The organism is Crossiella sp. S99.2 (genome assembly GCF_023094165.1).
GTDB lineage: Bacteria > Actinomycetota > Actinomycetes > Mycobacteriales > Pseudonocardiaceae > Crossiella.
This window is the reverse complement of the sequence record NZ_JALMDK010000006.1, coordinates 1-57,671: the sequence shown is the minus strand read 5'-3', so window position 1 is coordinate 57,671 and position 57,671 is coordinate 1. Positions and strand designations below refer to the sequence as shown.

Genomic DNA, 57,671 nt, shown 5'->3' with positions numbered 1-57,671 from the left:
TGGCAGGTTGTGGTGCCACGCCCGCACCGGCCACCACAGCGCCGACCAGCAGTGCCGCCAGCTCGGCGAGTTCGGCGCCGAACGATGCTCCCACCATTCCGCAGCCCGAGCTGGACACCACTCGGATCGCCGGTAGTCCGTGCTCGATGCTGAGCACGGAGCAGGCGAGTGAGGTCGGGGGAGGTGCGCGGGGAGAGGTCCGGGAGAGTCCGCTCGGCCCCTCATGTCGTTGGCTGGCAAGCGATACTCCGGTGAAGAACCACTTCTCGATCACGGTGAACAACCAGCTCGGTGGGATCGCCCAGCTCTACGCGCGCAAGAACAACTTCAAGGTGTGGGAGCCGGGCCAGGTCGGTGGTTACCCCTCGGTCGTCGCGATGGACGCGGATGCCCGGAGCAAGGGACTGTGCCGGTTGGAGATGGGCACCGCGCAGAAGACCGTGGTCGCGGTTCAGGTCCAACTGACCGTGGGGGCGGCGGACTACGCGAACCCGTGCCCGCGGGCAATCGGGATTGGCGAGATGGTGATCGCCACGTTGAAGGGGGGAAGGTAATGCCTCTGCCATTGCTGATCGCGGTCGGCGCGGGTGGTGCGGCGATGCTCGGGATCAACCTGTGGCCGTCGGACACACCGCGGCCCGAGGGCATTCGTGGGGATCAGATCTACAAGTGGTTCCAGGAAGGCAAGGGACCAGGGTCCGGTATCTCGCCGATCCAGCTCGCCTGGGACAAGGTGGGCAAGGGGTACGACGAGGCACGGGATCTCGCGGAGAAGGTGCTCCGGGACTCGCACGGGGTCTGGGAAGGCAAGGCGGCCGATGCGGCGCGGCAGCAGATCAGTCCGCTGGCCGCTTTCGCCGATCACGCCAAGCAGATGGCGGGGAACACCGCCAAAGCCGTTGGGCAGCAAGGTACTGACTGGCATGGGTGTAAGAACCAGTTGAAGCCGGTGCCGGAGAATCCGCCGCAGAACAATCTCGGCAACAAGTTGAATCCGTTCACCACCGATCTCGATCGGGAAATCGACAAGTTCAAGGCCGACACCGGTGACAATCAGCGGGTTTATGCCGGTTATGGGGTGCGGACCGAGGACAACGTGAAATCCCTGCCGACCTGGTTGACGCCGCCGGAGGTCAGTGGCGACGTCTCCGTGGTCAAGCCTGGGCCCGGTGGTCCGGGTGGGCCCGGTGGTGGCGGCGGATTTGAGGGTGGCCGGGGCGGCGGTGGCGGTCTTGGCGGCGGGTACGGGCAGTTCGGCGGCGGTGGCGGCGGTGGGGGCTACGGCGGCGGGGCTGGCGGCGGTGGCGTCGGGAGTGGCGGTACCGGCGGTGGTGTCGGCAGTGGTGGTGGGGCTGGTGGTGGGTCGGCTGAGATTCCCGTGGTGGGGACTGGGCCTGCTTATCCGCCTCGGGATCAGACCGGGTCCGCTGGGTACGTCTCCAATGAGGTGCCGATTTCCGGTGGTGGCACCGGTGGTGGCGGCGGGGGTGGTTACTCCGGTGGGGCCGGTGGTGGCTTTGGTGGGGCCGTGGCTGGTGGGTTTGGGCCTGGTGGCGGTGCCGGTGGCGGGCTTGGCGCCGGGGGGAGTGCTGGGGTTGGGCGTACCGGTGGCGGTGGGTTTGGGCCTGCCGGCGGCAGGGTGGCTGGGCGGGCCGGCGCGCCGGGGATGGGTGGGATGCCCATGGGTGGCGCGGGGGCCGGGCGCAAGGAGGAGGACGAGGAGCATGAGCGGGCCTCGTTCCTGATGGAGACCGAGGACATCTTCGGGGACCACCGGTCCGTGGCGCCGCCGGTGATCGGCGAGTAGTGATGTTGCGTTCCGCTGTCACGTTGTCGGCGCTCGCCTACGACCTGGTCTGGGAGGCCGAGGAGATCGGGGACAAGCACAACGCGCTGCTCACGCACTCGCCGGGAGCGACCATGGCCGAGCGGTTGGCGGTGGCTCGGCCCGCGCTGGCGGAGTTGAACCAGGCCGGGTTGTTCGATGGGCGGCGGGTGCATCCGGATCTGAAGGCGGCCATGCAGCTCATCGCGCGGGCGCACCGGGAGTTGTACGGGTGGTTCATGCCTGAGCCGGGGGCGCCGACCCGGTCGGTGCTCGCGGTGGCCAGTGGGCGGGACGGGCTGCTGGCGGTGCTGGCCGAGGAGCAGTTGCACCTCCAGCCGATCGACGCCAGGGAACTGGCGCCCGCGGTGGCGGGGGTGTTGCCGGAGGCGAAGCCGTTGCGGATTCCGACCTACTCGGTGCCGGTGGCGGATCTGCACGGGGGTGGGCACCGGCGGCCGGAGGAGGACGGGGGCGGGTACCTGCAGCGGTCCGCGGCCGGAGCCGGGCGGGGGGCCGAGCTGGACCGGGTGCGGCGGTTGCTCGCCGAGCCTCGCCTGGGTGCTGGGCAGTTCCGGGCCGCCGGGCGGGACCGGCACGGGCGGCGGCAGGTCAGTGGCGCCCCGGTGGACTACTTCGACGTCGCGGGCGGGCGGTACGTCACCTACCTGCCCGCGGGCTCGGACGGGCCGGAGTGGGGCCTGGTCGCGCCCGGTGGGCGGGCGCAGCTGGTGGAGCGGTTCAGCGAGCTGGTGGCGAGCACCGCGAACTGAGCGGTGGGATGTTCCGCAGGTCACATCTGTCGCCGCGTCATGGGTTCCTGGTCTGGATGTCCCTTTATCGCCGCGGGGGGCACACAGACCAACTGGCGAATCCCTGCACGCGGCCCGGACAGGCGTCCCCTCACCTGTCCGGGCCGCGGCAGGTCTCCCGGGGGGCGTGGCGGATACCTACCCCCTGGTAACTCCAGTTCGAATTCGGCATGCTCTTGGGCATGACGTGGATGGTGTACGGGGCCAACGGCTACACGGGGACGCTGATCGCGGAGTTGGCGGTGCGCCGGGGCGAGCGGCCGGTGCTGGCGGGGCGGGCGGCGGAGAAGGTCGTGCCGCTGGCGCAGCGGCTGGGGTTGCCGTACCGGATCTTCGGGCTCGACGAGCGGATCACCGACCACCTCGCCGACATCGACGCCGTGGCGCACTGCGCCGGGCCGTTCTCGGCCACCGCGGCCCCCATGGTGCAGGCCTGCCTGGACGCCAAGGTGCACTACCTGGACATCACCGGCGAGATCGACGTGTTCGAGCAGATCGCGCGCCGCTCCGCCGAGGCCGAGGCGGCCGGGATCGTGCTGCTGCCCGGCGCCGGGTTCGACGTGGTGCCCACCGACTGCCTGGCCGCCATGCTGGCCGCCGACCTGCCGGGCGCCACCCACCTGGAACTCGCCTTCGCCGGGATGGCCAGTGCCAGCGCGGGCACGCTGCGGACCGCGGTGGAATCACTCGGCCAGGGCGGCCGGGCCCGGATCGACGGGAAGATCCGCGAGGTCTCGCCGGGCTGGCGGGTGCGTTCGGTGGACTTCCCCGGCAAGCGCCGGGAGGTCATCTCCATCCCGTGGGGCGATGTGAGCACCGCCTACCGCTCCACCGGCATCCCCAACATCGTCGTCTACGCCGCGCTCGGCGTGCCCGCGCCGCTGTTCCGGGCCCAGCGCTACGTGCTGCCGCTGCTGCGCACCGACCTGGTGCGCAAGGGGCTGACCGCGCTGGCCAACCGGGTCTCCGGCCCGGACGAGGCCGCGCGGGCCGGCGCCCGCTCGGAGGTGTGGGGGCAGGTGCGGGACGCGGACGGGCGCACGGTGAGCCGGACCCTGATCGCGCCGGAGGGCTATGAGCTGACCGCGGACGCGGTGGTGCGGGCGGTGCAGCGGGTCCGCTCCGGCGAGGTGCCCAGCGGGGCGCACACGCCGTCCTCGGCGCTGGGGGCCAGCTTCGTGCGCTCGCTGACCGGGGTCGAGGTGCAGGACGTGCAGGTGCGCTGAGACGTGCCGGGGCGCCCCGCGTGCAGCTTGCGGGGCGCCCCGGTCACCTGTGGAGCAGGTCAGCTCGCGTACGGAGCCGCCGCCTGCTTGGCGGCGTACATCAGCGCGGGCTTGATCTTCGGCCAGAAGGTGCTGGTCTGGCAGGAGTACGGCGGCAGGAAGCCACCGCAGGTGCCGCTGGCCGGGCCGATCTCGAAGGTGAAACCGGGCACGCCGAGCTTGTCGTAGAGCCAGTCCTCGGTGCCACCGGAGGCGGCATAGCCGACGACCTGCGGCGCGGTGCCGTAGGTGTAGCCGGTGATGCCGGCCATGTCCTTGGCCATCCGGCGCAGGCTGGCGTCGTTGCCGGTGTAGGTGTTGGCCCGGTGCGCCCAGGGGAAGATGATCCCGTTGGTGTAGCTGTGGAAAGTGATCATCAGGCCCTTGGTGTCCTTGGCCGCCGGCGTGGTGTCACCGTCGCCGCGCTTGTCCGGGTAGAGCTTGGTGAACAGCGCCTGGAGCGAGTTCAGCTCGGTCTCGGAGTCCGCGCGCGGGCCGCGGTAGGTCTCGGCGCACGGGTTGGTCGAGGTGCCGGCCTGGCCGTAGTGCGAGTTGGCGTTGCGGTTGAGGTCGATGCCGACCTGGCCGCCGGTGCCGCAGGTGCCGTTGGTGGTGTTGGCGTTCTTGCGCTGCAGGCGCGGGGAGCTGCCGCCGGCCTGGACGATGTCCACGCCGTCCGGGTTGGTGATCGGGACGACCCACATCTCGGTGGTGTCCATCAGCTTGGTGACCTCGGCGTCCTTGCCGTAGCCCTGGGTCAGGTGGTCGATCCACCGCCAGGCCATGTCACCGGTGGTGATCTCGCGGGCGTGGATCTGGGCCATCAGGAAGAAGCGCGGCTTGGCGGCGCTGGTGTTCAGCGCGCAGTCCCCGGTCTGCTTCTTGGTCAGGCAGATGGCACGCAGGTCGTAGCCGTTGGGCTTGCCGGTGCTCTTGCGCCAGGACTGGCCGTAGGTCACCCCGCTGGAGAGCGCGGGGTAGTCGGCGAGCACCTTGTCCAGGTGCGAGTGGTGCGCCCGCACGGTGCGGTAGCCGCCGTAGTAGGTCTCGTTGATGTCGTTGACGCCCAGCGGCTCGCTGTTGTTGTGCGTCTTGGGCGGGGCCCACGGCGCGGGCGCCATCACCGATTCGACCTTGGTGCTGAACCCGGCCTTGGCCAGCCGGTTGGCCTCCTCGGCGTTGCCGAGCACGAACAGGTCGTCGCCGTCGCGCTGTTCCAGCACGTCCGAGCCGACCTGGATGAGCCGCTCGGAGTCGTTGACCCCGCCGACCACGCGGTAGACGAACATCGCCTGGCGCTGCTCCGCCTGGGCGCTGTCGGCCTTGGCCGCCGGTTCCGGCGCGGGCGCGCCGGTCTGCTGGAACAACAACAGGGCACTGGTCGCCAACGCGGCGACCACGCCCGCGATGGGGATCCGCCGTGATACGGACATAGCCGTCCTCTCGCAGTTTCGCCGAGATGCACTGCGCGCAGCAGGGTGGATGCGGCAGGTGGGTCAGGACGCTAGGACGCGCGCAGTTATCGCCATAACCCTACGAATGGACGACGAGATTCAGTTTTAAGAGGTACCCGATCGTGAACGGGACATATCGCCGCTCCCTGGCTAGGCGTCCTCCCGGTCCAGCCCCGCTCCGTCCCAGGTGGTGTGGGTGCAGGCGACGCCGCCGCCGTTCTTGGGGCGGAGCACGTCGTAGATGTGCATGCGCGGGATCTTGCCGGAGACGCCCCAGCCGCTGGGCCAGGTGATGATCCAGTCCATGTCCAGGTCGACCAGCAGTCCCAGCATGCGGGCGATGGTGGGGTCGTCGAGGCGTTCGAAGGCCTCGTCGAGCAGGACCAGGCGCAGTGGGTGCCAGCCTTCCTCGCCCGCGCTGACCGCGTCGTAGAAGCTGGCCGCGGCGGCGAAGAGGGTCACGTAGGAGACCAGGCGGGTCTCGCCGGAGGAGAGCTGGCGCAGGCGGCGGACCCGGGGTTTGCTGTCCGGGCCGGTGTCGCGCACCCGCACGGTGAAGGAGTACCAGGAGCGGTAGTCCAGGGCGCGGCCGAGGATTTCGGCGTAGCCGGCCGAGTGGGCGTCGCGTTCGGCCTCGATGCGTTCGGTGAAGGCGCGGCGCAGGGTGGCGTCCTGGTCCTGGCTGCGCTGGGCGAAGGGGGTGCGGACCAGTTCCAGGGCGTCCCTGGTGGACTCGTCCAGCGCGGCCGAGGGGCGCCATTCCAGCTGGACGTGCACGCCCTGGCTGGAGCGGGCCCGGTCGAGGACCTCGTTCATCCGGCGGCACAGGTCCTCGGCCACCGCGATCTGGCTGCGCAGGCGTTCGGCCAGGTCACGCATCAGGTAGTCGGAGAAGATCTCCTGGTACCGCTCGCCGAGGTATCCGCGCTGGTCGCCGAGGCGGGTGGCGACCAGGGCGGCGGCGTCGGCGACCGGGCGGGGGCCGTCCTCGGAGGTGACCGTGACGGTAAGGATGCCCGCGGTGGTCTCCGCGGTGATGTTGTGCGAACCGGCCAGCGCGGACTGCAGCGCCTGCAGCCTGCCGATCACGGTGCCCTCGCTGGCCGGGCGGCGGTCCTCGGCCGCGCCCAGGCGTTCGGCGGTGGCCAGCAGGTTCTCCGTGTCCGGGGCCTCGGCCTCGGGCAGGGCGGCGGTCCACACGCCGGGGGCGGCCAGGGTGTCCCGGAAGGCGGCCTCGGCGGTGCTGACCTCCTGCTGACGGCCGGTGCGCTGCTGCTGTTTGGTCTCCAGCAGGGTGGCGATCTTGGTGGCTTCCTCGCGCACCTCGGCGACCCGCTCGCGCGCGCCGGGCAGGTCGGCCTTGGCCCGCTTGTGCTCGGCTTCCAGGGTGGCCAGTGATTCGGCGACCTGTTTGGCCTCGCCGCCGATGGCCGAGGTCAGTTCGGCCAGCGCGGCGGCCTGTTCGGCGTACTCGGCGCAGCGGGATTCGGCCTGGGCCTCGGCCTGTTCCCGGTCGCCGAGGGCGACCCGGTGGTTGTGCAGGGCGTCGGCGAGCTGGCGGATGGAGCCTGCGCAGCGTTCGGTGAGGGCTTCCTTGAGGCCGTCCACGGTGCCGCGGACCTGTTCGGCGGCCCGGTGCGCCTGTTCCAGCGCGGCGGTGTCGGCGGAGAGCCCGGCCTCGGTGGCGGCGTGGGTGAGTTCGGACTGCACGGCCCGCCAGTGGTCCTCGGCGTGCGAGTGCTCCTCGCGCAGGGTCAGCGCGCGGTGCTCGGACTCCTCGGCGCTCTCCTTGGCCCCGGCCAGCCGGGCGTGCGCGGCGATCAGCTCGTCGTCGTGCGGGAAGCCTGCCAGGTGTTTCTCCCAGCCGGTGGCCTGCCTGCGCAGGGCCTCCAGGTGCTGCTGGGCGGTGGCGAGTTCGCCGCGCCGCTGTTCCAGCTCGTCCTCCAGGCCGAGGATGCGGCGCTGCCGGGCGGCCTCGCGGGCGCCGGCGCCGATGTGCTCGGCGGCCTCCTTGGCGGCCGAGCCGGAGAGCACGCCCGCGCGCCAGCGGCCGTCGGTGGACAGGGCCAGCGCGGCGGCGGGCAGGTCCTCGTCGGGGGCGGCCAGGGCGATCGCCGAGAGCAGGCCGCTGACCAGGTCGGCGGGCACGGGGCTGTCGGGTTCGGCGGCGGCGGTGAGCGCCTCGGCGAGCGAACGGCCGGTGACCGGGGGCAGGTCAGCGAGGGCGGCGGCCAGGTCGGCGGGGGTGTGCAGCACACCCGCGACGACCTCGGCGGAGCCGACCTGGGCGAGGGTGCCGTCGGCGCGGACCCAGGCGGTGAGCAGACCGCTGGCCTGCATCGCGGCTTCCAGCCCGGCCCGTTCGGCCTCGGCCAGGCCCTCGGCGAAGTCGACCAGGCGGTAGCAGGACTCGCCCAGGTCGGCCGGGCGGTCCCCGGCCGGCAGTTCGGGGGCGCGTTCCTGGCCGCGGCGCAGGGCGGCGAGTTCGGTCTCGCGCTCGCGGATGGCCTCGCGCACGGTGGCGCAGGACTGGTCGGCGGCGAGGACCCGCTGGGTGGCGGAGTGCAGGTGCGGGGTGCCCCACTGGCGGAATTCCTCGCGCACCGCGCGGGCCCCGGCCCGGTCGATGACCAGGCTTTCCGGCTGCGGCGGCGCAGGCCGGTCTGCCTCGGCGCCGCCCTCGGGCGCGGCCTCGGCCCATTCGCGGACCTGGTTGGCCCAGTGTTCGGCGTGTTCGCGCAGCTCCTGCGCGGTCTGGTTGCGCCTGCCCGCGGCGTCGGTGGCCCCGATCTGGGCGTCCTTGGCGTTGCGGTGCAGTTCCTCGACCTTGCGCAGCGCCCGGTCGGATTCCAGGGCGCGCTGGTGCAGCATCAGGGTGAGCGCGCCGCGCTGGCGCACCTCGGTGGCGGCCTCGGCGGCCTGGGCGGCGGCCGTGGACAGGCCGTCCAGGAGTTCCTCGGGGTCGAGTTCGGGCACGGCGCGGCGGGTCACCGCCAGCGGCGCGGCCTCGGCCTCGGGTTTGGCCCTGACCTGTTCGGTGGTCTCGGTGACCGTGGCTGGCGGCACGGTCGGCACCACCGGGCACAGCCCGCGGTCCAGGCCCGCGGTGTGCAGCAGCTGGCCTGCCCGGTCGGCGAGGTCCTGGGCGGCGGCGGTGTCCCGGCCGAGCCGGTCCAGCACGGAGAGCACCGAGTCGACGCCGCGGTCCTCCTGGGCGCGCTGGCGGCTGGCCACCTCCAGCGCGGTCTCGGCGGACTTGCGGGTGTTGGCGACCAGCTTCTCCCGGTCGGCCAGGTCGCGCATGCCCTGGTAGGCGGGCAGCGCCTTGAGTGCCTCGATCCGCATGGCCAGTTCGCTCTCGGCCTCTTCGAGCGCGGCGACCCCGGCGTCGGCGGCGGTGCGTTCCTGCTGCGCGGTGGCCTTGCGCCGTTCCAGCCTGCTCAGTTCGGCGAGCAGGCGCTGCAGGGTGTCGTGTGCGGCGCGCACCCCGTCGGCGGCGGTGCGCAGCGCGGCGAGGGCGTAGCCGGAGTAGGCGGTGAGGAAGGTGCGCAGCGCGCCGTCGGCGGTGGAGAGCCGGACGATGTTCTCCCGGATCGACTCCAGGTCGTCGAAGGAGGTGGCCAGCCGTTCGATCAGCCCGGCTTCCAGCGGCGGCAGCGCGTCGCTGAGGATCTGCTCCAGCTGGCCTTCGAGGACCTTGAGGCCGACGTCGGGGTTGCGCAGGGTGCGTTGCAGGTGCAGCAGGTCGCCGTAGCGGTCGGCCGGCACGCCGTAGACGCTTTCCGCGATCCGGGCCCGGAAGCCGGCTTCCTCCAGGACCGCGTCCGCGCCGAGCAGTTCGCGCAGCTGACCGGGTCCGACCGGCACCCGGTCCGCGCCGACCAGGAGAACGTCCTTGCCGACCCGGCACGGGGTGATGAATCGCCAGGAGTCGCTGACCTGCTGCGAGGTCTTGGACGCCTTCACGCCGATGCCGCAGGTCAGGTACTCGTCCTGACCGGCGTCGTCAGTGCGGACCAGTTCGATCCAGGCGTAGCCGATCCGGTTCGGTCCGCCCTGGTAGTCATCGAGCATCAGCCGCCGGATGCTGACCGTGTCGAAGCCCTTGGAACCCATCTGCCGCAGTTCGCCGTCCAGGCACAGCGGCAGCAGCAGTTCCAGGGTGCGGGACTTGCCGGAGCCGTTGGTGCCCTGGAAGATCACCCGGCCGCCGGAGAAGTCGAACTCCTGCTCGGCGTACTGCCAGATGTTGACGATGCCGCCCCGGTTGAGCCGCCAGCGGTTCACGCGGGTTCCTCCTCATCAAAAAGCGACCAGCTCGCCGGCGGCGGTGGTGCTTCTTCCTTTTCCTGGGCGGCGGGACCGCCTGGGGTGTCATCGGGTTCGGGCACCCACCGGTGCGCGACCGGGGAGAGCAGCCAGTCCGGCTCCTCCCAGCGCGCCAGGCCGGTGTTGACCAGCAGTTCGAGGACCTCGTCGACCAGGCCGTCGATGTCCTCGGTGGCCTGTTTGGACCAGGCGGCCGGGTAGGACTCGACCAGGTCGGCGCAGATCTGTTGCAGCCGCTGCCTGCTCACCGGGTGGCGGCCGTCGGCGCGCGCCTCGTGCTCGGCGAGCAGTTCGGGCAGGGCCAGCAGCGCGACCCTGGCGACCGTGCCGGAGGAGGGGAAGGCCAGGTCGGTGAGGTATTCCTCGGGATCGGTGACCGCGATCCCCTCCAGCCGCGCTTCGGTGACCAGGCCGAAGCAGCGGTCCAGCAGCAGGGATTCGCGGCGCTGGTTCTTCTTCAGCCAGGATGCCTGCTCGGGCGGCAGGTCGGCGTGCAGCACCACCGGGTTCTCCACCAGTTTGCGGCGCACCGCGTGTTCGGTGGTCTGTTCCATCCCGGCGGGTCCGGCCTCGGCGGCCTTGCCGATCAGCTCCTCCGGGGTGTCCACCTCGCCGACCGGTCCGGCCAGCAGGTGGCCGAGCACGTCGGTGTCCACGGTGATCAGCGCCTCGGTGATGGCGTCGCCGGACCAGGTGGACACCGATCCCTCGGTCTCGGTGATCACGCCGAGGCCGAGCAGGTGGCGCAGCGCGGCGGTGAGCGCACGCCGGTCGCCCAGATCGTCCACGACCTCGATCCCGGCCTCGACCGCGGCCGCGCGCACCTCGCTGACCAGCCGGGACAACAGCACCTGGCGGCCGACGCCGGTGAGCGCGGCCATGGTCAGCGCGACGTAGGCGTAGCCGCGCGGGGACAGGCCGGTTTCGCCGCGGGTGGGGTCGGCGCCGGGCCCTGCCTTGTAGAGCCGGGCGTAGCGGCGCTGCACGACCAGGCGGTAGCCCAAAAGCGAGGCGAACAGGTCGTGCAGGGCGTTGCGGTGCCGGAAGACCAGTGGCAGCAGGTCGCCGTCGGGGCCGTCGGCGCGCAGCAGCGGGCGGCGCAGCAGGGTGCGGGCGCAGCGGGTGACGTTGGCCGCGTCGATGTCGGAGAGTTCGTCCAGGATGCCGATCCCGCTGGGTTTGCGGCTCATGCCCGCTCCCCCAGCTGGACGCTGGCGTGGTGCAGGGTGAGAACTCCACCCGATGTGGCGATCTGGGTCACCTGGTCGGGGACATGGTTGATGGTCAGTCGCAGTCCGTGCACGGGGTCGGCGGCGGAGCCGGTGTCGGTGTCGCGTTCCCGCTGGGCCATGGCCATGGTGAGCAGTTCGCACAGCACTTCGAGCGCCTCGGGGGAGAGGTTGCTCTGTGCCAGCGCGGGCGCGGCGGCGCTGAGTTCGGCGACCGCGGCGGCCCGCTGCCGATCCGCCTCCCTGGCTTGCGCGAGCAGGGTTTCCTGCAGCATCGGGTCGTCCAGGATGCGGGAGGCGCGGCCGCGGGCGCCGCGGTCGCCGCGGCTGCGCACGCTCACGTTGACCTCGACCACCGGGCCGTCCCGCCACGGCGTGTGCTCGTCGTCGCCGTCGTGTTCGGGCGCGGGCAGCAGATGCCGGGCGGAGTAGAGGCCGAAGGCGGCCGCGTACAGCTCGTGCGAGCGGTGCGGCCCGGCCGAGTCCAGCCAGCCGGCCAGTTGCAGCAGTTCGGCACGCCGGCTGGGCAGCAGGCCGCCGCCGGCGGTGGCGCGTTTGACGCTGGCCAGCAGGGAGCCGATGGCGCGGGCGGTGGCCTCGCGCAACGCGGTGACCTGGCTGGGGCGGCCGGGGCGGTCGGCGAACCAGTCGGTCAGCTCCCGCCAGTCGGTCTCCGAGCGGCCACGCCCGCGTTCGACCGCGATGCCCAGGCGTTCGGTGGGGCCGAGGATGCGCAGCAGCTCGCCGCGGGCGGGGGCGAGTCCGGCCAGGGACTCGGCGATGGCTGGGGTGTGCCGGAGCACGTCCTCGACGACCATCTGGATGTATTCGACCAGCAGGTTGCGGAAACCGGAGATCTCGTCCGGGTCGAGATGGAACCGGGTGACCACCTGACCGAGGTACGCGTAGAAGTCACGCACGGTGACCGCGAGTTCGGCGTGCTGCAGGAACAGCGTGGTGACCTGCTCGGCCAGCTCCTCCTTGGCCCGCTTCGCACTCGCCGAACCGGGCGCCTGCTGCTCGGCGACCATGGCCTGGGACAGCGTGCCGCCCAGTTTGGACAGGCCGCGTTCGATGGCGGGCAGCAGTTCGCGGGAGACCTCGCGGGCGCCCTCGGGCACCCGGAGCAGCTCGTCCACGTCCCGCTGCACCCGCACCGCGAGCTTGTTGATCTGGTACCGGAACGCGCCGCGGACGAACTCGGCGATGCTGGAGGCGATCGTCTCCCGTCGCCCCTGCACCAGGTTTCCCCAGTCCTTGAGCCGTTTCAGCCGGTCGGCCACGGTGTCGGGGTCGGATTCGCCGATGTCCAGGCGGCCCTCGCGCTCCAGTGGTTTGAGCGCGGCGGCGACCTCGTTGGGGGAGAGGTCGGGCAGCAGCGTCGCGGTGAACAACCGCATGATCGCCACGTAGGTCCTGGTGTGCTCAGCGTTGAGGTAGGAGTAGAGCCGGAGCCGGCCCTCACCGCCTGTCGAGTCGCCATGAGTCACGGACGGCCACATTAGAGGCTTGGGCCTGGCCGGGCAGAATCGTGGGTCGCCGGGCGCGCTAACGTCACCCGTCGGACTTCGCGGACTCAGGGGGTATGGGGGATGAGCGGCGCGGCTCGGGCGATCGGTCTGCTGCTGGGCGCGGCCGCCGACGTGATGGTCGGCGACCCCCGGCGCGGGCATCCGGTGGCCGCCTTCGGCACGGTCGCGGCAGGTCTGGAGAAGGTGCTCTACCGGGACCACCGGGCGCCGGGGGTGGTGCACGTGGTGCTGCTCACCGGGGGCGCGGTGCTGCTCGGGGTGGCCGCGGAGAAGCTCGGCAAACGCTCCCCGGTGCTGCAGGCGGCGACCACCGCGGTGGCCACCTGGGCGGTGCTCGGCGGCTGTTCGCTGGCCGGTGAGGGCACGCTGATGGCCCGCGCGCTCGACGCCGGGCGCCTGGACGAGGCCAGGGACCGGCTGCCCAACCTGTGCGGCCGCGACCCGGAGGCGCTGGACGCACTCGGACTGGCCAGGGCCACGGTGGAGTCGGTGGCGGAGAACACCTCCGACGCCCAGGTCGCGCCGTTGTTCTGGGGTGCGGTGGCCGGGGTGCCCGGCCTGCTGGCCTACCGGGCGATCAACACCCTGGACGCGATGGTCGGGCACCGTTCGCCGCGCTACCGCAACTTCGGCTGGGCCGCGGCCCGGCTGGACGATGTGGTCAACCTGGCGCCCTCCCGGCTGGCCGCGATGCTGACCGCGCTGGGCGCGCCGGTGGTCGGCGGCTCGGCCAAACACGCCTGGCGGACCTGGCGGCTGGACGCCTCGGCGCATCCGAGCCCGAACGCCGGACAGGTGGAGGCGGCCTTCGCTGGCGCGCTGGAGATCCGCCTGGGTGGGCGCACGGTGTACCGGCACGGCGCGGAGGAACGGCCGGTGCTCGGCGACGGGCGCAACCCCGACTCCGGGCACGTCACCAGGGCGGTGGAGCTGTCCAGGGTGGTCGGCGGGCTGTCCGCGCTGGCCTCAGCGACGGCCGCCGTAGCGATCGGCGGTCTGCGGCGCAGGCGTCGGCACCGGATCTGAGTCCTCTTCGTCGTCCTCGTCCGGCTCGTCCTCGTCGTCCTCTTCGGGGTGTGCTTCCCGCCAGAGCAGGAAGACCAGCCCGATCGGGGCCATGAGGCCGAAGGCGATCCACTGCAGGGCGTAGGAGAAGAACGGCCCGGCCTCCAGCTTCGGCAGCGGCAGCAGGCCGAGCACGCCCGGCTGCTCCTCGTTGAGCTGCACGTAGCCCGGTCGCAGGTCCAGTCCGACGGCCTTGCCCAGCACCGTGGGGTCGATGGTGTAGATCTGCCGCTTGCCGTCCTGGTCCAGCACGTCCTGCCTGCCGGGGTCGATCTCGCTGCCGCGCACCCGGCCGATCACGGTGACCTGACCGCCCGGCGCGGCGTCGTAGGCCACCGGCTTGGTGCCCTGCTGGACCTTGATGTAGCCCCGGTTGACGATCACGATCTGCCCGGAGTCGGTGCGCAGCGGGGTGAGCACCTCGAAGGCGGCCTTGCCCTCGGCCTTGCGCAGCCGGACCAGCGTCTCCGCCTCGGGCAGGTACCGCCCGGTGAGCTTGACCACCTGCCACTGTTTCTCCGCCGGGTTGGCGCCCGGTGGCAGCGCGGTGTCGTAGTCGATCGCCTCGGTCTCCAGCGAGCCGGTGATCGCCGAGTTCTGCGTCTCCCGGCGTTCGTCCTGCCGGAACTGCCAGGGGGCCAGGATCCACAGGCAGGCCGCCGAGAACAGCAGCACGAACCCGATCAGGGCCAGCCAGCCCGGTCGCAGCAGGAACTTCCAACGCACCCCTCCACGGTAGGGGGCGCGTTCACCCGCTCGGTGGCCGCCCCCGGACCGCCCGCGCCGCGGCCACCGTCCGCTCGCCGTAGGAACCGCCGAAGAGCACCACGTGCACCAGCAGCGGGAACAGCTGGTGCAGCGGAACCCGGTCCCGCCAGCCCTCGGCCAGCGGGGCCACCTCCTGGTAGGCGCCCAGGATCCGGTCCAGGTGCGGGCAGCCGAACAGAGCCAGCATGGCCAGGTCGCTCTCCTGGTGCCCGCCGTGCGCGGCCGGGTCGATCAGGTGCACCCCGTCGGCGCCCCACAGCACGTTGCCGGACCACAGGTCGCCGTGCAGCCGGGCGGGCGGTTCGGGCGGGCCCGCGTACTCGGCGATCCGGTCGCACACCTCGCGCACCGGTGTCAGCTCGGGCAAGTCGGCGGTGCGCAGGTAGGGCTCCAGGCGCTGGGTGGCGAAGAACTCCGGCCAGTCCGGGTGCGGCTCGTTGCGCATGGGGGCCGCGCCGATCCAGGCGTCGGCCGGGCCGCCGGGCGGTGGGCAGCCGAAGGCGGTGGCGCCACTGGTGTGCAGGGCGGCCAGTTCCCGGCCGAACCGCTCGGCCGCCGCTGGACCGGGTTCGCCGGGCGGCACCCAGTCCAGCACCAGCCAGGTCTCGTCGTGGCCCAGCACCGCGGGGATCGGCACCGCGTTCGCCGCGGCCAGCCAGCGCAGGCCCGCCGCCTCGGCCACGCTGCTGCCCGCCGCCGCGGACTTGGCCACCACCTGCCGCCCGTCGGCCAGCCTGGCCCGGAACACCTCGGCCGCACTGCCCCCGGCCGGACGCACCGCCACCGGATCCACACCGGTGAGCCGGGCGATCGCGGCGGCCGCGCTCACAGCTTCTTCCGCACCCAGTCCAGCAGGCCGGGCACGGCCGCCTCCACCATGCCCAGCACCTCGGCGAAATCAGCCCGGCCGCCGTAGTACGGGTCCGGCACGTCCAGGTCCGCCCCGGCGTTCGGGTCGAAGGAGCGCAGCAGCCGGACCTCGCCGGTGACCAGGCGGCGCAGCTCGCGCTGGTGCCCGGCGTCCAGGGCCAGGAACAGGTCCGCGTCCGAATGCGCGGGCCCGACCTGGGCGGCGATGTGCTCGACCGGGTAGCCGTGCTCGGCCAGCACCGCGCGCGCCCGGTGGTCGGCCTGCTCGCCGATGTGCCAGGGCCCGGTGCCCGCGCTGGTCACCTTGACCCGCTCGGCCAGCCCGGCCCGGCGCAGGTGCTCGCGGAAGACGATCGCGGCGATGGGGGACCGGCAGATGTTGCCGGTGCAGACGAAACTCAGGTGCACCGGGTCAGTCTCCGTCATCGCGGTACATCGAGGTACTCGTGCGGATCGGCGGCGGCGGGATCGATCATGAGGCGCACGCTGTGGTAGCCCAGCGCGTAGCGGCCGTTGGCCGGGTCCCAGCGCCGGTACTCGGCCAGGGCCTGGCGTTTGCGGGCGTGCTGGGCCGAGGTGAGCGGCACCACGTGGTCGGCGGTGCGCTCGGCGGGTGGGTAGGTGTAGCCGTAGACCCAGTAGTAGCGGAAGTCGCTGATGCGGTCGCGCAGGCCTTCCGCGGCGTCCCGGCAGGCGGCGTGGGTCTTGTTGGGGTCGGCCGGGTCGCCGCCGTGGATGACGTCCCGCCAGCCGCTGACCAGCTTGTGCGAGGCGCCCGGGTAGCGGGCCTCGAAGTCCAGGATGGTCTCCCGGACGTACCGGACGAACCCGGGGTAGTCGGTCCAGGCGCTGTCCGGGTGCGCCATGTTGATCACCCGGTCCACGCCCAGCCGGTGCGCGGCCGCGGTGAACTCGGCGGTGCGCGCGGCCACGATGTCGTCCAGGCTCAGCTCGATCCGGTGGCCAGGATCACCGGCGGGGCAGTCCGCGCCCAGGTTGCAGTTGCCGTTGATGATGTCGATCAGCCCGCCGTTCTCGCCGCGGGAGAGCAGCACCAGGTACACCGGCCGCCCGGCCTCCTTGTGCGCCCGGATCGCACCGGCCATCGCGATCGACTCGTCGTCCTGGTGCGGGGCGTAGAAGATCGCGGGCCAGTCGGCGGCGGCGGCCGGGGCCTGACCGAGCGCCAGGCCGCCGAGGGCGGCCGCGGAGACGCCGAGCAGGCGGCGGCGGGAGAGTCCGGGGTGATCGCGCACCAGCCGAGTGTCCCGGCCGGGCCCCGACTGGTCATCGGCCACTCGTCGGGCGGCTTAGACTCGCCGCGATGACTGGCGAGGACTTCGAGCGCGCGCGACTGCGCCACCACGGCGATGCCGAGGCCGCGCCGGGACTCGCCGACTTCGCGGTCAACGTGCGCCTGCCCCGCCCGCCGGACTGGCTGCGCGACCGGCTCGCCGAGACCCTGGACGGACTGGGCCGCTACCCGGGGACCGAGGACGAGCTGGCCGCCAGGGTGGCCGCCGCCGACCGGCACGGTCGTTCCCCCGAGCAGGTGCTGATCCTCAACGGGGCGGCCGAGGGGTTCGCGCTGCTGCCCCGGCTGGCGCCGAGGCTGGCCGCGGTGATCCACCCCTCCTTCACCGAGCCCGATGTGGCCCTGCTGGACGCCGGGGTGCCGCTGACCAGGGTGCTGCTGCGGGCCGAGGACGGCTACGCGCTGCGGCCGGAAGTGGTGCCCGATGCCGCCGATCTGGTGGTGGTGGGCAACCCGACCAACCCGACCTCGGTGCAACACCCGGCGGACACGCTGCGCGCGCTGGCCAGGCCCGGCCGGGTGCTGGTGGTGGACGAGGCCTTCGCCGACGCGGTGCCCGGTGAGCCGGAATCCGTTGCGGGCCAGGACATCCCGGGACTGCTGGTGTTGCGCAGCCTGACCAAGACCTGGGGCCTGGCCGGACTGCGCGCCGGGTACGCCCTCGGTGCGCCGGAGCTGCTCGCCCGACTCGGCGCGCACCGTCCACAATGGCCGGTGAGCAGTCTGGTGCTGACCGCGGTCGAGGCGTGCTGCGCCCCAGCGGCCGTGCGGGAGGCCGATATCGCCGCCCGCGAGGGCGTGACGCACCGGACCGCGCTGGCCGCGGCGCTGGCCGCGCTGCCCGGCGTCGAGGTGTGCGGCGGGGCCGCCGGGCCGTTCCTGCTGCTGCGGGTCGCCCACGGCGAGCGGGTGCGGCTCCGGCTGCGGGAACAGGGGGTCGCGGTGCGCCGCGCGGACACCTTTCCCGGCCTGGACGCCGAGCACCTGCGGGTCGCGGTGCGTCCGCCGGAGCAGGCCGAGGTGCTGCTCAAGGCGTTGGAGACGGTGTTGCGGGAAGAGGGGGAGCAGGGATGAGCCCGACACTGGCCGAGGTGGTCGCCGCGATCGAGGCGGCCTACCCGCCGGCACTGGCCGAGTCCTGGGACGCGGTCGGCCTGGTGTGCGGCGATCCGGCCGAACCCGTGCACCGGGTGCTGGTCTGCGTGGACCCGGTCGAGTCCACAGTGGACGAAGCGATCGAACTGGGCGCGCAACTCGTTCTCGCCCACCACCCGCTGCTGCTGCGCGGCGTGCACGGCGTGCCGGCCGATGACGCCAAGGGCCGCCTGGTGCACAAGCTCATCCGCAACGGCGCCGGGCTGCTGTGCGCGCACACCAACGCCGACTCCGCCGATCCTGGGGTGTCCGACGCGCTGGCCGAGGCACTGGGCCTGCGGGTCACCGGACCCCTGGACGCCAAGCCGGCCGACCCGCTGGACGCGCTCAGCGTGATCGTCCCGGCCGGGCACACCGACAAGCTGCTCGACGCGCTCTTCGCCGCCGGTGCCGCCGCGATCGGCGACTACCGCGAGGCCGCCTTCCTGCACGAGGGCACCGCCCAGTTCCGGCCGGTCGCGGCCGCCGACCCGGCCGTGGGCAGCCACGGCGAACTGCACCGCGGCCCGGAGACCCGGATCGAGACCGTGCTGCCCCGGCACCGCCGCCGCGCGGTGCTGGCCGCCCTGCACGCCGCCCACCCGTACGAGACCCCCGCCTACGACCTGCACGAACTGGCCGAAGAGCCCTCCAGCCGCGGTATCGGCCGGATCGGCGAACTGGCCGAGGCCGAACCCTTCGGCGCGTTCGTGCAGCGGGTCGCGCTCGCCCTGCCCGAGACCGCCTGGGGCGTGCGCGCCGCGGGCGAGCCGGCACGCCCGGTGTGCACCGTCGCGGTGTGCGGCGGCGCGGGCGACTCGCTGCTGCGGGCGGCGACCAAGGCGGGCGTGGACGCCTACGTCACCGCCGACCTGCGACACCACCCGGCCGGGGAACACCTCGCCGGGCCAGGCACCCCCATGCTCGTCGACGTCGCGCACTGGGCCAGCGAATGGCCGTGGTGCGCGCAGGCGGCCGACGTCATCCGCCGGGCGTTCCCCGGTACGGTCGACGTCCACGTCTCCACCCGACGCACCGATCCGTGGACGCTGGCCGCGTCCGCCACAGGGAGGACCCCCGCGTGAAAGCCGATCCCGCCGTGCAGAAGCGGCTGCTCGACCTCGCCGAGGTCGACGCCGAGCTGAACCGCGCCACCCACCGGCGGCGCACCCTGCCCGAGCTGGCCGAGATCGTCACCGCCGAAACCGAACTGCGCACCCGCAAGGACGCGGTGGTGGCGGTGGAGACCACCCTGGCCGACCTGGACCGGGACGCCAAGCGGCTGGACACCGAGATCGACCAGGTCCGCGCCCGCGAGGAGCGCGACCGCACTCTGCTGAACTCCGCCGACGCCAAGCGTTCGGTGGACCTCCAGCACGAGCTGGAGACCCTCGCCCGCCGCCGCGGCATCCTGGAGGACGAGTCCCTGGAGCTGATGGAGCGGCGCGAGGCCGTCGAGATGGACGTGCAGCACGCCCGCGCCCAGGACGGCCTGGCCCAGGAGAAGCTGGCCGACGCCCAGCGCCGCCGGGACGAGGCATTCGCCGACCTGGAGACCATCGAGGCCCGCTCGGGCGACCGGCGCAAGACCGTGCTGGCCGGCCTGCCCACCGACCTGGTCACCCTCTACGAGCGGATCCGGTCCAAGGGCGGCACCGGGGCCGCGCTGCTCAAGGCCCGCCGCTGCGGCGCCTGCCGGCTGGAGCTGGACCGGATCGCGATCAGCAAGCTCAAGGAGGCCGCTGCGGACGAGGTGGCCCGCTGCGAGGAGTGCGGCGCGATCCTGGTGCGCACCGCGGAGTCCGGCCTGTGAGGGTGCTCGTCGAGGCTGACGGCGGGTCCAGGGGCAACCCCGGTCCCGCCGGGTACGGCGCGGTGGTCAAGGACCCCGGCACCGGCGAGGTGCTGGCCGAACGCGCCGAGGGCATCGGCGAGGCCACCAACAACGTGGCCGAGTACCAGGGCCTGCTGGCCGGGCTGCGGGCCGCCGCCGAACTGGGCGCGACCGAGGTGGAGTGCAGGCTGGACTCCAAACTCGTGGTCGAGCAGCTGGCCGGCCGCTGGAAGATCAAGCACCCGGCGCTGCAGCCGCTGGCCCGCGAGGCCCAGCGGCTGGCCGCCGGTTTCGACTGGGTCGGCTACACCTGGATCCCGCGGGAACGCAACACCGACGCGGACCGGCTGGCCAACGAGGCGATGGACGCCCAGGCCAGCGGCACCCCGCGGATCGAACGCGCGGACAGCCCGCTGCCGGACCTCACCGCCACCGTGGCCCAGCCGGACACCGCCGCGCAGGCCGCGCCGCCGTCCTGGACCGGGGCCAAGGGCACGCCGACCCGGCTGATCCTGCTCCGGCACGGCCAGACCGCGATGTCCGCCCAGCGTCGCTACTCCGGCCACGGCGACCCCGAACTCACCGAGATCGGCCGACGACAGGCCGCCGCCGCTGCCAAGCGGCTCAGCTCGTTCACCGAGGTCAGCGCGGTGATCGCGTCCCCGCTGACGCGCACCCGGCAGACCGCCCAGGCCGTCGGCGACGCGCTCGGGCTGGCCCCGGAGATCAGCCAGGGGCTGGTCGAGACGAACTTCGGCGCCTGGGAGGGCCTGACCTTCACCGAGGCCGCGCGGCGGGACCCCGCGCTGCACGCCCGCTGGCTGGCCGACCCGGCCGTGCCCACCCCCGGCGGGGAGAGCTTCGACCAGGTGCACCGCCGCGTCGCGCGGGCCAGGGACGAGATTTTGGCCGCGCGGGCCGGACAGACCGTGGTGCTGGTCAGCCACGTCACGCCGATCAAGTCACTGCTCCGGCTGGCCCTGGACGTCGGCCCGCAGCTGCTCTTCCGGCTGCACCTGGACCTGGCCTCGATCTCCATCGCCGAGTTCTACCCGGACGGCAACGCCTCGGTGCGCCTGGTGAACGACACCGCGCATCTGGACTAGTCAAGAGACACCGGCGTCCGAAACTGGACAGAAGTTCTCGAAACGAGGCGGGTTCGTATTCAGCCGCACCGGGTGGGAGCAGGCAACGGCGCGGAACGCCTGCTCCCAGCCGGACATCCGGCGGCCTACGGCGTTTCCCGTTCACCCGTGCACTGGGGGGCAGCTCACAACGAAGGACGGGACGCGGCCTTTGTATCGCCGGGGTTATTTTCTGCGGCCGTGGCAATGACGGTAATGAGCCGGGCAGGAAGCCGCAAGCACGAAAAATGGGGGATGACATTCGTTCACTCGTTCGGCTGTATGTAATGAATTTCCCATGCCCCCAAAGTGGTACAACCAATCCGGGTTGACCTGCGAAAACCCAGGCACATCCGCGAGTCGTCACGCGACACGCTCAACCTATCGCGCAGGGTGACTTTGTGGCTTGGTCCGTTCCGCGTAATGGGTTGGTCGCCAATTGTGACGACCGTTCACGTTGATTGAGTGGCTGTGTTTCAGCAGCCCCTGGCACAGACCGCTTCGCGGGGGGTCGTACACTACTGCGAGCGGATGAGTCGGCCGGGCGGCCGCGTCGGAGGAGCGATCCTCCGCCGAGGAAAGTCCGGACTCCGCAGGGCAGGGTGGTTGTTAACGGCAACCCGGGGCGACCCGCGGGACAGTGCCACAGAGAGCAGACCGCCCGGGTCGTGCGAACGACTCGGGTAAGGGTGAAAGGGTGGTGTAAGAGACCACCAGCATCCCGGGTGACCGGGATGGCTAGGTAAACCCCACCCGGAGCAAGGCCAAGAGGACGCCGCGAGGCGTCTGCGCAGGCGTTCGAGGGCTGCCCGCCCGAGCCTGCGGGTAGGCCGCTGGAGTGTGCCGGCAACGGCAGACCGAGATGGATGGCCGCCACCCGCCGACCGCGAGGTCCGGCGGGCACAGGATCCGGCTTACGCGCCGACTCATCCGCCCCTTACCCGCGGGGGCTCAGACAAGCAGCTTGTTCTGGCGCGCCCACGCCTCGAAACCGATTGCCTGGCATGGGTAGCGGGCACCAGTGGCGATGAGGGCGTTGACCAGTCCGGCCACGCCGCCCGCGGTCGCCCGCCCCGACCGGACGCCCTGCGCGAACACCCACAGACTGCCGTGGACCTCGTGCAGGCCGTGTCTGCGCGCGGTTCGGCGGGCTGCCCTGTCGTCGATCACCGCCGTGGCGCCGTGCACCTCCGCCCAGGCGCAGACCGTCGTCTCACCGTGGTCCCGGGAGGTCGCACCCTGCCTGTCGCGCCAGGTGAACAACGCCCGGATCTCGTCGAGTTCGTCCACGTGCACGGTCTCCAGCCAGGGCGCCGTCCCGTCCAGGCCGTTGCGGCGCATCTCGGACCGCACCGTCGCTGTGGTGACGTTGCGCCACGGCTCCTGGTCCGGGCCCCTGGCCAGGTCACCGACGACATCCAGCCGGGCGGCCAGAACTGCGTGGTGCAGGGCTGAGGCGTCCCACACCAGGGTCCGGGTCACGGAGTGTCGTCCTCCGGGATGCTGGGTAGCTCGTCGAGCCGGGTGATCGCGCCATGCAGCAGTTCGATCGCGCGCTTCCCGGTGATCAGGGAATCGGAGTAGGCCGCCAGCACGGCGCGGCGCCAGTTCGGACCCGTGTCGCCGAGTGTGAGGTCTTCTTCCGGGGGGGCTCCCAGCTGTGCCAGGAAGTCCCCGAAGACCGGTCGATGTGCCACGAGCATCCTGGCCTCGGCGCTGTCGAGGAGTCCGAGATCACGGGCTCGTTGCACCGCGACGCTCCACGACACCCGGTAGCTGCCGGCCACTCGGACCAATGTGCGCCACTGCCAGTCGGATTCGGTGGGGTCGGCCTTCGCCCAGTGCCCGGCCACGTCGGCGCCGGGCAGTAGCAACGCGCAGGCGAAGGCGTCGATCAACCGTTCCCGGTCGGAGCGCATGATCGAGACGCCGACGTCGGAGCTGTAGGCGTCGCCGAGCAGGTGGTGGCCCAGCTCGTGCGCCGCGGTGGCCCGGCGACGGCCGGGAGGAGCCTGTCCGCCGATGACCGCGGCTCCCACACCGGGGAACTCCTCGATCAGGGTGGAGGCGCCGTCCGCGTCCCGGTCGACCACGAGCAGGTACAGACCCCAGCGTTCGCAGACCTCGGTCAGCGGGCCGAGGGGGCCGCTGGACTGGCCCATGAGTCCGCGGACGGTGGCGGCGTAGGACTCGGCGGCCGCCAGGTCGGCCGGGCAGGTCACCGCTGCGGGCAGGAGCAGCGCGGGCGCGCCGAGGAAGCCCTCCTGGGCCAGGAGCCGCACGTCTGCCGCGTGCGCCTCAAGATCGACGTCCAGTCGCCAGGCCATCCGGGCGGCCTCGTCGGCCTCCTCGCTGAGCGCGGTGCGGCGGGAGACCACGGCAGGCGCCTCCTCGCCGAGGAAGTAGCCCATCGGGACCTCGAAGAACTCGGCCAGCCGGGCCAGTTCCAGCGCGGAGACCTTGCGCTGTCCCGACTCCATCCGGCCGACCGAGAAGCGGTCCACCTCGAGCACGGCCGCGACCTCGTCCTGGGTGCGCCGGGCCCCGGCGCGGGCCATGCGCACCCGTTCCCCGATTCCCGCCCACGTGAGAGCCATGGTGCGATTTTCGCACATCCCGGTGGCGGGCGGGCAACCAGTTTGGCGACCCGGCCGGTCCGGTGCTCACCGCGCGCGGTAACGTATCGGTCACCGGGACGGGTCATCGCACCCTGCCCGGCTGCCTCAGATCAACGGCACTCGTGCCGACGAACCGACGAGGACTGGCTTGCGGGTACAGGTTCGACCATGTCGACAATCCCCTGATGTGGCCCGCGTTCGCCCGAAGATGTGCTTCGGCAACCGATTGTTCGGCTGCCTCGAACACAATCTGTGACGGCTCTCTGGGCAAGTGGGTGAACTCTGCTTGCCGGTGCAAGAAGACCGCGTCGTGTGCTTACCGCTGAGTGGCTCCCAGCCATCATGGGATGGTCAGTTCGGAGGTAGCGCCGGTTCCGGGAGAGCAACTCACGGGTCCACTCACGGGACTTCGTCCACTACACCTTGTCAGCCACTCATGCTCTACTCGTAACGTCCACCGCCGTCCGCTGGGCAGGCCAGGCGTCCACGTCCGGAGCCCCTGACCCCGCCCCAGCACACTGGAGTACCCACGATGACGACCATGACCCTCCTGGATACGTTGGCCCAGGGCAACCAACTGCAAACCGGGGGTATCACCCGCTGGATCCTGGAGAACATCGTCCCGCTGCTGCTGTTGCTGGTGGCGCTGCTGCTGCTGTGGCTGGGTGGCAGCAAGGGCGACAACGCCGGCGTGATGCGGCGGGTCGGCGGTGTGATCGTCGCACTGGCCATCATCGGCCTGGCCGTCAGCGGCGCCGGCGTGAACATCGGTAAGTGGATCGCCAGTCTGTTCACCGGGTGATCGAGCTTGCGGATTCGTACTGACGACGAGGTGTACCGGGTCGACGCCGTGTGGCTCGGCCCGCCGAAGGCCACTTTCCCCTGGCGGGCCCGCTACGTCGCCTGGGGCGTGGGACTCGTCGTGTTCCTGCTGGTCCTTGCGGTCGAACGCCGGATGGGCTTCGGCTTCAGCTTCTTCTCCACCGCGTGGGCGATCATCATCACCGTGGTGATCACCCGCATCATCTGCTCCCGGATCAACCAGGAGCGGCCGCTGGGCGCGGTCAGTGTGATGTGGCTGCGTGAACTCACCGCGCCCCGCCAAACGACCTCCGGCAACGGCGGGGCCGCCACCGCCGCCAGGATCCGGGTCAATTCCGCACGTCCCCGGCCCAAGCCGAAGAAGTCCGAGCAGAAGAAGCAACGGGGGAAGAGCCAGTCCGGCTCTGTGATCTCCGATGGCTCTGTGATCTCTGATACAGCGGTGAGCCCCGATGTGTCAGCAGTCTCGACGCCGTCAGGTCACGGCACGGACGCGCCGTCACCCTCTTCCCCGTCACGGCGTGGACGTTCACGCCGTGCTCGCACCAAGGAGGTTCGCGGTGTTCCGTCGCCGACGAAACCGTGACCGTGACCGTCGCGCCACCGAACAGCCCGGCCGCCACGCGCGTGCGCTGCCGCCGGGGCAGGTGAACGACCAACGGGTGTACAGCAAGCGGGGCCGGCGGCTACCCGGTGAGGCGGCCATCCCCACCTACACCCCGTCGATCTCGGCCCGCAGCATCGACGGTCACCTGGTGCGCACCGGGCAGGACGTCTACGCCTGGTACCGGCTGGCCCCGCAGCGCTGGTCCTTCCGCTCGGACTCCCAGCGCCAGGACCTCATCCACGCCATCGCCGGCCAGTACGCCGAACTCCAGGGCCGCTGGCTGCACCTGCGAGTGACCACCCGCCCCTATCCGATCCGGATGTGGGCCGAGGCGCACGTGCACAACGCGGTCGGCCGCCTGCCCGACACCCCCGGCACGCTCTCCTTCGACGACTACATGGTCGGCGAGCAGCAGCAGCTGATGGGGCGCTCGATGGCCGAGAAGGAGGTCTACCTCGGCGTCCAGGTGCAGACCCGCAACGTGATGGACCGCGCGGTGGAACGGGCCGCGCCGGTGCTGCGCAAGATCTTCCCGGAGGCGGTGGACGCCGAGCTGGTCGCGCTGGACAGCGAGGTCGAGCACCTGGACCAGATCCTCGGTTCCTCCGGCCTGGAGGGCAGGCCGGTCACCGCCGAGGAGATGTCCTGGCTGATGCACCGCTCCTGCTCGCTGGGCCTGCCCGCGCCGCGCAACCTGCCCGCGGTGCCCGGCGCGGCCTGGGAGCCGGAGGACCTGGCCTCCTTCACCGACGCCGCCGACTTCCACCAGGAGCCGTACTCCCCGAGCGTGACCGTGCGTGGCCGCACCGGGTCCAACGCCGGGGTGAAGCGGCACGTGGTGGTGCTCACCGTGGGGCTGATGCACGGCCTGCAGATCCCGGAGATCGACGATCCGTGGTTGCAGCGCTCGGACCGGCTGCCCGCGCCGGTGGAGTGGTCCGCCCGCATCTACGTGCGCAAACCCGAGGACGTCACGGGCGAGCTGCAACGGCAGATGAACAAGGTGCGCTCCCAGGTGCGGCACTACACCGACGAGCACGACCTGGAGCCGCCGCAGTCGCTGGCCCGCCAGGCCGCCAGGGTGCTCGAGATCGACGACGAGATGACCACCGGGTTCACCTCGCTGGCCACCAGGGTGCGCTCCTGGTGGCGGCTGTCGGTCTCCGGCGCCACCGAGCGCGAGGCGCTGCGGCTGGCCCAGCAGCTGGTGGACCTGTACAAGCCCAAGATCGCCATCGAGCACCCCGAGTCCCAGTACGCGCTGGCCAGGGAGTTCATCCCGGGTGAGCCGCTGGCCTCGGCCGCCTACCTGCGCCGCGGCTCGGTGAGCTGGGCCGCCTCCGCGGTGCCCACCGCCACCGCCGAGGTCGGCGACCGGCGCGGCATCCTGCTCGGCGAGACCTGCACCGCGACCCGGCGCCCGGTGGCCTGGGACCCGTGGATGGCCCAGGAGGTCCGCGAGGCATCCGGCCTGACCGCGATGGTGGCCGGCCTGGGTGGTGGCAAGTCCTTCCTCGGCGGCGGCATCGTCTACAAGACGCTGCGCGCCGGGGCGTACTGGACCATCCTGGACCCCTCCGGCCCGCTGGCGAAGCTGTGCGACCTGCCGGAGCTGCGGCCCTACGCCCGGCCGATCAACCTGCTCAACGCCCAGCCCGGCATCCTCAACCCGTACCGGGTGGTCGCCGAGCCGATGCTGGAGCACTTCACCGACGAGGACGATCCGGAACGCGCCTGGCGGCGGGAGCGGGCGCTGGCCGCCGCGACCCGGCGGCGGCTGGTCCTGGACGTGCTCAACGGCCTGCTGCCCTATGAGGTGGCCCGGATGCCGCAGACCCGGATCGTGCTGCTGCGCGCGGTCCGCGCCGTGGGCGGGCGGGCCACCGCGCACCCTGGCCTGGTCTTCGACGCGCTGCGCCGGGACGCCGGTGAGCACCACGAGCACGCGGTGGTGGTCGCGGACTTCCTGGACGAGATGCGCGAGCGGATGTCGCTGCTGATCCCGGAGCGGGACGCCGACCCGTACTCCGAGACCCGCGACGACCGGCTCACCGTGCTGACCATGGCCGGGCTGACCCTGCCCAAGGACGGGGTCGGCCGCGAGCACTGGACCGACGCGGAGGCCCTCGGCGTCGAGATGCTCAACCTGGCCGCCTGGCTCACCCAGCGCTCGATCTACGAGCGGCCCAAGGACATGCGCAAGGGCGTCTGGATCGACGAGGCGTTCTTCCTCTCCGAGGTGCCCACCGGCCGGGTGCTGATGAACCGCTTCGCCCGGGACTCGCGGAAGTGGAACGTCCGGGTGCTGCTGTCCAGCCAGATCCCGGCCGACTTCCTCAAGATCCAGGGCTTCGTGTCCCTGCTCGACTCGGTCTTCGTCGGCAGGCTGGACGACGAGCACGCCCAGGCCGACGCGCTACGCCTGCTCAAGGTGCCGATCGGCGCCGGCTACGAGCAGGTCGTGGCCAGCCTGGGCCGCCGCCCCGGCGGGGTGCGCACCGCCACCGAACGGGACCGCTCGCCGCGGCAGTTCATCTTCGGCGACGGCGCGGGCGGCGTGGAGCGGATCCGGATCGACTTCGGCGGCCCGCACCTGAACCACCTGCGCAACGGCATGGACACCACCCCGGACGCGATGCGCCAGGCCGCCTCCGGCGCCCCCGCCCTGCCCTCGGGCCGGGTGGACGGCGTGCTGCCCGACCTGCCCGTCGAGGAGGAGCTGGAAGCGGAGTTCGCGGCCGAACTGGGCCTGGGCGAGGAGGACTTCGACGACCCCTACACGCCCTCGACCGGAGCGGACAACGAAGGGCACGGGGACAGGCACCACGTCGGCCGGGGCAGCGCACGATGATCACGTTGCTGGCGGTGGTGGCCGCCGTGCTGCTGGTCGCGGCGCGGCGGCGGGCTAAACGCACCCTCCGTCCGCTCCCGGCGCCCCGCCGGGGCAGACGCCGGCTGGCCCTGATCGGGGTCATCGGCATGCTCGGCCTGCAGATCATGGTCGGCGGCGTCGCGCACGCGCAGAGCATCTGCAAGGAGTCGCCGAACCCGGACCGTCCCGGCTCGGGCATGGTGGGCGCCTTTGACGCCGCGCCGCTGGGCACGGGTGTGCCGGGCAGCGCCTACGACGAGGTCGGCTACGCGGGCCACGTCTGGCACACCTACGACCTGGGCTGCGGCCCCGAGGGCCTGCGCAACCCGAACGCGGTGATCGACACCTGGGCGGGCAACCAGACGTTCAACATGGCCAAGGTGCTGGTCGGGGCCACCAACGGCCTGCACTACGCGCTGCTCGGCGGCGAGCTGATGAAGCCGCTGGACGACCTGGTCTCCACCGGCACCATCGCGCTCTACGACACCGTCTACGCGCCCTGGTTCGGGCTGGCCGCGCTGATCCTGGCCATCTTCCTGTTCCGTCATATCTGGCAGGGCGACCTGGCCAGCATCGGCAAGCGCTCGATGTGGGCGCTGGCCGCGATCTGGCTGGCCGCGGCCACCTACCTGACCCCGCTGCTCTACACCCGGCTGCTGGACGACGTGCTGATCAAGGGCACCTCGCAGATCCAGGCCGGGTTCCTGCGCGAGGTCGGGGTGGACGAGCGCAACTCGCTGCCCACCGTGCTGCACGACCAGGTGATCTACCGCAACTGGCTGCGCGGGGAGTTCGGCTCCCCGGACAGCACCCCGGCCAAGGACTTCGGCCGGGACCTGCTGCGCGCCCAGACCTTCACCAAGCAGGAAGTGGCCGAGGGCAAGGACCAGGGCAAGGACCCGATCGTGGCGAAGAAGGCCGCGTTCGAGGGCCTGGTCGCGCGGGCCGACGAGGTCGGCGCGAAGGGACACATCCAGGGCATCGACGGCAGCCGGATGGGCGCGGGCGCGCTCGGGTTGTTCCAGTCAGTGGTCTACTCGCTGTTCCAGCTGCTGGCCAAGGCCGCCATCCTGCTCGCCCAGGTGCTGCTGCGGGTGGTCATCCTGGCCGGACCGATCATCGGCCTGATCGCCATGCTCTACCACGCGATCCTGCGCGGGGTCGGTCGCGCGATCGGCGCCGCCCTGCTCAACGTGGTGGTCATCGCCGCGCTGGCCGGTCTGCACACCCTGTTGCTGACCTGGATCTTCGCCCCCACCCGGGGGCTCGGGCTGCTCGCCCAGATGGCTCTGGCCGGACTGGTCACCTTGGTGTTTTTCTTGGTGGGCAAGCCGGTGCGGCGGATCTGGCAGATGGTCGAACTCTCCGTCGGCGCGGTCGGCAACGCCATGCCCGCGCCGCGCACCGGCCTGTGGTCCCGGCTGCGTGGCCGGGGCGGGCAGGAGCGGACGCCGCAGGACGAGTTCTGGGAGCAGGTGCGGGACGTGGATCCGGACGGCGGGACCGAGCCCAGGCGGGCCCGGCGGCGGGACCGGCCCGAGGCCTCCTACGAGGCGGCGGGACCGGGCGGCTTCCGGGGCGATGCCTCCGGCGGCGCGCTGCCGGTGGCCGGCGCGCTCACCGGGACGGTCAGCGACCGGCTGCACGAGTCCGGTGGCGGCGCGCTCGGGGTGAACCGGGCCGCCGGGGCCCTGCCTTCCGGGCGGGGCAGCCGGACGGTGGACACCGCGCCGGTGTTCGACCGCAGCTGGGACCGCAACGACGAGGACGCCGTGGTGGTGCCGTCCCGCCTGAACAACACCGCGGGCAGTGCGCCGGGACCACGGCGGGCGGACATGGAGGTCGTCGCCGGACGGCCGGTGTGGGCGGTGTACCGCCCGTCGCGCGGGGTCGAACTCCGTGACGGCGACGCGGTGCGCGGATAGCGGGAGGGGGAGACATGCCGATTCGCACCAACCGCGGCCGGGCCGCGGTCTATCGCAGGCTGTGGGGCTGGCCGCTGCGCTCACCGCGGCACTTCACGACCACGCTGGTCCTGCTCGCGGTGGTGATCATCGGAGTGGGCATCCTGTTGCCGGACTCCGAGCCGCTGCCCGAGCCCGACCCGCGCACCACCGGCAGCAGTCAGCTGACCAACCCCGGCGCGCCCACCAGCGGCACCAGGGCCTTCGCCGCGCCGACCACCAGCACGCACGCCCCGGTGACCTCCTTTCCGCAGGCCGCCCCGCCGCCCGCGGCGCCCGCGCCCGAGGCGCTGGCCATCGCCGAGTCCTGGGGCAAGGCCTGGGTGGACCACCCCGACGGCACCACCAGCCAGCAGTGGCTGGACAAGCTCAAGCCGTTCACCACCGACGAGTACCTGGGGCAGCTGGCCTCGGTGGACCCGCGGATGGTGCCTTCCAGCAAGGTCACCGGCAAGCCCAGTTCGATCAGCGCGACGACCAGCTCGGTGGAGGTGAAGCTGCCCACGGACAAGATCGTGCTGCGGCTCACCGTGATCACCACCGCGGCGGGGTGGCGGGTCGCCTCCTACACCGAGGCGGACTGACATGAAGCTCGCGCTGGCCGGGGTCGCGCTGGCGGCCACCGTGGTGGTCGCGATCACCACCACCGGAGTGATCCGGACGGTGGTCGGCGGCAACGAGACCTACCAGCCCAAGGCCGTGGTCAACAGCCTGTGCACGCCGGACATGGACTGGGGCATCGGCGGCGCCAACCAGGGCGCGCAGGACGCGTCCCGGCTGGTCGAGGAATCCCGGATGATCGTCTCGATGATCATCACCATCGGCCGGGAGCGGAAGCTGCCGCCGCGGGCCTGGCAGGTGGCGATCCAGGCCGGCCGCACCGAGTCCGGCCTGCGCAACCTCGACTACGGCGACCGCGACTCGGTGGGCATCTTCCAGATGCGCACGTCCATGGGCTGGGGCACGCCCGCGCAGCTGCAGGACATCCCGTACCAGATCCACAAGTTCTACGACGTGCTGCTGAAGGTGCCGAACTGGGAGAGCAAGCGTCCCGGCGACGCGGCCCAGGCGGTGGAACGCTCGGCCTTCCCGGACCGGTATCACCGGTGGGAGTCGATGGCGGTCCACCTGATCAACCAGATCACCGACGAGACCTCCTTCGTCAGCTGCAAGCAGCTCCCGCAGCCGGGCGAGGTCGCGGTGACCGCGATCCAGTTCGCGATGAAGGAGCTGGGCAAGCCGTATGTCTGGGGCGCGGAGGGCCCGGACACCTACGACTGCTCCGGCCTGATGCAGTGGTCCTACCGGCTGGCCGGGCTGAACCTGCCGCGCACCTCGCGCGAGCAGTGGTTCGCCGGCGGGTACGTGCCGCTGCGCGAGGCCCAGCCAGGTGATTTGATCTTCTGGTCCACCAACACCAGCAACCCGAAGAACATCCACCACGTGGCGATGTACCTGGGCGACAACAAGATCCTCGAGGCGCAGCAGACCGGGGTGCCGGTGCACATCCGGAACCTGAAGTGGACCGAGGGCGAGCTGATGGCCATGGCGGTCCGCCCGAAGTCGAACAAGTCGGCCTGAGGCGACCCCAAGGGAGGCAGCGCATGTTCAGCAACGACCCGATCCCGCGCCCTGGACGGCCCCCGGCCTCCAGCAGCCCGCTCGCGGACTACCTCAGCGGCGCCCGGCACGGCGTGGACAGCGGGTACGCGGTGCTGCCCAGATCCCTGGCCGAGTCCATGCCGCTGCCCTGGCAGCAGCAGATGGTGCACCTGCTCGCGGAGTTCCACCAGGCCTACGGCCACCTGCCCTGGCCGGTGTACCGGGTGGTGCCGTCCCGGTACGAGTTCCTGGTCGACCTGGACGAGGACCAGCTGGCCGAGGTCGGCTGCCTGGTGGAGATCGACGGCGACGGCGAACTGGTCTACCGCGAGCGCAACGGCGCCCGCATCCCCAACCCCGAGGACAAACGGGTCCTGGTCTCCTGCCTGGACCCGATCCCGAACCAGCAGTCCGGTTTCGTGCAGCCCGCGGTCGCCCCGAGGCCGGTCCCGCCGCTGCCGGCCAACGAACCCGCGAGCACCCCCGCCCCGCCCCCGGCTCCGCCGCCCACACCGCCGCACGGCGAGCCCCCGCTCTTCGAGTTCCCCCCGCCGCCCGCCCCGTCCCCGTTCGTCGCGGGCGCCGGCATCCCGTCCGCACCGCCCGCGCAGCAGCACAACCCGCCGCTGCCGCACCCGCCGCACCACAGCCCCGCCCCGCAACACTCCGGGGCGCAGCATTCCGGCGCGCAGCAGGCAGGAGCACCGCACACCGGGGCGCAGCATCCGGGTGCGCAGCAAGCCCCGCCCCAGCACCCGTCTCCGCTGAGCACCCCGCCCGCGGGCTCGCCCGCACCCGGCTTCGGCGCGCCGCCCCCCGGCTACCGCGGCCAGCACACCCCGCCGCCGGGCCTGGGCACCCCACCGCCCGGGATGCCGGGCATGAACGCGCCGCCCGGCCCGCCGAGCCAGCCGGTGCCGGTTCAGTCGGCGCCGAGTCAGCCGGTGCCCGGCCAGCGCACCTTCGGCCCGCCGCCGGAGGAACCCGAGGAGCCGGGCTACGACCAGCCATTCGGCCCGACCGGCTCCGGGAACCGCCCCAACCCGTCCTGGTGACCCCACTCGCTTTCCAAAACTGCTACCATTTTGGAAAGCAACCCGGTGGTGGGAGGTGGAGTCATGGGTAACACGGTCGACCGCGAGCGTCAGGAGACCTGCGAGCAGTTCGGCTTCATCGGCGAGCTGGAAGGCATCGCCGAGGACGCCGACCCGCGGACCGCCGCCCGGTTGCGTGCCCTGGTGCGCAAGCGGGTCGCCTGCCTGGCCCCGGTGCGGGTCTCGGTCACGGCCCAGCTGCTCGAGGTCACCACACCGACCGTCCGCGCCTGGCTGGACCGGGGCGTGCTGACCGAGGCCGAGGGTGACTCCAGTAGCCGGCGGGTCGATCCGCGCAGCCTGCACGCGGTCATGGGCCTGGTCCGCGAACTCCGGGCGGCCGGCGCGAAACCGGGCAACCTGGTGGACCAGCTCTGGGATCGCCTGGCCGACCAGGCCTTGCTGGACCGGAGCGACCTGCGGGAATCCCTGGCCAGAGTGCGGCGTGGGGACGTCGTCGAGCTGTGACGGATTATCGCTGTCCGTGATGGTTGTGGCACTCTGCGTTTATGGTCCGAGTCACGGCAGACCGGCTGGCGGTCGGGTACGGCAAGAGCCTGAAGGGCAGGCAGCGCAAGAGCTACGACCACTGGCTGGCCGATCTCAAGCAGCGCGGCTGCGCGGCCATGCAGTACCGACTGCACGGCACGGGCGTCGACCATTTCTGTGTCAGTCACCTCTACGGCGCGTTGCGGGTCGTGGTCGCCTTCGAGAGTTCGAGGTCGGCGGTGATCGTGCTGCTCGGACCGCACGACAACGCCGACCCCGGCCTGGATGTCTACACCCGGCTGTACAACCTCGCCGACATCCCGGTTCCCACGGGCAGGCGGACCAAACCGCCCTGCTGCGCCGCTGACGGCAAGCCACCCGAGCTGGGCGCCGAGCTTGCTGGGCTGATGGATCGGATGCGCGAGCAGGCCAGGGCGCTGACCGGCAGGCTGCGCTGAGGTACCAGACCGGCCCCGTTGCCACCGTGGCGTCGGAGTGACATGCGCTGCCCCGCATGAAAGGGTCGGTGTGTGGTGGATCTCAACGGTTGGTACTACTGCCTGCGGCACCATGAGGTCGAGCACGGGCTCGGGTGCAAGGCGGCGGAGCGGATGGGTCCCTATCCGGATCAGGCTTCGGCCGAGCGTGCGCTGGAGATATCCCGGGAGCGCAACGAGGCCGCGGACGCGCAACGGCGTAAGTGGGACGACGACGATGACTGACGGCGCATAGGCTGGCTGGCGTGGAGCGCGCGCCGGAACGCGACACCAGGGCCGCGGCGGACTTCGCCGCGATCCGGGTCGAGTTCGGGCTGCCGGGGGAGTTCCCGACCGCGGCGCTGGCCGAGGCGGAGCAGACCTCCAGTGAGACCGTGCACCGGTTGCCGCGGCGGGATGCCACCGAAGTGCCGCTGGTGACCATTGATCCGCCGGGCGCCAAGGATCTGGACCAGGCCGTGTGCGTGCGGCGGCTGGCCAGTGGGTTCCGGGTGCACTACGCGATCGCCGACCTGGGTGCGGTGGTGCCGCCCGGCGGGGCGCTGGACGCCGAGGTGCGCAGACGCGGGCAGACGCTGTACCTGCCGGACGGCAGTGTGCCGCTGCACCCGCCGGTGCTGTCCGAGGACGCGGCGAGCCTGCTGCCGGACCAGGTGCGCAACGCGGTGCTGTGGACCATCGAACTGGACGACGACGGTGAGCCGACCGGGGTGCACGTGGAGCGCGCGATCGTGCGCTCCACCGCCCAGTTCGACTACGCCACCGTGCAGGCCGCCATCGCCGACGGCACCGTGCATCCCTCGGTGGCCGCACTGCCCGAACTGGGCAGGCTGCGCCGGGGATTGGCCGTGCGGCGCGGCGCGATCGAACTGGCCCTGCCCGAACAGGAGATCCAGCCCGACGGCGCGGGTGGCTGGCGGCTGGTGGTGCGGCCGCGGACCGAGGTCGACGGCTGGAACGCGGAGATCTCCCTGCTCACCGGCATGTGCGCGGCCCGGATCATGCTCGAGGCCGGGATCGGCATCCTGCGCACGCTGCCCGATGCCAACGAGGGTGCGGTGCACGAGCTGCGCCGCACCGCCGCCGCGCTGGGCCTGGACTGGCCCGAGGAGATGCCGGCGGCCGAACTGCTCGCCGGGCTGGACCCGGCCGAACCGACCTCGCTGGCGCTGTCCACCGACGCGACCCGGCTGTTGCGCGGCGCGGGCTACACCGCCTTCGACGGCGCCCCGCCCGAGGTGACCACGCACGCCGGGATCGGCGCCTCCTACGCGCATGTCACCGCCCCGCTGCGCAGGCTGGTCGACCGGTTCGCCACCGAGGTGTGCCTGGCCGTGGCCGCCGGGGCGCCGGTGCCGGAGTGGGTGCGCACGGCGCTGCCCGAGCTACCCGCGGCCATGGAGGCATCCGACCGGCAGGCCGCCCAGGTGGACCGGGCCTGCATCGACCAGGTGGAGTCCTGGCTGCTGGCCGATGAGGTGGGGCAGAGCTTCGCCGCGGTGGTGTTGCGCACCAACGCCGAGGGCGGCGAGATCTTCGTCACCGAACCGCCGGTGCTGGCCAAGTGCCGGGGCGCGGGCCTGGTCGAGGCAGGCCGGGTGCGGGTGCGGCTGGTGGAGGCGGATCCCCTGCGGCGCAAGGTGTCCTTCGAGACGGAATGACCCTCCACACCAGACGGTTGCGTAGGGTGCGGGGATAGTTCCACCGGAGTCGTTGGAGGCGAAGTGAGCGAGCAGGACGTGCGCGGGTTGACGGTCGGGGTGCTCGGCGGCACCGGCCCACAGGGCAAGGGCCTGGCCTACCGCTGGGCGCGGGCCGGGCTGAAGGTCGTCATCGGGTCCCGCGACGCCGCCCGCGCCGAGTCCGCCGCCGCCGAACTGGCCGAGCTGAGCGGGGGCGCGGTCTCCGGCGCGGACAACGCCGCCTGCGCCACCGCCGCCGACCTGGTCCTGGTCGCGGTGCCCTGGGAGGCGCACGAGCCGACCCTGACCGCGCTGCGCGAGCAGCTCGCCGGGAAGATCGTCATCGACTGTGTGAACCCGCTCGGCTTCGACAAGCAGGGCCCGTTCGCGCTGGCGGTGGCCGAGGGCAGCGCCGCCCAGCAGGCCGAGGGGCTGCTCCCGGACTCCCGGGTCACCGCCGCCTTCCACCACGTCTCCGCGGTGCTGCTGGCCGACCCCGAAGTGTCCACTGTGGACACCGACGTGCTGGTGCTCGGCGATGACCGCGAGGCCACCGACCTGGTGCGCGCGCTGGCCGACACCATCCCCGGCATGCGCGGGATCTTCGGCGGCAGGCTGCGCAACGCCGGCCAGGTGGAGGCGCTGACCGCCAACCTGATCGCGGTCAACCGGCGGCACAAGACGCACGCGGGCGTCCGGATCACCGGCGTCTGAATGCGCGATGACCTCGGCGAACCGGTCCGCCTCGGTGCTGTGCCGAGGCGGGTCGTCTCGCTGGTCCCCTCGCTCACCGAGGCGGTGGCGGCCACCGTGCCGGGCGTGCTCGCCGGGGTCACCGACTACTGCACCCACCCGCCGCTGGACCTGCCGCGGATCGGCGGCTCCAAGTACCCTCGGGTGCCTGATGTCCTTGCCGCCCAACCGGATCTGGTGCTGGCCAACGCCGAGGAGAACCGGCCGGAGGACGTCGCCCAGCTGCGCGCCGCCGGCATCCCGGTCTGGGTGACCGCGGCCCCCGCCACCGTCCCGGCCGCCCTGGACTCCCTGGACCGCTTCTTCCGCGAGGTCTTCACCGCCGATCCCGGCTGGCTGCGACAGGCCCGCGAGCTGTGGACGGACCTGCCCGAGCAGCGCGGCACCGTGCTGGTCCCGGTCTGGCGCCGCCCGTGGGTGGTGCTCGGCCGCGCCACCTTCGCCGGAGACGTGTTGCGCCGCCTGGGTTTCGGCAACGTCTACGCCGATCACCCCGACCGCTACCCGCGTCCGCCGCTGGCCGAACTGCTCGGCTGCGGCGCGGACCTGGTGGTGCTGCCGGACGAGCCGTACGAGTTCACCGCCACCGACGGCCCGGAGGTCTTCCCGGGCCGCCGCTGCGTACTGCTCTCCGGCCGCCTGCTCACCTGGTACGGGCCCTCGCTGGTGCCGGCCAGGGCCGAGCTGGCGGCGGCGTTCAGCGCCTGAACCGGTCCGTCGCCTCGATCAGGTGGTGCAGGGTGCCGGGTTCGTTGAAGGCGTGGCCCGCGTCCGGCACAATGATCAGCTCCGAACCGGGCAGCGCGCGGTGCAGTTCCCAGGCCGTCACCAGCGGGGTCACCACGTCGTAGCGGCCCTGCACCAGCACGGTCGGGATGCCGGCGAGCTTGTCCGCGTCCCGGATGAGCTGGCCGTCGGCGTAGAAGCCGCCGTTGACGAAGTAGTGCGTCTCGATCCGGGCGAAGGCGGCGGCGAAGGTCGGCTCCGCGTAGTGCGCGATCTTGTCCGGGTCCTGGTGCAGCCTGCTGGTGGCGCCCTCCCAGGTGCTCCAGGCGATGGCCGCGGGCTGCCACACCGCGGGGTCCGGGTCGGCCAGGCGGCGGTGGTAGGCGTGCAGCACGTCCGCGCGTTCCGGCTCGGTGAGCTGGTCCAGCACGGTCTGCCATTCCGCCGGGAAGAGGAAGCCCGCGCCGCCCTGGTAGTAGAACTCCAACTCGTTGCGGCGCAAGGTGAAGATGCCGCGCAGCACCAGTTCGGTGACCCGGTCCGGGTGGGTCTGGGCGTAGGCCAGGGCGAGGGTGCTGCCCCAGGAGCCGCCGAAGACCTGCCAGGCGTCGATGGCCAGGTGCTCGCGCAGCCGCTCCATGTCGGCGACCAGGTGCCAGGTGGTGTTCACCGACAGGTCGGTGGCCGGATCGCCGGCGTGCGGGGTGCTCTGGCCGCAGCCGCGCTGGTCGAACAGCACGATCCGGTAGGCGGCCGGGTCGAACACCCGGCGCTGGTCGGCCGAGGTGCCGCCGCCGGGGCCGCCGTGCAGGAACACCGCGGGCTTGCCGTCGGGGTTTCCGCTGGTCTCCCAGTAGATCCGCTGGCCGTCGCCGACCTCCAGCCAGCCGCTGTCGTAGGGCTCGATCTCCGGGTAGAAGGTCCGCACGCGCACCGCTCCTAATCGTGTCTACCTGATGGGATGAAGGCCATCATCGTCCCCCAGACCGTAGATTCGGGCGCATGGCTGGTGCGCAGTTCGGCAAGGAGACCTCCGCCCGCGGCGAGTGGGTGCGGCAGGCCAACCGGTTCACCCGGCGGATCACCGCCGACGGCTCCTCGGGATTCCCGGCCGAACGCGGCCGCTACCGGCTGGTGGTGTCACTGGCCTGCCCGTGGGCGCACCGGGCGGTGATCGTGCGCAGGCTGCTCGGCCTGGAGGACGCGCTCTCCCTGGCGGTGGTCGACCCGATCCGGGACGAGCGCGGCTGGCGGTTCACCCTCGATCCGGACGGCCGGGATCCGGTGCTGGGCATCGACTACCTGGCCCAGGCCTACCACCGCACCGACCCGGAGTTCGAAGGCCGGGTCACCGTTCCGTCCATTGTGGACATCCAGACCGGCGAGGTGGTCACCAACGACTACCCGAACATCACCGTGGACCTCAACACCGAATGGCACGCGCTGCACCGGCCGGGCGCGCCCGAGCTGTACCCGGCCGAGCTGCGTGCGGAGATCGACGAGGTCAGCGAGGGCATCTTCCACGACGTCAACAACGGCGTGTACCGCTGCGGCTTCGCCACCACCCAGCTCGCCTACGAAGAGGCGTTCACCGCGCTGTTCGCCCGCCTCGACCAGCTCACCGAACGCCTGTCCACCCGCCGCTACCTGGTCGGGGACACCATCACCGAAGCCGACATCCGGCTGTTCACCACCCTGGTCCGCTTCGACGCGGTCTACCACGGCCACTTCAAGACCAACCGGCACAAGCTGGCCGAGCTGCCGGTGCTGTGGGCCTACGCCCGCGACCTGTACACCACACCGGGTTTCGGCGACACGGTGGACTGGGACCACATCAAGCGGCACTACTACGTCACGCACGACAACATCAACCCGACCCGGATCGTGCCCCTGGGCCCGGATCTGACCCACTGGTACGAGCCGCACGGCCGGGAAGCCTTGGGCGGCAGGCCTTTCGGCAACGGCACCGCGCCCGCGTCCCACGTCTGAGACGACAAACGGCGGCCGTCCCCACCGGGGAGCGGCCGCCGTTCGTGTGTGCGTTCAGTGGAAAACGTGCTCCGGCGCCGGGAACTGCCGACCCCGTACCTCGGCCGCGAACTCGTTCGCCGCGCCCGCGATCACGCCGCCGACATCCGCGTACCGCTTGACGAAGCGCGGCGCCTTGCCCTGGTTGAGCCCGGCCATGTCCTGCCACACCAGCACCTGCGCGTCGCAGTCCGGACCGGCGCCGATGCCCACGGTCGGGATGGCCAGCTCGGAGGTGATCCGCTTGGCCACATCGGCAGGCACCATCTCCAGCACCACCGCGAACGCCCCGGCCTCCTGCAGCGCCAGCGCGTCGGCGACCATCTCGTCCCCGGCGTCGCCACGGCCCTGCACCCGGTAGCCGCCCAGGTTGTGCTCGCTCTGCGGGGTGAAACCGAGGTGGCCCATCACCGGCACGCCCGCGCTGGTGATCGCTTCCACGTGCGCGGCGAACCGGCGGCCGCCCTCCAGCTTCACCGCGTGCGCCTGGCCGTCCTTCATGAACCGGACCGCGGTGGTCAGCGCCTGTTCGGGGGAGACCTGGTAGGAGCCGAACGGCAGGTCGGCGACCACCAGTGCCTTCTTCACCGAGCGGGTGACCGCGCGGACCAGTGGCAGCATTTCCTCGACTGTGACCGGCAGCGAGGTCTGGTAGCCGTAGACGGTGTTCGCGGCCGAATCGCCGACCAGCAGCACCGGGATCCCGGCCTGGTCGAAGATCGCGGCGGTGAAGGTGTCGTACGCGGTGAGCATGGGCCACGGCTCGCCGCGTTCCTTCAGCTCACGCAGGTGGTGCACCCGGACCCGCTTGGCCGGGCCACCCGGCGCGGGGGCCGCTCCGGTGCCGTAGGGGGCCTGGCCTTCGCCATGGGACACAGCAGTCATCGTTGACCGTCCTCTCCTCGCCCCTCGAGGCCCGACCTCACGCGGGTCCCCGGGTTCGCTGGGAAATTGCAGTGCCAGCCCAGCGTGACACGTGGTGCACACCTCGGCACGCCGGTGGGAGCAGCTTCACACCCCCTTGACCCGGCGCACCGCCTCGGCCACTGTGTCCGGCCGGTCCAGCGGCATCATGTGCCCGCAGCGCTGGACCACTTCGTGCCTGCCACCGGGGACCAGCCGGGCCAGCCGGGCGTGTCCGGCCAGGATCCGCCGGGCCTGCCGGGGCCTGCCCAGGGCCCCGGCCGCGGTGAGCACCAGCCAGGGCAGCGCGGGCAGCGGGTGCCCGGCGCGCACCGCCTCCAGTTCGGCGACCAGGTCCGGGTAGGCGGCCAGCTCGTCCAGGATCGCGCCGATCACCTCCGGCCGCCGGTACACCGCCTCGATCTCGGCCAGCGGTGCCACCTCGCGATGGGTGTGACTGCCGGTGCGCAGCACGGACCGGCGGCTGGCCGGACCGGACCAGCCCGCCAGCGCCCGGCCCAGCCGCCGCATCCCGGGCACCCGCCCGAGCGCGAGCAGCGTCTGGGCGAAGACCGCCTCCCCGTCGAAGGGCCTGCCCACCCCCGGCGGCTCCGGGCTCGGGTCCAGCAGCACCGCCCCGGTCACCCGATCCGGGCGCAGCCGGGCGTAGCCCTCCACGTGCAGTCCGGCGATGGAGTGCCCGACCAGCACCGCCCGCCGCGCGTGCACCGCGTCGAGCACCGCGTCCAGCACGGCCACCTCGCGGGCCAGACTTGGTGGGGCCAATGCAGGTCCGCTGTCGCCGGTGCCGGGCCGGTCGAAGCGCACCACCCGCAGGTCAGCGGCCAGCAGAGCGACCACCGCCGGCCAGTCGAACCAGCCGCCGCCGAGTCCGGCGGAGAGCACGACCACCTCGGCGGCGGCGGGACCGTCCACCTCGACCCGCAGCAGCCCGGCGGGCGAGGAGATCAGCGAGGGCACCCCGCCAGCCTGCCGCATCGCCTGCGGACCGGGTGGATCGGCAGATCGAATACGGTGAGCACCGTGAGGCGGCACACTGCGGACGAAGCGGCGATCCGGACGGCCCTGCCGAGGTGGCAGAGCCGGGCGGCCGGCATCGTGGCCACCGTGGTGCAGCTGTCCGTGCTGTCCTGCCTGCTGCTGTTCACCGTGACCGACCTGCACGGCGATGTCGCCGAGGACGACTACAACGCGCCGGTGGTGCTCTTCGGCGAGGTCTTCAACGCCCTCGGCCTGCCGGTCGAGCCGAACATGGTGATCATCCTGGTGCTCGCGGTGCTCGGCGCCGCGCTGCGCAGGCGCAAACGGGCCGCGCTGTGGACGTTACTGCTGTTCCAGATGATCAACCTGACCATCTCGCTGAGCGCGTTGCTGCTGGCCTGGCTGTTCCCGGCGGCCATGGAGATGCAGCCGGAGCTGGTCGAGGAGATCCTGGACTACGCCTGGTGGCGGCCGCTGACCACGGTGGCCATCTCGCTGTTCCTGCTGCTGCTCGTGCCCGCCTTCCCGGCCCGGCTGGCCATCGGGGCCTGGCGGCGGGCGATGGCCGTGCTCGGCTCCGGCATGGTCGTGGTGGTCTGGATCGGCTGGGGCCTGACCCACCTGTACCCGGACTCCGCCTTCGAACCGACCGACCGGCTGCTGTGGGTGCTCAACCAGGTCACCGGTGAGATCCCGCCCGCCCGGCAGCTCGGCGTGGTGGACGGGCCCGGCTCGCTCAGCGTCACGCTCAGCCTGCTCAGCGCGGTGGTGCTGGGGTACGCGCTGGCGGTGTTCTTCCGCGGCGTGCGCACCCAGCGGCTGATGTCCCCGGCCGAGGAGCTGCGGCTGCGTGAGCTGCTGGCCGAGCACGGCGAACGCGACTCACTCGGCTACTTCGCCACCCGCCGGGACAAGAGCGTGCTGTTCGCGCCGAACGCGCAGGCCGCGGTCACCTACCGGGTGCTCGGCGGCACCAGCCTGGCCAGCGGTGATCCACTCGGCGATCCGGACTACTGGCCGCAGGCCATCCACGCCTGGCTGGCCGAGGCCCGCCGCTACGGCTGGGTGCCCGGGGTGCTGGGCGCCTCCGAGCACGGCGCGCACGCCTACGCCGCGGCCGGGCTGAAGGTGCTGGAGATCGGCGACGAGGCGATCCTGGAGGTCCGCGACTTCAGCCTCACCGGCAGGCACCGGCGTGCGGTGCGGCAGGCGGTGAGCAGGCTGGAACGCGCCGGGTACACCGCGCGGATCCGCCGCCACGGCGAGATCCCACCGCACGAGCTGGGCAAACTGGTCGACCTGGCCCAGGAGTGGCGCGGCGAGGGCAGCGAACGCGGATTCTCCATGGCGCTGGGCCGCCTCGATGACGCCAGCGACGGGCGCTGCGTGATGGTCGAGGCCTACGACGCCGGCGGCAAGCTGCGCGGCCTGCTCTCCTTCGTGCCCTGGGGCCGCACCGGCCTGTCCCTCGACCTGATGCGGCGGGACCGGCAGGCCGAGAACGGGCTCAACGAGTTCCTCGTCTCCGAACTGGCCGCGGCCAGCGGACGCCTTGGCGTGCAACGCATCTCGCTGAACTTCGCGATGTTCCGGGCGGTGTTCGAGGAGGGCGCGCAACTGGGCGCCGGACCGGTGCTGCGGCTGTGGAAACGGGTGCTGAGCCTGTTTTCCCGGGTCTTCCAGCTGGAATCGCTCTACCGGGCCAACGCCAAGTACGGCCCGCGCTGGGAACCGCGGTACCTGTGCTTCCCCGGCTCCCGGAAACTGCCCAGGGTCAGCATCGTGGCCGGGGTCGCCGAGGGCTTCCTGCCGGCCACCCGCACCCTGCGCCGCAACTCCGCCCGCGACCTGCGCACCGGCGAGGTGGCCGCGGAGTTCGTCCGCCAGGTCGCCCAGATCGAGGAACGCGCCCGCACCGTGCGCGCCCCGGCCGCGCGACTGCCCGAGCAGGTCCGGGTGCGCCGCCGCAAGCTGGACCGGTTGCGGGAACTGGGCATCGACCCGTACCCGGTGAACTTCGACCGCGAACACACCCTCGGCGAGATCCGGGCCGCGCACGGCGGACTGGCCCCGGACAGCCACACCGGCGTGGAAGTGCGCATCGCCGGGCGGGTGGTGGCCAAACGCGAACTGGGCCAGCTCTGCTTCGCGGTGCTGCGTGACCTCACCGGCGAACTCCAGGTGATGCTCGCGGTGGACGCGCTGGGCAAGGCGCTGCTGGACGACTGGAAACTGGCCGTGGACATCGGCGACCAGGTCGGCGTGATCGGCCAGGTGGTCACCACCCGCCGCGGCGAGCTGTCCGTGCTGGCCACCGAGTGGGAGATGACCGCCAAGTGCCTGCACCCGTTGCCGGACCGGCGTAAGGGCCTGTCCGACCCGGAGGCCAAGGTCCGGCAGCGCTACCTGGACCTGGCGGTCAACCCGGACGCCGGGCAGATGCTGCGGTTGCGCAGCACGGTGGTCCGCTCGGTCCGGGACTTCCTGCACGACCGGGACTACCTGGAAGTCGAGACCCCGATGCTGCAGGCGGTGCACGGCGGGGCCAACGCGCGCCCGTTCGTCACCCACATCAACGCCTACGACATGCGGATGTACCTGCGGATCGCGCCCGAGCTGTACCTCAAACGGCTGTGCGTGGCCGGGGTGGACCGGGTCTTCGAGCTGAACCGCAACTTCCGCAACGAGGGCGCGGACGGCACGCACAACCCCGAGTTCACCATGCTGGAGGCGTACCAGGCCTACGCCGACTACGACACCATGCTGCGGCTGACCAGGGAACTGGTGCAGCGCGCCGCCACCGCCGCCTACGGCGCGCCGATCGCCCGGCACCGCGACCGCGCGGGCAAGCTCGTCGAGCACGACCTCTCCGGGGAGTGGCCGGTGATCGGCTGTTACCAGGCGATCTCCACCGCGCTCGGCGAGGAGGTCACCCCGGACAGCAGCCGGGCCGAACTGCGCGCGCACAACCAGCGTGCCGGGCTGACCGTGGCCGATGACGCCGGGCACGCCCAGCTCATCCAGCACCTCTACGACCACCTGGTGGAGGCCCGCACCGGCGCCCCGGTGTTCTATCGCGACTTCCCGGCCGAGGGCTCGCCGCTGACCCGCAGGCACCGGGCGGACCCTCGGCTGGCCGAACGCTGGGACCTGGTCGCCTTCGGCAGTGAGATCGGCACCGCCTACTCCGAGCTGACCGACCCGGTCGAGCAACGCGACCGCCTGGAAGCCCAGTCGCTGCGCGCGGCCAGCGGCGATGTCGAGGCGATGGAGCTGGACGAGGACTTCCTGCGCGCGCTGGAGTACGGCATGCCGCCCACCGGCGGCCTGGGCATCGGCGTGGACCGGCTGCTGATGATGCTCTCGGGCGCGTCCATCCGGCAGACCGTGCTGTTCCCGTTCGCCCGCCCGCTGGGCCGCAGACGGTGACACCGGGCCGCCCCCGGCGGCGTTAATCGGACCGCAACCGGCGAGTGTGCGCCGTTTCGCAGCCGGGAACGGCGTTCCGGAGCAGGATCCACCCCATGGTTGTCTCCACCCGGCTGCCGACCGCCATCCTGGGCGGCGGCTATCTCATGGTGGGTGTGCTCGGGCTGAACGCGCCGGGCAACACCCTGCTCGGTGTGTTCACCGCCGATCTCGCGCACAGCTGGCTACATCTGGCGCTGGGCGCGATCCTGCTGGTCGGCGGCACCGCGGGCGGTCGCTGCGGCACCGGCGCGCAGCTGCTGGCCGGGGCGCTGGCCGGGGTCGCGGGCACCCTGGGACTGGCGCTGACCGGCAGCGGGCCGTTCCTGGCCACCACCGCGGACAACATCCTGCACCTGAGCACCGCGATGCTGTTGCTGGTGCTCGGCCTGGCCACCGCGGTCCGCACGCCACCGGCCAAGCCGGGCCGGTACGGGCCGCTGTCGGTGGCTAGCTATTGCGGGCGTTGAACCCGTCGGTCACCACCCGCAGCAGCCGTTCCCGCTGCTGTTCATCGCCGGTCTGCTCACCTAGCCAGGCCACCGAGGCGGTCAGCGCGAGCACGTCCTTGGCCGGCACGTCCTCCCGCACCACCCCGGCCCGCTGCAACTGCTCGACCAGCCGCTCACCGGCCTGGTTCATCGCGTGACACGCCTCGTGCAGCGCGGTGTCCGGCGCCCGCAGCATCGCCACCAGTGCGGCGGGCAGCCCGCGGTAGAGCGAGATCCGCGCGGTGAACAGCAGCAGGAACTCGTCCAGGGCCTGTCGCGGCGGCACCCGCGCCAGCCGTTCGGCCGCGGCCCGCAGCTCCGCGAACTGCTCCCGCAGCAACGCCTCCAGTAGCGCGTCCCTGGTCGGGAAATGCCGGTACAGGGTGCCGATGCCGACCTCGGCACGGCGGGCCACCTCCTCCAGGGAGGCATCGGTGCCATCCCGCCGGAACAGCTCGTCAGCCACGGCCAGCAGCCGCTCGTAGTTTCGCCGGGCATCCGCGCGCACAGTGCACCCCTGGCTAATCGGAGGCTGCCTCCGTAACTTATCCGGAGGGGGCCTCATCTTATTCTGGTTGGCAAGTGGAGGCGGGTATGAGCGTGGAACTGGGGCGGGTCGGCGTGTGGACCTGGGCGTTCGAGGCGAGTCCGTGGCCGGAGGTCCGGGCGGCGGCCCAGGAGATCGAGCAGCTGGGCTACGGCGCGCTGTGGTTCGGCGAGATGGACGGCCGGGACGCGGTCAGCCAGGCCGCGCTGCTGCTCGGCGCCACCGAGCGGATGGTGATCGCACCCGGCGTGGCGATCATCTACCGGCACCACCCGGCCACCCTGGCCCAGGCCGAACGCGCGCTCGCCGAGGCATATCCAGGCCGGTTCGCGCTCGGTCTCGGCGTGAGCAACCGGGCCTACATGGAGGAACGCGGCCACACCTGGCAGCCGCCGGTGCGGGCCATGCGCGAGTACCTGGACGCGATGGACGCCGCCCCGCTGACCGGACCCGCGGGGCCGCGCGCACCCCGGCTGCTGGCCGCGCTCGGCCCGAAGATGGTGGAACTGGCCGCCGAGCGGGCCTGGGGCGCGCACCCGTACTTCATGCCGGTCGAGCACACCGCCTACGTGCGCGAACGGCTCGGCCCGGAGGCGAAACTGGTGGTGCACCAGAACATCACCCTGCACGAGGACCCCGCCGAGGCCAGGCGGCTGGCCAGGAGTTCGCTCGCGCCGTGGCTGGCCATGGGCGACACCACGTCCTCGCGCTGGCGGCTGATCTCCGAACTCACCGGCGTCACCGAGGCCGACCTGGCCCACGGCGGCAGCGACCGCCTGGTCGACGCGATGATCGCGCACGGCGACGCCGAGATGATCGCCGAGCGGGTCCGCGCCCAGTTCGCCGCGGGCGCGGACCACGTCTGCATCAGCGTCGCCACCGAATTCGGCGTGCCCGAACTCGGCCTGGCCCAGCTCCGCGAGCTGGCCCCCGTGTTGCTTTAGTTGTGGTGCTCGCGCCAGAGATTGGTGATCGGCAGCCGCCGGTCCCGCCCGAACGCCTTGAAGGTGATCTTGGTGCCCGGCGGGTACTGGCGGCGCTTGTACTCGGCCCGGTCCACCAGTTGCAGCACCCGCTCCACCAGGGCCTGGTCGAAGCCGGCCGCGAGCAGCTCGGTGAAGCCCTTGTCACCCTCGACGTACTCGTCCAGCACCGCGTCCAGCAGCGGGTAGTCCGGCAGGCTGTCGGAGTCCTTCTGGTCAGGGCGCAGCTCGGCCGAGGGCGGCTTGGAGATCGAGTTCTCCGGGATCGGCGGCACCTCGCCGCGCTTGTCCGCCTCGGCGTTGCGCCAGCGGGCCAGCCGCCAGACCAGCGTCTTGGGCACGTCCTTGATCGGCGCGAACCCGCCGACCGCGTCGCCGTAGATGGTGGAGTAGCCCACCGCCAGCTCGGTCTTGTTGCCGGTGGCCAGCACCAGGTGCCCGTGCTGGTTGGACAGCCCCATCAGCGTCACGCCGCGCGCACGGGCCTGCACGTTCTCCTCAGCCAGCCCGGTCAGCCCGAGCTGCTCCACGAAGACCTTGACCACCTCGCCGATCGCCCTGGTCTCGTAGTGCGTGCCCAGCCGCCTGGCCAGCTCGGCCGCGTCGGACTTGGAGTGCTCCGAGGAATAGTCGCTCGGCATGGACACGCCGTGCACCGCGTCCGCGCCGAGCGCGTCCGCGGCCAGCGCGGCCACCACCGCGGAGTCGATGCCGCCGGAGAAGCCGAACACCACCGAGCGGAACTTGTTCTTGGTGACGTAGTCGCGCAGCCCGGTGACCAGCGCGTGCCACACCTCGGCCTCTTCGCTGAGCGGTTCGGCCACCGGGGGAGCGGGCTGGGCCTCGTACGCGGGCAGCGGGCGCTCGCTGAGCACGGTCCGGCTGACCTCGAACCCGCCGATGTCGCCGGTCCCGGTGTGCCCGCCCGAGGTCAGGTCCAGGTCCAGCACGGTGAGGTGCTCGACGAACTGCGGCGCCCTGGTGAGGATCTCGCCCTCGGCGCTGACCACCAGCGAATCGCCGTCGAAGACCAGCTCGTCCTGACCGCCGACCAGGTTCACATAGGCCATCGGCGCGCCGGCCTCCGCGGCCCGCCGGGCCACCAGCGGCCCGCGCGCGTCGTCCTTGTCGCGCTCATACGGCGAGCCGTTGACGCAGACGACCAGGTCCACCCCGGCCTGCCCGTAGGCGGCCACCGGCCCGCCGTCCTGCCAGATGTCCTCGCAGATGACCACGCCGACGTCCACCCCGTGCAGGCGCACGATCGGCAGCGTCCGGCCGGGCACGAAGTACCGGAACTCGTCGAAGACGCCGTAGTTGGGCAGGTGGTGCTTGGCGCACCGGGCGACGACCCTGCCGTCCTGGATCAGCGCGGCCGCGTTGCGCGGACCCGCCTCGTCCCGGTCCAGGTAGCCGACCACCACGAGCGCGTCGCCGCAGCCCGCCGCGGCCAGTCGCTCGGCCAGCTCGTCCACGGCCGCCCTGGAGGCGGCGGCGAAGGACTCGCGCAGGGCCAGGTCCTCCACCGGGTAGCCGGTGAGCACCATCTCGGGGAAGGCCACCAGGTGGGCGCCGGCCTGCACGGCCTTGCTCGTCCACTCCACGACCATCTTCGCGTTTCCGACCAGGTCGCCGACGCAGGCGTTGACCTGTGCCAGGGCGATGCGCAACTGCGTCATCTGGCTATTCTCTCCCAACGACTCCAGTGATGGACGGAGATCTGCTTGCCAGGATCGACCTTGAATCCGAGGCAGGACAGTTTTCGCCTGGCAGTATCGAACAGGTGAACCGGCTCCTGACACCCGCCCTGGCCGTGCTGCTGCTCACCACTGCCTGCGTGAACCCCATCGCAGGTGGCCCAGCCGAAGCCGTCCAGGTGGAGCAACGAGGACCGGCGGGCGCCGTGCCGCCAGGTCTGGAGAACTTCTACGGCCAGCGCCTCGGCTGGGGCCGCTGCGAGGGTTACGTGCGCGGTGAGGACCAGGCACTGGCCTTCGCCCGCCGGGACGCCCAGTGCGCGCGGCTGACCGTCCCACTGGACTACGCCAAGCCGGACGGGCCGACCATCAGCCTCGGCCTGCTGCGCCGTCCGGCCACCGAACCGGCCCGCCGGATCGGCGCGCTGGTGCTCAACCCCGGCGGCCCCGGCGGGTCCGGGATGAGCGCCGCCGCCCAGCTCGGCGCCAGCCCCACCGCGCCAGGACAGCGGCTGGAGATCAGCCGCCGGTTCGACCTGGTCGGCTTCGACCCGCGCGGGGTCGGCGCCAGCGAACCCCAGGTGCGCTGCCGCACCGACGCCGAACGCGACGCCGAACGCCTGGACCTCGACCTGGACACCTCGCCCGCCGGGATCACCCAGACCGAGGCCGAGGAGAAGGAACTGGCCACCCGGTGTCAGCAGCGGGTCGGCGAGGCACTGCTGGCCACCGTGGGCACCAGGGACGTGGTCAAGGACGTCGACGTGCTGCGCTCGGCGCTGGGCGAACCCAAGCTCAACTACCTCGGCTACTCCTACGGCACCCGGATCGGCACCGCCTACGCCGAAGCGTTCCCCGGCAATGTGCGGGCGATGATCCTGGACGGCGCGCTCGACCCGGACCAGGACCCGGCTGCCGAACTCGTGGCCCAGGGCGCGGGCTTCCAGAAGGCATTCGACACCTTCGCCAAGGACTGCCGCCAGCAGCAGGCATGCCCGCTCGGGCGCACCGCCGAGGGCGCGGTCCCCGCGTTCCGGGCCCTGATGAAACCGCTGACCAGCACCCCGGCCGAGGCGGCAGGCGGCCGCAAATTGTCCTACTCCGACGCCACCACTGCGGTGATCCAGGCGATGTACAGCCAGCAGCTGTGGGAGCCGCTGCGCACCGGGCTGACCGAGCTGAAACAGGGCAAGGGCGAGACCCTGATGCGCCTGGCCGACACCTACTACGGCCGCGGCGAGGACGGGAAGTACAGCAACCTCAACGACGTGTTCACCGCGATCCGCTGCGTGGACGACCCGCGCACCACCGACCCGGACCAGCGCCGCGAGCTGGACCGTCGCTACCGCGCCGCCGCGCCCTTCCTCGACGACGGCAACCCGCCCAGCCCGGCTCGGGACGCCTGCGCGTTCTGGCCGGTCCCGGTGACCAGCCGGCCGCACCTGCCCAAGGTCGACGGCCTGCCCAAGGTCCTGGTCATCTCCACCACCGGCGACCCGGCAACGCCGTATCAGGCCGGGGTCGAACTGGCCCAGGCGTTGAACGGCGCGCTGCTGAGTTTCGTCGGCACCCAGCACACCGTCTTCGCCCAGGGCAACCAGTGCGTGGACACCGCGGGCACCGCCTACCTGACCGAACTGGCCCTGCCCGCCCCGGACACCCGCTGCATCGGCTGAACTTGGGCAGCCCCGGCGGGCGGTCGCCGAGGGCACCGGGCAGAGTGACGCCGTGACCCTGAAAGCCACCGGCCTGCTCGCCGCGCTCCTGCTGCTGGCCGCGTGCACGCCGAGCGCCCCGGAACCACCCAGGACGGATCCGGCGCTGGACAAGCTGTACGCCCAGAAACTGAGCTGGGGCCCGTGCCCGCCGCTGGCCGCCTCCAGCCAGCAGCAGGAGGCTTTCGCCGGTCAGGGCCTGGAGTGCGCCAAGCTCACCGTGCCGCTGGACCACGCCAAACCGGGGGAGAAGACGATCTCCCTGGGCGTGCTCCGGGTGGCCGCCACCGAGCAGGCAGGCCGGATCGGCTCGCTGGTGTTCAACCCGGGCGGACCCGGCCAGTCCGGCATGAGTCACCTCGCCGTCGAGGGCCCCAAGATGGTCGAGCTGCGCAAGCGCTTCGACCTGATCGGCTTCGACCCGCGCGGGGTCGGCGCCTCCGAACCCAAGGTCCGCTGCCTGGACCCGGCCGAACGCGACGCCCAGCGCCTGATCCACATCGACCCGGCCGCGCCGGACGCGGTCGCCCGGACCGAGGCCGAGGCCAAGCAGGTCGCGGACAAGTGCGCCGAACGCACCGGCAAGGACGTGCTCGCCGTGCTCGGCACCCGCGAGGTCGCCAAGGACCTGGACCTGCTGCGCGCCGCCCTCGGTGACGCCAAACTCAGCTACGTCGGCTACTCCTACGGCACCCGGATCGGCACGGCCTACGCCGAGAACCACCCGGACAAGGTCCGCGCGATGGTCCTGGACGGCGCGGTCGACCCGAACCAGGATCTCTCCGCAGCCCAGCTCGCCCAGGAGGAGGGCTTCGCCAAGGCCTTCGCCGCCTTCGCCAAGGACTGCGCCAAGCAGGCCGCCTGCGCGCTGGGCCGCAAACCGGAGCTGGCCGAGGACAACCTGGACAAGCTCACCGACCCGCTGAAGAAGACTCCGCTCAAGGTCGGCGCCCGCAAGCTCTCGGCCAACGACGTCGGCATCGCGCTGACCGCCGCGCTCTACACCCAGGAGCAGTGGCCCACCCTCAACCTGGCCCTGCTCGCCCTGCAAGCGGGTCAGGGCGAACTCGTGCTGGCCTTCGCCGATGGCTACCTGGGCCGCGCCGAGGACGGCAGCTACGCCGGGGACACCGACCTGCTCACCGCGGTGAACTGCGTGGACACCCCGCCGATCACCGACCGCGCCCAGGTCGAGGCGAACACCCGCAAGATCGCCGAGAAACTGCGTGAGATCCGCGGCGGCAAACCCGACCCGGAACCGCCGGTGGCCGCGCTGGACGTGTGCGCGCACTGGCCGGTCCCGCCCACCGGCAAGCCGCACCAGCCCAAGGCCGACGGCCTGCCGCGCACCGTGGTCATCTCCACCACCGGCGACCCGGCCACCCCGCACCAGGCCGGCATCGAGCTGGCCAAGGCACTCAACGCGCACCTGGTCACCGTGGAAGCCACCCAGCACGGCGCGTTCCTGCTGCGCGGGAACAAGTGCGTGGACGACCCGGTCACCAGGTACCTGCTCGACTCAACGCCGCCAGCGGACAACACCCGCTGTCCGGGTTGAGCGGCACGCCACAACATCGACCCAAGTCCCACAGCCGAGCATTTAGGGTTACGCCATGGATCGCCAGCAGGAATTCGTGCTGCGCACGCTGGAGGAACGCGACATCCGGTTCGTCCGGCTGTGGTTCACCGACGTGCTCGGCTTCCTCAAGTCGGTAGCCGTCGCCCCGGCCGAGTTGGAGGGCGCCTTCGCCGAAGGCATCGGCTTCGACGGCTCGGCGATCGAGGGCTTCGCCAGGGTCTATGAGTCCGACATGGTCGCCAAACCCGACCCGGCCACCTTCCAGGTGCTGCCCTGGGAGACCGCGGACGGCCAGCTCTACTCCGCGCGCATGTTCTGCGACATCACCATGCCCGACGGCTCGCCCTGCTGGTCGGACCCCCGGCACGTGCTGCGCCGCACCCTGTCCAAGGCCAGCGAGGCCGGGTTCACCTGCTACGTGCACCCCGAGATCGAGTTCTTCCTGCTCAGCAAGCTCACCAACGACGGCACCGAACCCGAGCCCGCGGACAACGGCGGCTACTTCGACCAGGCCAGCCATGACACCGCCCCGCACTTCCGCCGGCACGCCATCGAGGCCCTGGAGGCCATGGGCATCTCGGTGGAGTTCAGCCACCACGAGGGCGCGCCCGGCCAGCAGGAGATCGACCTGCGCTACGCCGACGCGCTGACCATGGCCGACAACGTGATGACCTTCCGGTACGTGGTGAAGGAGGTGGCGATCAAGGACGGCGTGCGCGCCTCCTTCATGCCCAAACCCTTCTCCGACCAGCCCGGTTCGGGCATGCACACCCACGTAAGCCTGTTCGAGGGCGACCGCAACGCCTTCTACGACAGCGAGGACCCCTACGAGCTGTCCGGCACCGGCAAGGCGTTCGTGGCCGGCCTGCTCAAGCACGCCCGCGAGATCAGCGCGGTCACCAACCAGTGGGTCAACTCCTACAAGCGGCTCATCGTCGGCGGCGAGGCCCCGACCGCGGTCTGCTGGGGCCACGCCAACCGGTCCGCGCTGGTCCGGGTGCCGATGTACTCCCCTGGCAAGGCATCCTCGCGCCGGGTGGAGATCCGCAGCATCGACTCGGCCTGCAACCCGTACCTGGCCTACGCGGTGGTCTTGGCCGCCGGGCTCAAGGGCGTGCGCGAGGGCTACGAACTGGCCCCGCCCACCGAGGACGACGTGTGGTCGCTCACCGAGTCCGAGCGCCGCGCCGCCGGCTATGACAGCCTGCCGCAGAACCTCACCGAGGCGCTGACCGCGATGGAGAACTCCGAACTGCTCGCGGAAACCCTGGGCGAGGGCGTCTTCGACTACTTCCTGCGCAACAAGCGCGCCGAGTGGGACGCCTACCGCCGCCAGGTCACCCCGTATGAGCTGCGCACTTATCTGCCCATGCTGTAGACCCCTTGACCGCTGGACCATCCGGAGGATGAGGTGGAGGCATGCGCCGCCTCCGGATGGTCACCACCCTCGCGGGTGAGCTGGACGCGGCCACCATCCCCGGACTCCAGTCCCGGATGGCCACCGGGGAGTTCACCCCGACCGAGCTGACCACCGCCTATCTGCACCGGATCCACACCCTGGACCCGCTGCTGCGCGCGGTCATCCGCACCGAACCCGCCGCGCTGACCGCGGCGCACGCCAGCGACGAACGCCACCGCACCGGTCACCGGCTCGGTCCGCTGGACGGCATCCCGGTGCTGCTCAAGGACAACATCGGTGCAGGCACCACCACCGCGGGCTCCCGCGCGCTGCGCTGCCACCAGCCCGCCGACGCCGTGCTGGTCCGCGCGCTCAAGGCCGCCGGCGCGATCATCCTGGGCAAGACCAACCTGTCCGAGTGGGCCAACTTCCGCTCCACCGGCTCCACTTCCGGCTGGTCCGGGCTGGGCGGGCAGACCGCGAATCCCCATGTGCTGGACCACAACCCGGCCGGTTCCTCCTCCGGCTCCGCGGTCGCGGTGGCCGCCTCGCTGGCCCAGGTCGCCATCGGCACCGAGACCGACGGCTCGATCGTCTGCCCCGCGGGCGCCACCGGCGTGGTCGGACTCAAACCCACCCTCGGCCTGATCAGCCGCACCGGTGTGATCCCGATCTCGGCCGACCAGGACACCGCGGGCCCGCTGGCCCGGCATGTGATCGACGTCGCCCTCACCCTGGCCGTGCTGCGCGGCCGAGACCCCGCCGACCCGGCCACCCACGCCATCCCGCCCGAGTCCACCGCACCCGTCGCACTGGACGGCCGCCGCCTCGGCCTGTGGCGGCAGGCCGGTGTCGACCCGGCCGCCGACCAGGTGATCTCGGCCGCCGTGGCGGTCCTGCGCGGCGCGGGTGCCACCGTGCTCGAGGTCGATCTGCCGTACCAGCGGGAGATCACCGACGGCGAGTTCCCCTGCCTGCTCACCGAATTCCGGCACGACCTGGAGCGCTACCTGGCCGCCTGCCCGCCGTTCCCCGGCGGCCCGCGCACCCTCGCCGACCTGGTCGAGTTCAACCGCGCGGACCCGATCGAGTTACACCGGTTCGGCCAGGAACTCTTCGAGAAAGCCCTGACCGCACCGGGCCGCACCGACCCCGGCTACCTGGCCCAGCGTGCCCGGATCAGCAGGCTGGCCCGCGCCGCCATCGACGAAACCCTTGCCGCCCAACAACTCGACGCGCTCATCGCACCCAGCAATGCCCCGGCCTGGCGCACCGACTACCCGGCAGGCGATGACTACCGGCTCAGCTCCTCCACCCCGGCCGCCGTCGCGGGTTACCCGAACGTGTCAGTTCCGGCAGGATTCGCCGGCCCCCTCCCGGTCGGCCTGTCCGTCTTCGCCGGCCGCTGGCAGGACGCCGGAGTGCTCGCCATCGCCGCGGCTTTCGAGCAGGTCAACCCGGTCCGCCGAGCCCCGCTACTCCTGCCGCGGCTCGCCGTCAACGATCTTGGGGCCGCCCGTTGAGTGATCAACAGGATGTTTCCGCGGACTCGGGGAACGACCCGGCGGCGGCTAGGTTGGCCGATGTGACCGAAACCTTCGTCACCGCCCAGCCGTTGGCCGTGCCGCGTGTCGAGCTGCCCGACCCGCCGCAACCGGCGGTCACGCCCGAGCCCGCGGCCGCCCCCTCGGTGGTGCTGCGGGCCTGCACGGTGGCCACCAGGGCCCAGCTGCCCGCGGTGCGCGTGCTCACCACCTCCTTCCTCGGCAACCACCAGGACGGCCAGTTCATCGCACTGGTGGTGGACGCCGATCCGGACGCCGCCGGGCCAGGGGTGCTGACCCCGGCCGACATCGGCGTGTCCACCGAGGAACTGCACCGCCTGGCCACCGCGTGCACCGCGCGCGAGCTGTGCGCGGTGCTGCAGCCCCGGCTGCTCGCCCACCTCATCGGCGAGGGCGGCCCGGTGCTCTACCTGGACCCGAGCGTGGTTGTGCTCGACTCGGTCGCCGAAGCGGTGCTGACCGCCGCCGCCCGGGTGCCGGTCGTGCTGGTCCCGCGCGTGCTGCGGCCGCTGCCCAGGGACGGCCGCCGCCCCGGCCCGGCCGAACTGCTCGCCGCGGGCACCTTCGACCCCGGTTTCCTCGCGGTCACCCCCGGCGCGGAGGAGTTCCTGGACACCTGGGCCGAACAGGTCCGCGAGGCCCCCGACGCCGCCGGCGCCTTCCTCGACGGCGCGCCCGCCCTGGTCGACCACCACGTGCTGCGCGACCCCGGCATCGGCGTGTCCGCCTGGAACGCCGGCCAGCGCGCGGTCCGCCGCGACGAGGCGGGCACCCTGCTGGTCGACCAGACCCCGCTGCGCACCGTGCACTTCGCCGGGTTCGACCCGCAGCGCCCGTGGCTGCTCTCCGCCGAACTCGCCGACCGCCCGCGGATCCTGCTCTCCGAACACCCGCCGCTGGCCGAACTGTGCGCCGGCTACCGCAACGACCTGGTCCGGGCCGGACACACCGCGCACCCGGTGGCCTACCGCTTCGGCGCGGTCGGCGACGGCATCCCGCTGCCCGCCCAGCTGCGCCGGGACTGGCAGACCGCCCAGGGCGCGGACGCCGCGCCGCCGCCGGCCTTCGGCGTCACCGCCGCCGAATTCCTGCGCTGGGCCTGCGCGCCCGGCGACCCGATCCAGGCCGCAGCCGGCGGTTCCCGCTGGGCAGCGGCCCTGTGGCGGGAGGACACCGCGCTCCGCGAGCGCTACCCGGACCCCTTCGACGGCGACGCCGCAGCCTTCCGCGAGTGGTGCGCCGGCGCCGGCGTGGCCACCGGCCGCCTGCACCCCGGCGCGGTGCCCCGCGCCGACGCCGGGCGCGGTCCGATCCTGATCGACCAGCTCGGCGTGAGCGTGGTCGGTTCCGGACCCGAGGCCGAGCTGTTGCGCGCCGCGGTGCGCGCCTCCGGCCTGCCCTCGGCCGACGAACCGAGCTACCCGGTGGTGCTGCGCTGCGCCGGCGCGCCCACCCCGCCCGCCGACCGGTACGTGATCAACGTGCTGCCCGAGCCCGGTGCCCGGCCCGGCCCGGCCAGTGAGCTGTGGGTCGCCTCCGACTCCAGCCGCAACGCGCTGCAACGCACCGGCTGGCCGCCGGTGCGCACCATGCCGCTGCCGGTGGTGGACCGCGGCGCGGTGGACGCGGACACCCGCACCATCGCCAGGGACCGGGTCGGACTGGCCGACGGCGTGGTCTTCGCCGCCACCGTCGACCACTCCGCCGAACGCCAGGGCAACGCGCTCGGCCTGGTCGCGGCCTTCCTCGCCGCCTTCCCCGACCGGCACGACGTGCACCTGTTGCTGCTGGTCAACGGTGCCCAGCAACATCCGGAAGCCGCCGAGCGACTCCGCCTGGCCACCGCGGCCGACCCGCGGATCATCCTGGTCGAGGAAAGCCACGGCGACACCCTGCTCGACGCCGCCGACTGCGTGGTCTCGCTGCACCGCGCCGAGGGCGTGCCCGGCGACCGCACCGCGCTGGTGCTGGCCTCCGCCGCAGCCCGCGGCCTGCCGGTCCTGGCCACCGAAGCGGGCGCCATCGCCGAACTGCTCGGTTCCGACGCCGCGATGCTGGTGCCCTGCCACCCCGGCGGCCGCGAACCCGACGCCCAGTCCGCGGTCCGGCTGCTGCGCGCGATCGCCGACAACCCGGAGACCGCGGCCAAACTCGGCGCGGCCAGCCGGGAGTACCTGCTGCGCACCCGCGGCGTGGCCATCGCCGGCGAACAGGTCCGGGAACGCGTGGAGCAGGCATTCCGCGCCTGGCGCACCCGCCGCGCCGCGGCCAGGCACGGCCACGGCGAGGATCCGCTGCGCCCACTCCAGTCCGCCAAGCACGCGCTGCTGCGCCGCGCCGATCCCGGCGTGGAAAGCCGGATGCCGATGGCCCCGCAGCTGCGCAAAGCCGTGTTGCGGGTGCTCAGCCACTACGACAACCACCTGCGCGAGGTGCTCAACGCGGTCGTCGACGGGGTCGAGCGCACCGCGAGCGAACTGGCCCGCCGCCAGCACGAGATCGAGTCCGGCGACCTGGGCGGCCAGGACCTGACCGCCGAGGTCGCCGAGCTGACCGACCGGCAGGCCCAGCTGGACGACCAGCTCGTCGGCGTGGACGACGGCGTGGTCCGGGCCAGGGCCGACCTGGCCGCGCAGGGCCGCCGCATGCGCACCATCGAGGAGGCGGTCACCAGCCAGTCCAGCACCAGGGACAAGCAGGTGGCCGAGCTGGCCGACCGGATCGACCGGCTGACCATCGCGCTGGACCGCACCCTGGACCGGATCGACGACCTCGAGTCCCGGATGGCCGGCTCGCTGCGCGAACGGGACAGCAGGCTCGGCGCCGGCATCCGCGCCGCGGAGGAGGCCAGGAGCACCGCGGACTCGCTGCGCCGGGTGGTGCTGCGTGAACACCAGCGCACCACGGTCGAACCCGAGCACGCGCCGCAGTCCTCGGTGGTGCTCACCGAGGCCGGGCTGATGCGCCTGCCCAGCGAGGACGCGCTGATGCTGCCGCTGCTCTCCAGCAACGGGGTGTGGCAGCCCGAGGTGTGCGCCCTGATCGACTCGCTGCTGGAGCCGGACGGGGTGTTCGTCGACGTCGGCGCCTACATCGGCTACCACTCGATCCGGGTGCTGAGCAGGCTCGGCGCCAGTGGCGCGGTGGTCGCGGTCGAACCCAGTGCCACCGCGCGGGAGCTGCTGCACCGCAACGCCGAGCTGAACCTGCCAGGCCCGATCGCGGACCGGCTGGCCGTGCTGGACGTGGCCGCCTGGGACACCGTGACCACGCTCGGCGTGCGGCCGGCGCTCTCCGGCGGGATCTCCGTCTACGAGGCCGAGGCGGACGCCGAGGTCGAACGCGTGCAGGCGGTCCGGCTGGACAAGGCGATCGAGGCGTTGCCCGAGATCAGCCAGCTCAGGTTGTCCGTGGTCATGGTGGACGCGGCCGGCTTCAGCCACCGCGCGCTGGGCGGTCTGGTCCGCCTGTTGCGCCGGGACCGGCCACACGTGGTGTGTTCGTTCGCGCCCCGGGCCATCACCGAACAGGGTGCCGATCCGATCGCGGTACTGCAGGAATTCCGCGTCTGGGGGTACGAGTTGGTCCCCGTTGGCTCCGATGAGTCACGAGAACCAGCCGAGATCGTCCAGTTGGCCGACGCCCGATCGGGTCTAGGCAGCGCGCTGCACCTCTGGTTGCGTCCCAAGGACCGCCGGAGCTGATCGCGGACCGGGGGTTTGATCGTCCGTCAAGCCCCTGGCCAGGCGATTTGACTTCTGCGCCAGCCCTGCGTAACTTTCTCTCTGCCAGCGCGGAACGGCCCCGGGAAATCGGGTGGCGGTCCGCTGGTAGGATCACGAACCAAGCTCCCACCCGCAGGGTGGTAGAGTGGGTGACCGAAAAGCTTCCAGGACAATCAAGCCCCGGAACAACTGTCGGCCTCTGCGGCTGGTGGTTGTGCGGTGTGCGTGTGTTCTTTGAGAACTCAACAGTGTGCCGATGTAAGCCAGTAGAGCTTATATATTTGAAA

At 72.2% G+C, this 57,671-nt stretch carries 45 protein-coding genes, 1 other RNA gene and 1 pseudogene (1 of these 47 running past the window's edge); 32 read left to right on the top strand and 15 right to left on the bottom strand.

Annotation, left to right across the window (positions count from 1 at the left end):
- From MZC64_RS23285 to MZC64_RS23270, 4 genes are all read left to right on the top strand, one after another.
- Positions 1–554, top strand: partial view of a DUF3558 domain-containing protein gene (locus MZC64_RS23285; RefSeq protein ID WP_247759854.1) — the 3' portion only. Its footprint begins 34 nt before the window's first position; the window shows 554 of its 588 coding nt (coding positions 35–588); its start codon lies beyond the left edge, outside the window; the stop codon is at positions 552–554.
- On the top strand, positions 494–1,807 hold the full coding sequence (locus MZC64_RS23280; protein WP_247759855.1) for a hypothetical protein: 1,314 nt from the start codon (positions 494–496) through the stop codon (positions 1,805–1,807). Before MZC64_RS23285 ends, MZC64_RS23280 begins: the two co-directional genes overlap by 61 nt.
- A 2-nt stretch (positions 1,808–1,809) precedes the next feature.
- Entirely contained in the window at positions 1,810–2,598 is a 789-nt protein-coding gene (locus MZC64_RS23275) for an ESX secretion-associated protein EspG (protein WP_247759856.1), read from the top strand.
- A 221-nt stretch (positions 2,599–2,819) separates the two neighbouring features.
- Positions 2,820–3,863 (top strand): trans-acting enoyl reductase family protein, encoded by a 1,044-nt coding sequence (locus tag MZC64_RS23270; RefSeq protein WP_247759857.1) that lies wholly within the window; start codon positions 2,820–2,822, stop codon positions 3,861–3,863.
- 59 nt (positions 3,864–3,922) lie between these two features.
- Here the strand turns inward: MZC64_RS23270 and MZC64_RS23265 are convergent, their stop codons facing one another.
- From MZC64_RS23265 to MZC64_RS23250, 4 genes are all read right to left on the bottom strand, one after another.
- Entirely contained in the window at positions 3,923–5,335 is a 1,413-nt protein-coding gene (locus MZC64_RS23265) for a M14 family zinc carboxypeptidase (RefSeq protein ID WP_247759858.1), read from the bottom strand.
- Positions 5,336–5,506: 171 nt separating this feature from the next.
- Entirely contained in the window at positions 5,507–9,643 is a 4,137-nt protein-coding gene (locus MZC64_RS23260) for a TIGR02680 family protein (RefSeq protein WP_247759859.1), read from the bottom strand.
- Positions 9,640–10,875: a TIGR02678 family protein gene (locus tag MZC64_RS23255; RefSeq protein WP_247759860.1), complete on the bottom strand. Its 1,236-nt coding sequence runs from the start codon at positions 10,873–10,875 to the stop codon at positions 9,640–9,642. Before MZC64_RS23255 ends, MZC64_RS23260 begins: the two co-directional genes overlap by 4 nt.
- Positions 10,872–12,404, bottom strand: coding sequence for a DUF2397 domain-containing protein (locus MZC64_RS23250; protein WP_247759861.1), 1,533 nt, complete (start codon positions 12,402–12,404; stop codon positions 10,872–10,874). The genes MZC64_RS23255 and MZC64_RS23250 overlap by 4 nt, the downstream gene beginning before the upstream one ends.
- Positions 12,405–12,506: 102 nt before the next feature.
- Between MZC64_RS23250 and MZC64_RS23245 the strand changes: the two genes are divergently transcribed.
- The gene (locus MZC64_RS23245) at positions 12,507–13,472 is read left to right on the top strand and encodes a cobalamin biosynthesis protein (RefSeq protein WP_247759862.1); all 966 of its coding nucleotides are present in this window, start codon (positions 12,507–12,509) and stop codon (positions 13,470–13,472) included.
- Here the strand turns inward: MZC64_RS23245 and MZC64_RS23240 are convergent.
- The 4 genes from MZC64_RS23240 to MZC64_RS23225 are packed head-to-tail and all read right to left on the bottom strand — an operon-like array spanning position 13,413 to position 16,405.
- Positions 13,413–14,237 carry an SURF1 family cytochrome oxidase biogenesis protein gene (locus tag MZC64_RS23240; protein ID WP_247759863.1) on the bottom strand — a complete coding sequence of 275 codons (825 nt, stop codon included), beginning with the start codon at positions 14,235–14,237 and terminating at the stop codon, positions 13,413–13,415. The genes MZC64_RS23245 and MZC64_RS23240 overlap by 60 nt on opposite strands.
- Positions 14,238–14,259: 22 nt before the next feature.
- Positions 14,260–15,108, bottom strand: a complete 849-nt coding sequence (locus MZC64_RS23235; protein WP_247759864.1) for a fructosamine kinase family protein — start codon at positions 15,106–15,108, stop codon at positions 14,260–14,262.
- The gene (locus MZC64_RS23230) at positions 15,105–15,575 is read right to left on the bottom strand and encodes a low molecular weight protein-tyrosine-phosphatase (RefSeq protein ID WP_247759865.1); all 471 of its coding nucleotides are present in this window, start codon (positions 15,573–15,575) and stop codon (positions 15,105–15,107) included. Before MZC64_RS23230 ends, MZC64_RS23235 begins: the two co-directional genes overlap by 4 nt.
- The gene (locus MZC64_RS23225) at positions 15,572–16,405 is read right to left on the bottom strand and encodes a PIG-L family deacetylase (RefSeq protein WP_247759866.1); all 834 of its coding nucleotides are present in this window, start codon (positions 16,403–16,405) and stop codon (positions 15,572–15,574) included. Before MZC64_RS23225 ends, MZC64_RS23230 begins: the two co-directional genes overlap by 4 nt.
- Before the next feature lie 68 nt (positions 16,406–16,473).
- On the opposite strand from MZC64_RS23225, the gene cobC reads away from it, so the two are divergent.
- From cobC to rnpB, 5 genes are all read left to right on the top strand, one after another.
- Positions 16,474–17,538, top strand: coding sequence for an Rv2231c family pyridoxal phosphate-dependent protein CobC (cobC, locus tag MZC64_RS23220; protein WP_247759867.1), 1,065 nt, complete (start codon positions 16,474–16,476; stop codon positions 17,536–17,538).
- Positions 17,535–18,683 (top strand): Nif3-like dinuclear metal center hexameric protein, encoded by a 1,149-nt coding sequence (locus MZC64_RS23215; RefSeq protein WP_247759868.1) that lies wholly within the window; start codon positions 17,535–17,537, stop codon positions 18,681–18,683. The genes cobC and MZC64_RS23215 overlap by 4 nt, the downstream gene beginning before the upstream one ends.
- Positions 18,680–19,411, top strand: a complete 732-nt coding sequence (locus MZC64_RS23210; protein WP_247759869.1) for a zinc ribbon domain-containing protein — start codon at positions 18,680–18,682, stop codon at positions 19,409–19,411. Before MZC64_RS23215 ends, MZC64_RS23210 begins: the two co-directional genes overlap by 4 nt.
- Positions 19,412–19,413: 2 nt before the next feature.
- Positions 19,414–20,538, top strand: coding sequence for a bifunctional RNase H/acid phosphatase (locus tag MZC64_RS23205; RefSeq protein ID WP_247759915.1), 1,125 nt, complete (start codon positions 19,414–19,416; stop codon positions 20,536–20,538).
- A 550-nt stretch (positions 20,539–21,088) separates the two neighbouring features.
- Positions 21,089–21,489, top strand: an RNA gene (gene rnpB, locus MZC64_RS23200) — RNase P RNA component class A.
- Positions 21,490–21,507: 18 nt separating this feature from the next.
- Here the strand turns inward: rnpB and MZC64_RS23195 are convergent.
- Together MZC64_RS23195 and MZC64_RS23190 are read right to left on the bottom strand one after the other, a co-directional pair.
- Positions 21,508–22,038 (bottom strand): hypothetical protein, encoded by a 531-nt coding sequence (locus MZC64_RS23195; protein ID WP_247759870.1) that lies wholly within the window; start codon positions 22,036–22,038, stop codon positions 21,508–21,510.
- Complete coding sequence (locus tag MZC64_RS23190; protein WP_247759871.1) at positions 22,035–23,153, bottom strand: ImmA/IrrE family metallo-endopeptidase; 1,119 nt, start codon at positions 23,151–23,153, stop codon at positions 22,035–22,037. Before MZC64_RS23190 ends, MZC64_RS23195 begins: the two co-directional genes overlap by 4 nt.
- Before the next feature lie 553 nt (positions 23,154–23,706).
- Here MZC64_RS23190 and MZC64_RS23185 point away from each other — a divergent pair.
- The 13 genes and pseudogenes from MZC64_RS23185 (at position 23,707) to MZC64_RS23125 (ending at position 36,264) form a co-directional block, all read left to right on the top strand.
- Positions 23,707–23,976: a hypothetical protein gene (locus MZC64_RS23185; protein WP_185002384.1), complete on the top strand. Its 270-nt coding sequence runs from the start codon at positions 23,707–23,709 to the stop codon at positions 23,974–23,976.
- 6 nt (positions 23,977–23,982) lie between these two features.
- Positions 23,983–24,360, top strand: a pseudogene (locus MZC64_RS23180) (hypothetical protein); the annotation flags it as partial.
- Positions 24,361–24,628: 268 nt separating this feature from the next.
- Positions 24,629–27,454: an ATP-binding protein gene (locus tag MZC64_RS23175; RefSeq protein WP_247759916.1), complete on the top strand. Its 2,826-nt coding sequence runs from the start codon at positions 24,629–24,631 to the stop codon at positions 27,452–27,454.
- Positions 27,451–29,400 (top strand): chloride channel protein, encoded by a 1,950-nt coding sequence (locus MZC64_RS23170; protein WP_247759872.1) that lies wholly within the window; start codon positions 27,451–27,453, stop codon positions 29,398–29,400. The genes MZC64_RS23175 and MZC64_RS23170 overlap by 4 nt, the downstream gene beginning before the upstream one ends.
- Before the next feature lie 14 nt (positions 29,401–29,414).
- Entirely contained in the window at positions 29,415–30,023 is a 609-nt protein-coding gene (locus MZC64_RS23165) for a hypothetical protein (protein WP_247759873.1), read from the top strand.
- A gap of 1 nt (position 30,024) precedes the next feature.
- A complete protein-coding gene (locus MZC64_RS23160; RefSeq protein WP_247759874.1) occupies positions 30,025–31,020 on the top strand; it encodes a C40 family peptidase in 996 nt (331 codons plus the stop codon).
- Between the two features lie 23 nt (positions 31,021–31,043).
- The gene (locus MZC64_RS23155) at positions 31,044–32,096 is read left to right on the top strand and encodes a hypothetical protein (protein WP_247759918.1); all 1,053 of its coding nucleotides are present in this window, start codon (positions 31,044–31,046) and stop codon (positions 32,094–32,096) included.
- A 63-nt stretch (positions 32,097–32,159) separates the two neighbouring features.
- Positions 32,160–32,603, top strand: a complete 444-nt coding sequence (locus tag MZC64_RS23150; RefSeq protein WP_247759875.1) for a hypothetical protein — start codon at positions 32,160–32,162, stop codon at positions 32,601–32,603.
- Positions 32,604–32,644: 41 nt separating this feature from the next.
- Positions 32,645–33,082 (top strand): hypothetical protein, encoded by a 438-nt coding sequence (locus MZC64_RS23145; protein ID WP_247759876.1) that lies wholly within the window; start codon positions 32,645–32,647, stop codon positions 33,080–33,082.
- A gap of 75 nt (positions 33,083–33,157) precedes the next feature.
- On the top strand, positions 33,158–33,346 hold the full coding sequence (locus MZC64_RS23140) for a hypothetical protein (protein WP_282105969.1): 189 nt from the start codon (positions 33,158–33,160) through the stop codon (positions 33,344–33,346).
- Between the two features lie 20 nt (positions 33,347–33,366).
- Positions 33,367–34,782, top strand: coding sequence for an RNB domain-containing ribonuclease (locus MZC64_RS23135; RefSeq protein ID WP_247759878.1), 1,416 nt, complete (start codon positions 33,367–33,369; stop codon positions 34,780–34,782).
- A 63-nt stretch (positions 34,783–34,845) separates the two neighbouring features.
- Positions 34,846–35,517, top strand: coding sequence for an NADPH-dependent F420 reductase (gene npdG, locus MZC64_RS23130; protein ID WP_247759879.1), 672 nt, complete (start codon positions 34,846–34,848; stop codon positions 35,515–35,517).
- Complete coding sequence (locus MZC64_RS23125) at positions 35,518–36,264, top strand: helical backbone metal receptor (protein WP_247759880.1); 747 nt, start codon at positions 35,518–35,520, stop codon at positions 36,262–36,264.
- Here the strand turns inward: MZC64_RS23125 and pip are convergent.
- On the bottom strand, positions 36,254–37,216 hold the full coding sequence (gene pip, locus MZC64_RS23120; RefSeq protein WP_308301059.1) for a prolyl aminopeptidase: 963 nt from the start codon (positions 37,214–37,216) through the stop codon (positions 36,254–36,256). The genes MZC64_RS23125 and pip overlap by 11 nt on opposite strands.
- A 68-nt stretch (positions 37,217–37,284) precedes the next feature.
- Between pip and MZC64_RS23115 the strand changes: the two genes are divergently transcribed.
- Entirely contained in the window at positions 37,285–38,271 is a 987-nt protein-coding gene (locus MZC64_RS23115) for a glutathione S-transferase family protein (protein WP_247759881.1), read from the top strand.
- A 54-nt stretch (positions 38,272–38,325) separates the two neighbouring features.
- Here MZC64_RS23115 and panB read toward each other — a convergent pair whose 3' ends face one another.
- Positions 38,326–39,195, bottom strand: coding sequence for a 3-methyl-2-oxobutanoate hydroxymethyltransferase (panB, locus tag MZC64_RS23110; RefSeq protein WP_247759882.1), 870 nt, complete (start codon positions 39,193–39,195; stop codon positions 38,326–38,328).
- A gap of 126 nt (positions 39,196–39,321) precedes the next feature.
- Positions 39,322–40,194, bottom strand: coding sequence for an alpha/beta fold hydrolase (locus MZC64_RS23105; protein ID WP_247759883.1), 873 nt, complete (start codon positions 40,192–40,194; stop codon positions 39,322–39,324).
- A gap of 63 nt (positions 40,195–40,257) precedes the next feature.
- On the opposite strand from MZC64_RS23105, the gene lysX reads away from it, so the two are divergent.
- Complete coding sequence (gene lysX, locus MZC64_RS23100; protein ID WP_247759884.1) at positions 40,258–43,644, top strand: bifunctional lysylphosphatidylglycerol synthetase/lysine--tRNA ligase LysX; 3,387 nt, start codon at positions 40,258–40,260, stop codon at positions 43,642–43,644.
- Between the two features lie 95 nt (positions 43,645–43,739).
- Positions 43,740–44,153 carry a DUF4383 domain-containing protein gene (locus MZC64_RS23095; protein WP_247759885.1) on the top strand — a complete coding sequence of 138 codons (414 nt, stop codon included), beginning with the start codon at positions 43,740–43,742 and terminating at the stop codon, positions 44,151–44,153.
- Here the strand turns inward: MZC64_RS23095 and MZC64_RS23090 are convergent.
- Positions 44,134–44,682, bottom strand: coding sequence for a TetR/AcrR family transcriptional regulator (locus MZC64_RS23090; RefSeq protein WP_247759886.1), 549 nt, complete (start codon positions 44,680–44,682; stop codon positions 44,134–44,136). The two genes, MZC64_RS23095 and MZC64_RS23090, sit on opposite strands and share 20 nt — an antisense overlap.
- Before the next feature lie 86 nt (positions 44,683–44,768).
- Here MZC64_RS23090 and MZC64_RS23085 point away from each other — a divergent pair, with 86 nt between their 5' ends.
- A complete protein-coding gene (locus MZC64_RS23085; protein WP_247759887.1) occupies positions 44,769–45,665 on the top strand; it encodes a TIGR03620 family F420-dependent LLM class oxidoreductase in 897 nt (298 codons plus the stop codon).
- Here the strand turns inward: MZC64_RS23085 and MZC64_RS23080 are convergent.
- Entirely contained in the window at positions 45,662–47,383 is a 1,722-nt protein-coding gene (locus tag MZC64_RS23080; protein ID WP_247759888.1) for an NAD+ synthase, read from the bottom strand. The two genes, MZC64_RS23085 and MZC64_RS23080, sit on opposite strands and share 4 nt — an antisense overlap.
- Positions 47,384–47,487: 104 nt before the next feature.
- On the opposite strand from MZC64_RS23080, the gene MZC64_RS23075 reads away from it, so the two are divergent.
- The 5 genes from MZC64_RS23075 (at position 47,488) to MZC64_RS48780 (ending at position 57,363) form a co-directional block, all read left to right on the top strand.
- Entirely contained in the window at positions 47,488–49,077 is a 1,590-nt protein-coding gene (locus MZC64_RS23075) for an alpha/beta hydrolase (RefSeq protein ID WP_247759889.1), read from the top strand.
- Between the two features lie 52 nt (positions 49,078–49,129).
- A complete protein-coding gene (locus tag MZC64_RS23070; RefSeq protein ID WP_247759890.1) occupies positions 49,130–50,674 on the top strand; it encodes an alpha/beta hydrolase in 1,545 nt (514 codons plus the stop codon).
- 55 nt (positions 50,675–50,729) lie between these two features.
- Positions 50,730–52,073: a type I glutamate--ammonia ligase gene (gene glnA / locus MZC64_RS23065; RefSeq protein WP_247759891.1), complete on the top strand. Its 1,344-nt coding sequence runs from the start codon at positions 50,730–50,732 to the stop codon at positions 52,071–52,073.
- Positions 52,074–52,114: 41 nt separating this feature from the next.
- Positions 52,115–53,617, top strand: coding sequence for an amidase (locus MZC64_RS23060; RefSeq protein WP_247759892.1), 1,503 nt, complete (start codon positions 52,115–52,117; stop codon positions 53,615–53,617).
- Between the two features lie 62 nt (positions 53,618–53,679).
- Entirely contained in the window at positions 53,680–57,363 is a 3,684-nt protein-coding gene (locus tag MZC64_RS48780; protein WP_247759893.1) for an FkbM family methyltransferase, read from the top strand.
- The last annotated feature ends 308 nt before the right edge of the window (positions 57,364–57,671 follow it).

Excerpts from the sequence above, each read along its gene's own strand:
- MZC64_RS23275 (WP_247759856.1), top strand. The coding sequence starts at position 1,810 with ATGTTGCGTTCCGCTGTCACGTTGTCGGCGCTCGCCTACGACCTGGTC.
- MZC64_RS23270 (WP_247759857.1), top strand. The coding sequence starts at position 2,820 with ATGACGTGGATGGTGTACGGGGCCAACGGCTACACGGGGACGCTGATC.
- MZC64_RS23265 (WP_247759858.1), bottom strand. The coding sequence starts at position 5,335 with ATGTCCGTATCACGGCGGATCCCCATCGCGGGCGTGGTCGCCGCGTTG.
- MZC64_RS23255 (WP_247759860.1), bottom strand. The coding sequence starts at position 10,875 with ATGAGCCGCAAACCCAGCGGGATCGGCATCCTGGACGAACTCTCCGAC.
- MZC64_RS23245 (WP_247759862.1), top strand. The coding sequence starts at position 12,507 with ATGAGCGGCGCGGCTCGGGCGATCGGTCTGCTGCTGGGCGCGGCCGCC.
- MZC64_RS23230 (WP_247759865.1), bottom strand. The coding sequence starts at position 15,575 with ATGACGGAGACTGACCCGGTGCACCTGAGTTTCGTCTGCACCGGCAAC.
- cobC (WP_247759867.1), top strand. The coding sequence starts at position 16,474 with ATGACTGGCGAGGACTTCGAGCGCGCGCGACTGCGCCACCACGGCGAT.
- MZC64_RS23215 (WP_247759868.1), top strand. The coding sequence starts at position 17,535 with ATGAGCCCGACACTGGCCGAGGTGGTCGCCGCGATCGAGGCGGCCTAC.
- MZC64_RS23190 (WP_247759871.1), bottom strand. The coding sequence starts at position 23,153 with ATGGCTCTCACGTGGGCGGGAATCGGGGAACGGGTGCGCATGGCCCGC.
- MZC64_RS23185 (WP_185002384.1), top strand. The coding sequence starts at position 23,707 with ATGACGACCATGACCCTCCTGGATACGTTGGCCCAGGGCAACCAACTG.
- MZC64_RS23170 (WP_247759872.1), top strand. The coding sequence starts at position 27,451 with ATGATCACGTTGCTGGCGGTGGTGGCCGCCGTGCTGCTGGTCGCGGCG.
- MZC64_RS23165 (WP_247759873.1), top strand. The coding sequence starts at position 29,415 with ATGCCGATTCGCACCAACCGCGGCCGGGCCGCGGTCTATCGCAGGCTG.
- MZC64_RS23160 (WP_247759874.1), top strand. The coding sequence starts at position 30,025 with ATGAAGCTCGCGCTGGCCGGGGTCGCGCTGGCGGCCACCGTGGTGGTC.
- MZC64_RS23155 (WP_247759918.1), top strand. The coding sequence starts at position 31,044 with ATGTTCAGCAACGACCCGATCCCGCGCCCTGGACGGCCCCCGGCCTCC.
- MZC64_RS23150 (WP_247759875.1), top strand. The coding sequence starts at position 32,160 with ATGGGTAACACGGTCGACCGCGAGCGTCAGGAGACCTGCGAGCAGTTC.
- MZC64_RS23145 (WP_247759876.1), top strand. The coding sequence starts at position 32,645 with ATGGTCCGAGTCACGGCAGACCGGCTGGCGGTCGGGTACGGCAAGAGC.
- MZC64_RS23125 (WP_247759880.1), top strand. The coding sequence starts at position 35,518 with ATGCGCGATGACCTCGGCGAACCGGTCCGCCTCGGTGCTGTGCCGAGG.
- MZC64_RS23115 (WP_247759881.1), top strand. The coding sequence starts at position 37,285 with ATGGCTGGTGCGCAGTTCGGCAAGGAGACCTCCGCCCGCGGCGAGTGG.
- panB (WP_247759882.1), bottom strand. The coding sequence starts at position 39,195 with ATGACTGCTGTGTCCCATGGCGAAGGCCAGGCCCCCTACGGCACCGGA.
- MZC64_RS23095 (WP_247759885.1), top strand. The coding sequence starts at position 43,740 with ATGGTTGTCTCCACCCGGCTGCCGACCGCCATCCTGGGCGGCGGCTAT.
- MZC64_RS23085 (WP_247759887.1), top strand. The coding sequence starts at position 44,769 with ATGAGCGTGGAACTGGGGCGGGTCGGCGTGTGGACCTGGGCGTTCGAG.
- MZC64_RS23080 (WP_247759888.1), bottom strand. The coding sequence starts at position 47,383 with ATGACGCAGTTGCGCATCGCCCTGGCACAGGTCAACGCCTGCGTCGGC.
- glnA (WP_247759891.1), top strand. The coding sequence starts at position 50,730 with ATGGATCGCCAGCAGGAATTCGTGCTGCGCACGCTGGAGGAACGCGAC.
- MZC64_RS23060 (WP_247759892.1), top strand. The coding sequence starts at position 52,115 with ATGCGCCGCCTCCGGATGGTCACCACCCTCGCGGGTGAGCTGGACGCG.